66 protein-coding genes, 1 tRNA gene and 1 other RNA gene (1 of these 68 running past the window's edge) are annotated in these 45,537 nt (G+C 64.0%); 10 read left to right on the top strand and 58 right to left on the bottom strand.

Features of this window, described 5'->3' with window-relative positions; genetic code table 11:
* From gpJ to FBT96_RS12300, 51 genes are all read right to left on the bottom strand, one after another.
* Positions 1 to 1,676, bottom strand: a 1,676-nt coding sequence (gene gpJ / locus FBT96_RS12540; RefSeq protein WP_455769543.1) for a TipJ family phage tail tip protein, incomplete at its 3' end; no start/stop codon positions are given.
* Positions 1,673 to 2,113, bottom strand: coding sequence for an NlpC/P60 family protein (locus FBT96_RS12535; RefSeq protein ID WP_136907135.1), 441 nt, complete (start codon positions 2,111 to 2,113; stop codon positions 1,673 to 1,675). The genes FBT96_RS12535 and gpJ, both read right to left, overlap by 4 nt.
* Before the next feature lie 2 nt (positions 2,114 to 2,115).
* Entirely contained in the window at positions 2,116 to 2,643 is a 528-nt protein-coding gene (locus FBT96_RS12530; RefSeq protein ID WP_136907133.1) for a hypothetical protein, read from the bottom strand.
* Positions 2,640 to 3,062: a hypothetical protein gene (locus FBT96_RS12525; RefSeq protein WP_136907131.1), complete on the bottom strand. Its 423-nt coding sequence runs from the start codon at positions 3,060 to 3,062 to the stop codon at positions 2,640 to 2,642. Before FBT96_RS12525 ends, FBT96_RS12530 begins: the two co-directional genes overlap by 4 nt.
* A complete protein-coding gene (locus FBT96_RS12520; protein WP_136907129.1) occupies positions 3,059 to 6,160 on the bottom strand; it encodes a phage tail tip lysozyme in 3,102 nt (1,033 codons plus the stop codon). Before FBT96_RS12520 ends, FBT96_RS12525 begins: the two co-directional genes overlap by 4 nt.
* Before the next feature lies 1 nt (position 6,161).
* Positions 6,162 to 6,449, bottom strand: a complete 288-nt coding sequence (locus FBT96_RS12515; RefSeq protein ID WP_249306471.1) for a DUF1799 domain-containing protein — start codon at positions 6,447 to 6,449, stop codon at positions 6,162 to 6,164.
* Positions 6,450 to 6,511: 62 nt separating this feature from the next.
* Positions 6,512 to 6,889, bottom strand: a complete 378-nt coding sequence (locus FBT96_RS12510; protein ID WP_136907127.1) for a hypothetical protein — start codon at positions 6,887 to 6,889, stop codon at positions 6,512 to 6,514.
* Between the two features lie 10 nt (positions 6,890 to 6,899).
* Complete coding sequence (locus tag FBT96_RS12505; protein WP_136907125.1) at positions 6,900 to 7,826, bottom strand: phage tail tube protein; 927 nt, start codon at positions 7,824 to 7,826, stop codon at positions 6,900 to 6,902.
* Positions 7,827 to 7,828: 2 nt separating this feature from the next.
* Positions 7,829 to 8,029: a hypothetical protein gene (locus FBT96_RS12500; protein ID WP_136907123.1), complete on the bottom strand. Its 201-nt coding sequence runs from the start codon at positions 8,027 to 8,029 to the stop codon at positions 7,829 to 7,831.
* Between the two features lie 2 nt (positions 8,030 to 8,031).
* Positions 8,032 to 8,463: a phage tail terminator protein gene (locus FBT96_RS12495; protein WP_136907121.1), complete on the bottom strand. Its 432-nt coding sequence runs from the start codon at positions 8,461 to 8,463 to the stop codon at positions 8,032 to 8,034.
* Positions 8,463 to 8,888, bottom strand: a complete 426-nt coding sequence (locus FBT96_RS12490) for a gp436 family protein (RefSeq protein ID WP_013066716.1) — start codon at positions 8,886 to 8,888, stop codon at positions 8,463 to 8,465. Before FBT96_RS12490 ends, FBT96_RS12495 begins: the two co-directional genes overlap by 1 nt.
* Positions 8,888 to 9,178, bottom strand: coding sequence for an Acb2/Tad1 domain-containing protein (locus tag FBT96_RS12485; protein ID WP_136907119.1), 291 nt, complete (start codon positions 9,176 to 9,178; stop codon positions 8,888 to 8,890). Before FBT96_RS12485 ends, FBT96_RS12490 begins: the two co-directional genes overlap by 1 nt.
* A gap of 69 nt (positions 9,179 to 9,247) precedes the next feature.
* Positions 9,248 to 9,697: a hypothetical protein gene (locus FBT96_RS12480; RefSeq protein WP_136907117.1), complete on the bottom strand. Its 450-nt coding sequence runs from the start codon at positions 9,695 to 9,697 to the stop codon at positions 9,248 to 9,250.
* Positions 9,698 to 9,761: 64 nt separating this feature from the next.
* On the bottom strand, positions 9,762 to 10,718 hold the full coding sequence (locus FBT96_RS12475; RefSeq protein ID WP_136907115.1) for a major capsid protein: 957 nt from the start codon (positions 10,716 to 10,718) through the stop codon (positions 9,762 to 9,764).
* A gap of 10 nt (positions 10,719 to 10,728) precedes the next feature.
* Entirely contained in the window at positions 10,729 to 11,073 is a 345-nt protein-coding gene (locus FBT96_RS12470) for a DUF2190 family protein (RefSeq protein ID WP_136907114.1), read from the bottom strand.
* A gap of 12 nt (positions 11,074 to 11,085) precedes the next feature.
* The gene (locus tag FBT96_RS12465; RefSeq protein WP_136907112.1) at positions 11,086 to 12,201 is read right to left on the bottom strand and encodes a hypothetical protein; all 1,116 of its coding nucleotides are present in this window, start codon (positions 12,199 to 12,201) and stop codon (positions 11,086 to 11,088) included.
* A 267-nt stretch (positions 12,202 to 12,468) separates the two neighbouring features.
* Positions 12,469 to 13,023, bottom strand: coding sequence for a phage virion morphogenesis protein (locus FBT96_RS12460; protein ID WP_136907110.1), 555 nt, complete (start codon positions 13,021 to 13,023; stop codon positions 12,469 to 12,471).
* 103 nt (positions 13,024 to 13,126) lie between these two features.
* A complete protein-coding gene (locus tag FBT96_RS12455) occupies positions 13,127 to 14,575 on the bottom strand; it encodes a PBECR2 nuclease fold domain-containing protein (protein ID WP_249306470.1) in 1,449 nt (482 codons plus the stop codon).
* A 104-nt stretch (positions 14,576 to 14,679) separates the two neighbouring features.
* Complete coding sequence (locus FBT96_RS12450) at positions 14,680 to 16,056, bottom strand: DUF935 domain-containing protein (protein WP_136907106.1); 1,377 nt, start codon at positions 16,054 to 16,056, stop codon at positions 14,680 to 14,682.
* A complete protein-coding gene (locus tag FBT96_RS12445) occupies positions 16,053 to 16,391 on the bottom strand; it encodes a DUF6527 family protein (protein WP_136907104.1) in 339 nt (112 codons plus the stop codon). Before FBT96_RS12445 ends, FBT96_RS12450 begins: the two co-directional genes overlap by 4 nt.
* Before the next feature lie 241 nt (positions 16,392 to 16,632).
* A complete protein-coding gene (gene terL, locus FBT96_RS12440; RefSeq protein WP_136907102.1) occupies positions 16,633 to 18,291 on the bottom strand; it encodes a phage terminase large subunit in 1,659 nt (552 codons plus the stop codon).
* On the bottom strand, positions 18,288 to 18,791 hold the full coding sequence (locus FBT96_RS12435; protein WP_136907100.1) for a DUF1804 family protein: 504 nt from the start codon (positions 18,789 to 18,791) through the stop codon (positions 18,288 to 18,290). The genes terL and FBT96_RS12435 overlap by 4 nt, the downstream gene beginning before the upstream one ends.
* A complete protein-coding gene (locus FBT96_RS12430; protein WP_136907098.1) occupies positions 18,778 to 19,044 on the bottom strand; it encodes a hemolysin XhlA family protein in 267 nt (88 codons plus the stop codon). The genes FBT96_RS12435 and FBT96_RS12430 overlap by 14 nt, the downstream gene beginning before the upstream one ends.
* A complete protein-coding gene (locus tag FBT96_RS12425) occupies positions 19,041 to 19,553 on the bottom strand; it encodes a 3TM-type holin (RefSeq protein ID WP_136907096.1) in 513 nt (170 codons plus the stop codon). The genes FBT96_RS12430 and FBT96_RS12425 overlap by 4 nt, the downstream gene beginning before the upstream one ends.
* Positions 19,553 to 20,560 (bottom strand): lysozyme, encoded by a 1,008-nt coding sequence (locus FBT96_RS12420; RefSeq protein WP_249306469.1) that lies wholly within the window; start codon positions 20,558 to 20,560, stop codon positions 19,553 to 19,555. Before FBT96_RS12420 ends, FBT96_RS12425 begins: the two co-directional genes overlap by 1 nt.
* Positions 20,557 to 20,925: a helix-turn-helix domain-containing protein gene (locus tag FBT96_RS12415; protein WP_136907093.1), complete on the bottom strand. Its 369-nt coding sequence runs from the start codon at positions 20,923 to 20,925 to the stop codon at positions 20,557 to 20,559. Before FBT96_RS12415 ends, FBT96_RS12420 begins: the two co-directional genes overlap by 4 nt.
* A gap of 118 nt (positions 20,926 to 21,043) precedes the next feature.
* Positions 21,044 to 21,376, bottom strand: coding sequence for a helix-turn-helix domain-containing protein (locus tag FBT96_RS12410; RefSeq protein ID WP_136907091.1), 333 nt, complete (start codon positions 21,374 to 21,376; stop codon positions 21,044 to 21,046).
* Positions 21,373 to 21,858 (bottom strand): HNH endonuclease, encoded by a 486-nt coding sequence (locus FBT96_RS12405; protein WP_136907089.1) that lies wholly within the window; start codon positions 21,856 to 21,858, stop codon positions 21,373 to 21,375. The genes FBT96_RS12410 and FBT96_RS12405 overlap by 4 nt, the downstream gene beginning before the upstream one ends.
* Positions 21,858 to 22,103: a hypothetical protein gene (locus FBT96_RS12400; RefSeq protein ID WP_136907087.1), complete on the bottom strand. Its 246-nt coding sequence runs from the start codon at positions 22,101 to 22,103 to the stop codon at positions 21,858 to 21,860. The genes FBT96_RS12405 and FBT96_RS12400 overlap by 1 nt, the downstream gene beginning before the upstream one ends.
* 94 nt (positions 22,104 to 22,197) lie before the next feature.
* Positions 22,198 to 22,407: a hypothetical protein gene (locus FBT96_RS12395; protein ID WP_136907085.1), complete on the bottom strand. Its 210-nt coding sequence runs from the start codon at positions 22,405 to 22,407 to the stop codon at positions 22,198 to 22,200.
* Positions 22,407 to 22,784 carry an ASCH domain-containing protein gene (locus FBT96_RS12390; RefSeq protein WP_136907083.1) on the bottom strand — a complete coding sequence of 126 codons (378 nt, stop codon included), beginning with the start codon at positions 22,782 to 22,784 and terminating at the stop codon, positions 22,407 to 22,409. The genes FBT96_RS12395 and FBT96_RS12390 overlap by 1 nt, the downstream gene beginning before the upstream one ends.
* A gap of 103 nt (positions 22,785 to 22,887) precedes the next feature.
* Positions 22,888 to 23,334: a regulatory protein GemA gene (locus FBT96_RS12385; protein ID WP_136907081.1), complete on the bottom strand. Its 447-nt coding sequence runs from the start codon at positions 23,332 to 23,334 to the stop codon at positions 22,888 to 22,890.
* Positions 23,331 to 23,546 (bottom strand): hypothetical protein, encoded by a 216-nt coding sequence (locus FBT96_RS12380; RefSeq protein ID WP_136907079.1) that lies wholly within the window; start codon positions 23,544 to 23,546, stop codon positions 23,331 to 23,333. Before FBT96_RS12380 ends, FBT96_RS12385 begins: the two co-directional genes overlap by 4 nt.
* A complete protein-coding gene (locus FBT96_RS12375) occupies positions 23,543 to 24,448 on the bottom strand; it encodes a hypothetical protein (RefSeq protein ID WP_136907077.1) in 906 nt (301 codons plus the stop codon). The genes FBT96_RS12380 and FBT96_RS12375 overlap by 4 nt, the downstream gene beginning before the upstream one ends.
* Before the next feature lie 6 nt (positions 24,449 to 24,454).
* An RNA gene (locus FBT96_RS12370) (hammerhead ribozyme type II) lies at positions 24,455 to 24,525 on the bottom strand.
* Positions 24,525 to 24,806: an HU family DNA-binding protein gene (locus tag FBT96_RS12365; RefSeq protein ID WP_136907075.1), complete on the bottom strand. Its 282-nt coding sequence runs from the start codon at positions 24,804 to 24,806 to the stop codon at positions 24,525 to 24,527. Before FBT96_RS12365 ends, FBT96_RS12370 begins: the two co-directional genes overlap by 1 nt.
* Positions 24,807 to 24,894: 88 nt before the next feature.
* Positions 24,895 to 25,545, bottom strand: coding sequence for a DUF3164 family protein (locus FBT96_RS12360; RefSeq protein ID WP_136907073.1), 651 nt, complete (start codon positions 25,543 to 25,545; stop codon positions 24,895 to 24,897).
* Positions 25,538 to 25,726 carry a hypothetical protein gene (locus tag FBT96_RS12355; RefSeq protein WP_136907071.1) on the bottom strand — a complete coding sequence of 63 codons (189 nt, stop codon included), beginning with the start codon at positions 25,724 to 25,726 and terminating at the stop codon, positions 25,538 to 25,540. The genes FBT96_RS12360 and FBT96_RS12355 overlap by 8 nt, the downstream gene beginning before the upstream one ends.
* On the bottom strand, positions 25,719 to 25,943 hold the full coding sequence (locus tag FBT96_RS12350; RefSeq protein WP_136907069.1) for a hypothetical protein: 225 nt from the start codon (positions 25,941 to 25,943) through the stop codon (positions 25,719 to 25,721). Before FBT96_RS12350 ends, FBT96_RS12355 begins: the two co-directional genes overlap by 8 nt.
* Entirely contained in the window at positions 25,936 to 26,301 is a 366-nt protein-coding gene (locus FBT96_RS12345; RefSeq protein ID WP_136907067.1) for a hypothetical protein, read from the bottom strand. Before FBT96_RS12345 ends, FBT96_RS12350 begins: the two co-directional genes overlap by 8 nt.
* Positions 26,292 to 26,879: a hypothetical protein gene (locus FBT96_RS12340; protein WP_136907065.1), complete on the bottom strand. Its 588-nt coding sequence runs from the start codon at positions 26,877 to 26,879 to the stop codon at positions 26,292 to 26,294. Before FBT96_RS12340 ends, FBT96_RS12345 begins: the two co-directional genes overlap by 10 nt.
* Positions 26,879 to 27,652, bottom strand: a complete 774-nt coding sequence (locus FBT96_RS12335) for an AAA family ATPase (protein ID WP_136907063.1) — start codon at positions 27,650 to 27,652, stop codon at positions 26,879 to 26,881. The genes FBT96_RS12340 and FBT96_RS12335 overlap by 1 nt, the downstream gene beginning before the upstream one ends.
* Positions 27,653 to 27,684: 32 nt before the next feature.
* Entirely contained in the window at positions 27,685 to 29,982 is a 2,298-nt protein-coding gene (locus tag FBT96_RS12330; protein ID WP_136907061.1) for a Mu transposase C-terminal domain-containing protein, read from the bottom strand.
* On the bottom strand, positions 29,979 to 30,422 hold the full coding sequence (locus FBT96_RS12325) for a hypothetical protein (protein WP_249306467.1): 444 nt from the start codon (positions 30,420 to 30,422) through the stop codon (positions 29,979 to 29,981). Before FBT96_RS12325 ends, FBT96_RS12330 begins: the two co-directional genes overlap by 4 nt.
* Before the next feature lie 25 nt (positions 30,423 to 30,447).
* Complete coding sequence (locus FBT96_RS12320) at positions 30,448 to 31,281, bottom strand: ParB/RepB/Spo0J family partition protein (RefSeq protein ID WP_136907057.1); 834 nt, start codon at positions 31,279 to 31,281, stop codon at positions 30,448 to 30,450.
* A 9-nt stretch (positions 31,282 to 31,290) separates the two neighbouring features.
* Positions 31,291 to 31,494, bottom strand: coding sequence for a hypothetical protein (locus FBT96_RS12315; protein ID WP_136907055.1), 204 nt, complete (start codon positions 31,492 to 31,494; stop codon positions 31,291 to 31,293).
* Positions 31,494 to 31,784 carry a hypothetical protein gene (locus FBT96_RS12310; RefSeq protein ID WP_136907053.1) on the bottom strand — a complete coding sequence of 97 codons (291 nt, stop codon included), beginning with the start codon at positions 31,782 to 31,784 and terminating at the stop codon, positions 31,494 to 31,496. Before FBT96_RS12310 ends, FBT96_RS12315 begins: the two co-directional genes overlap by 1 nt.
* Positions 31,781 to 31,906 carry a hypothetical protein gene (locus tag FBT96_RS21465; RefSeq protein WP_283234929.1) on the bottom strand — a complete coding sequence of 42 codons (126 nt, stop codon included), beginning with the start codon at positions 31,904 to 31,906 and terminating at the stop codon, positions 31,781 to 31,783. The genes FBT96_RS12310 and FBT96_RS21465 overlap by 4 nt, the downstream gene beginning before the upstream one ends.
* A complete protein-coding gene (locus FBT96_RS21460) occupies positions 31,906 to 32,040 on the bottom strand; it encodes a hypothetical protein (protein WP_283234928.1) in 135 nt (44 codons plus the stop codon). The genes FBT96_RS21465 and FBT96_RS21460 overlap by 1 nt, the downstream gene beginning before the upstream one ends.
* The gene (locus FBT96_RS12305) at positions 32,030 to 32,347 is read right to left on the bottom strand and encodes a hypothetical protein (RefSeq protein ID WP_136907051.1); all 318 of its coding nucleotides are present in this window, start codon (positions 32,345 to 32,347) and stop codon (positions 32,030 to 32,032) included. The genes FBT96_RS21460 and FBT96_RS12305 overlap by 11 nt, the downstream gene beginning before the upstream one ends.
* Complete coding sequence (locus tag FBT96_RS12300; RefSeq protein WP_136907050.1) at positions 32,344 to 32,637, bottom strand: helix-turn-helix domain-containing protein; 294 nt, start codon at positions 32,635 to 32,637, stop codon at positions 32,344 to 32,346. Before FBT96_RS12300 ends, FBT96_RS12305 begins: the two co-directional genes overlap by 4 nt.
* A gap of 144 nt (positions 32,638 to 32,781) precedes the next feature.
* On the opposite strand from FBT96_RS12300, the gene FBT96_RS12295 reads away from it, so the two are divergent.
* On the top strand, positions 32,782 to 33,498 hold the full coding sequence (locus FBT96_RS12295; RefSeq protein WP_136907048.1) for an XRE family transcriptional regulator: 717 nt from the start codon (positions 32,782 to 32,784) through the stop codon (positions 33,496 to 33,498).
* Positions 33,495 to 34,004, top strand: a complete 510-nt coding sequence (locus tag FBT96_RS12290; RefSeq protein WP_136907045.1) for a hypothetical protein — start codon at positions 33,495 to 33,497, stop codon at positions 34,002 to 34,004. Before FBT96_RS12295 ends, FBT96_RS12290 begins: the two co-directional genes overlap by 4 nt.
* Here the strand turns inward: FBT96_RS12290 and FBT96_RS12285 are convergent.
* Positions 34,001 to 34,303 carry a hypothetical protein gene (locus FBT96_RS12285; protein ID WP_136907043.1) on the bottom strand — a complete coding sequence of 101 codons (303 nt, stop codon included), beginning with the start codon at positions 34,301 to 34,303 and terminating at the stop codon, positions 34,001 to 34,003. The two genes, FBT96_RS12290 and FBT96_RS12285, sit on opposite strands and share 4 nt — an antisense overlap.
* A 937-nt stretch (positions 34,304 to 35,240) precedes the next feature.
* Here FBT96_RS12285 and FBT96_RS12280 point away from each other — a divergent pair.
* The 4 genes from FBT96_RS12280 to FBT96_RS12265 all read left to right on the top strand — a co-directional run bounded on the left by FBT96_RS12280 (position 35,241) and on the right by FBT96_RS12265 (position 37,656).
* Positions 35,241 to 35,498, top strand: coding sequence for a hypothetical protein (locus tag FBT96_RS12280; RefSeq protein WP_136907041.1), 258 nt, complete (start codon positions 35,241 to 35,243; stop codon positions 35,496 to 35,498).
* Complete coding sequence (locus FBT96_RS12275; protein WP_169583415.1) at positions 35,495 to 35,722, top strand: hypothetical protein; 228 nt, start codon at positions 35,495 to 35,497, stop codon at positions 35,720 to 35,722. The genes FBT96_RS12280 and FBT96_RS12275 overlap by 4 nt, the downstream gene beginning before the upstream one ends.
* A gap of 678 nt (positions 35,723 to 36,400) precedes the next feature.
* Positions 36,401 to 37,180, top strand: a complete 780-nt coding sequence (locus tag FBT96_RS12270) for an ATP-grasp domain-containing protein (RefSeq protein ID WP_136907037.1) — start codon at positions 36,401 to 36,403, stop codon at positions 37,178 to 37,180.
* 17 nt (positions 37,181 to 37,197) lie between these two features.
* Positions 37,198 to 37,656 carry a hypothetical protein gene (locus FBT96_RS12265; protein ID WP_136907035.1) on the top strand — a complete coding sequence of 153 codons (459 nt, stop codon included), beginning with the start codon at positions 37,198 to 37,200 and terminating at the stop codon, positions 37,654 to 37,656.
* Positions 37,657 to 37,676: 20 nt separating this feature from the next.
* Here the strand turns inward: FBT96_RS12265 and FBT96_RS20710 are convergent, their stop codons facing one another.
* The 3 genes from FBT96_RS20710 to FBT96_RS20705 form a co-directional block, all read right to left on the bottom strand.
* The gene (locus tag FBT96_RS20710) at positions 37,677 to 37,835 is read right to left on the bottom strand and encodes a hypothetical protein (RefSeq protein ID WP_169583413.1); all 159 of its coding nucleotides are present in this window, start codon (positions 37,833 to 37,835) and stop codon (positions 37,677 to 37,679) included.
* A complete protein-coding gene (locus tag FBT96_RS12260; RefSeq protein WP_136907032.1) occupies positions 37,832 to 38,458 on the bottom strand; it encodes an RNA ligase family protein in 627 nt (208 codons plus the stop codon). Before FBT96_RS12260 ends, FBT96_RS20710 begins: the two co-directional genes overlap by 4 nt.
* 529 nt (positions 38,459 to 38,987) lie before the next feature.
* A complete protein-coding gene (locus FBT96_RS20705; RefSeq protein WP_169583411.1) occupies positions 38,988 to 39,284 on the bottom strand; it encodes a hypothetical protein in 297 nt (98 codons plus the stop codon).
* Between the two features lie 44 nt (positions 39,285 to 39,328).
* On the opposite strand from FBT96_RS20705, the gene FBT96_RS12245 reads away from it, so the two are divergent.
* The 4 genes from FBT96_RS12245 to FBT96_RS12230 are packed head-to-tail and all read left to right on the top strand — an operon-like array spanning position 39,329 to position 43,067.
* On the top strand, positions 39,329 to 40,435 hold the full coding sequence (locus FBT96_RS12245) for a hypothetical protein (protein WP_212635388.1): 1,107 nt from the start codon (positions 39,329 to 39,331) through the stop codon (positions 40,433 to 40,435).
* Positions 40,389 to 41,216, top strand: a complete 828-nt coding sequence (locus FBT96_RS12240) for a phage portal protein family protein (RefSeq protein WP_136907029.1) — start codon at positions 40,389 to 40,391, stop codon at positions 41,214 to 41,216. Before FBT96_RS12245 ends, FBT96_RS12240 begins: the two co-directional genes overlap by 47 nt.
* Positions 41,209 to 42,498, top strand: coding sequence for a phage minor head protein (locus FBT96_RS12235; RefSeq protein ID WP_136907026.1), 1,290 nt, complete (start codon positions 41,209 to 41,211; stop codon positions 42,496 to 42,498). Before FBT96_RS12240 ends, FBT96_RS12235 begins: the two co-directional genes overlap by 8 nt.
* Positions 42,499 to 42,557: 59 nt before the next feature.
* Positions 42,558 to 43,067 carry a phage virion morphogenesis protein gene (locus tag FBT96_RS12230; RefSeq protein WP_136907024.1) on the top strand — a complete coding sequence of 170 codons (510 nt, stop codon included), beginning with the start codon at positions 42,558 to 42,560 and terminating at the stop codon, positions 43,065 to 43,067.
* A gap of 4 nt (positions 43,068 to 43,071) precedes the next feature.
* On the opposite strand, the gene FBT96_RS12225 is transcribed toward FBT96_RS12230, so the two are convergent.
* The 3 genes from FBT96_RS12225 to FBT96_RS12215 form a co-directional block, all read right to left on the bottom strand.
* Entirely contained in the window at positions 43,072 to 44,502 is a 1,431-nt protein-coding gene (locus FBT96_RS12225; RefSeq protein WP_346655941.1) for a site-specific DNA-methyltransferase, read from the bottom strand.
* Positions 44,459 to 45,265 (bottom strand): site-specific integrase, encoded by an 807-nt coding sequence (locus tag FBT96_RS12220; RefSeq protein ID WP_136907020.1) that lies wholly within the window; start codon positions 45,263 to 45,265, stop codon positions 44,459 to 44,461. Before FBT96_RS12220 ends, FBT96_RS12225 begins: the two co-directional genes overlap by 44 nt.
* A 228-nt stretch (positions 45,266 to 45,493) precedes the next feature.
* Positions 45,494 to 45,537, bottom strand: a tRNA-Ser gene (locus FBT96_RS12215); it runs 46 nt beyond the window's last position.

The raw sequence follows: 45,537 nt of genomic DNA, 5'->3' as shown, positions 1-45,537 counted from the left end.
ACCAGCGGTCGATCGATGACGACGCCCCAGCGGATGCCATCGTGGCGCGGGGTCGCCCGGCCCGCCGCCGCGATCTCGGTCAGCACATCGCGCAGCGTCGTGCCCTGATCCTCAAGGATGGCATTATAGGTCAGCCCCTCGGCCGCGCACCATTCGGCCCAGTCGGCGAGCAGGTCGAGATCGAGGCCGGAATCGGACACCGATTTCGGGTTCGACGGGTGGCTCAGCACCTCCAGATAGGCCGAGGCTGGGTTTTCGGAGACGCGACGCACCCAGACCCCGGAGGCGGCATCCCAGTCGCGGCAAATCCGGCTCACCAGGCAGTTGAAATTGTCGATCGAGCCGCTGATCTGATGCGTCGCCTTGATCCGCAGCGCCACCAGCGCCAGCGGCCGCGGATAGGCCAGCGGATATTCGGGCCGGATGGTCTGCAGCGCGGCCCAGGTGGTGCGCTGGCTGATCTTGCTGTCGGTGGCCTCGTCCTGCAGCATCGTCAGCCGGACCTGCCAGCGGCCACGGTTGGGAAAGCTCCAGCTGTGCTGGCGGAAAAACGACTCGGCCTTGGTGGTGACGATGTCGAGCTGCGTCACCAGCTGCCATTCCTCGGCCTCGATCAGCCGCTGTTCGATCCTGATCGAGACCCCGTGCGGTTGCCGCTTGCCGTCGTCGTCGTAGCGAAAAAGGCCGCCGGTCCAGGCCAGGATGATGCTGGCGCCCGCGGCATCCGGGCCGGTGGTGCGCACGACGGGCGTGGGCTCGGTCGGCGCGTTGACCATCCGGGTCGCCGTATAGGTCTCCCAGGTCCAGCCGCCGTCGCCGTCCGAGACCCGCCGCCGGGCCTCATATTCCTCGGGCACCTGCGTGATGGCCCCGGCGTCATCGCGGGGATATGGCCGGGTCAGCTCGACGCCGATCTGCTCCTCGACCACCTGGCGCGGATAGAGGCTGAGCGGCAATTCTCCGGCCACGCCATAGCGGATCTCGGTCTCGACCTCGTCATATTCGGAGAGGGATGTCTCGCCGAGCCGCATGTCGTCGATCGACACTTGCCCCTCGCCCAAGCCGAACACGGCTCGGACAAATTGCTGATCGCCGACGATCTCGGTGTAGGGCGTGGCGGCAAAGGGCGGGGCGTAGCGCATTGTGCCCAGCACCACCGGCACCGCGGCGCCCGGCTCCAACCGATTGCGCCAGCCGGTGATGCTGTAGGTGTCCTTGGCATCGCTGTCAGGCTTGATCGGAGGGATCAACGCATTGATCAGGAGCTGGCCCACAATCGTCAGGCCAGCGGTGATAAACCCCAGCCCGATCTGCGAGGTCACGCCGAGGAACCCGGCAACATAAGGCGCCAGCACCACCGCCGCGACCGAAACGATGATCGACAGGATCGACCTGAGGGCGCCTTTGCCAGGCGTGATCCGGATCACCACTCGAACCCCTTGGCGCGGCCGGGCCAGCGCCCAGAGCTCGCGCGGCACGATCTGCGTGCCCCGCTCGGTCACCAGCGCCACCCGGGCGCGCGCCAGATCGGCCTCGGTGGCCGCAGGCAGCGCCCGGGTGACGATCTCGGTCACGGTCAGGCCATGCGGTACATCCAGCGTGATCCGCCCGCGGCCGGGGTCGAACTGCGGGGCCGCCAGCACATGGATGGCGGGGATGGGGCGCAGATCCGTCATCGCGCGGCCTCCGAAATGATCTGCACGGGCATTTCAACGGCCCTTGAACGGTGCCGCCAATGCCCCGTGAACCGGTGTGCCCAGGGGCCGTGCCGATAGTCCTCCAACACGGCGTGGGTCTGGCCGATGTGGATCATCAGCCCGTGGCGGATCACGATGCCGAGATGGGTTGAAAGCCGCCCGCGCCGGAACACGGCCAGATCGAAGGCGAGCGCCGGGCCGGTCACCGGCACCCAGAGCGGCGAGGTCTTGGCGCCCTCGATCAGCGCGGCAATCTCGCCATGCTCCTCGACCGAGCCATAGCCAAGGTACTCCGGCAGCGTAATCCCCAGCTCCTCGCGGTAGATCACGCAGGCCAGCCCCCAGCAGTCCGCGCCCTCGGCCGAGCGGCCGTGATCGCATTGCGGGATGCCGATATAGCGGTTCGACCAGAACATTCTCACCTCCACAGCCCGGGAAATTTCTGACGGGTCATGCGCCCGGCCGGGAAATGCTCCAGCTCGATCTCGTCGCGCGACAGGCTGAGCGTGATCTCGGCCGAGGTGCCGTCGGCAGTGCTGAGCAGCATCCCGTGCCACTGTGCCTCGATGAGGTTCGGCGTCGCGGCCTCGACCACAGCGACAGCGACGGTCGCCATGTCGGTGTAAGACCGCAGCAGCTCGGTCAGCTGCGCATCGAGATTTTCGAGCACGATCTGCGCCTGCGCCGGGGCATCGTCAGCATCGTCAGGCAGCACGGCCGAGGCGATGATCCAGAGGTAAGGATCGGTGGCGGGGTCAGCCCCGCGCCAGGTGGACCGCGTGCCATAGATCAGCGGCTCGTCCGAGATCCGCTCGGTGTTGTCGGTGCTGAGCCGGATCGGCGCGTCAAGATCTGGGTGGGTGATCTCGATCAGCACCACATCAATCTCGGCCGAGACCGGATCGATCTGCGATTGACGGGCGTTGAGAGAGACACGACGGCTCATGGCATCACCACCACGCTGAATTGTTTGCGAAACTCGATGCCCTGGATCGTCTCGATAGGCGGCGCATCGCCCCAGGCGCAAAGCCACCGCGACGCGAGCAGGATCGGCGTGCCGTCATGGGTCAGCAGCGGCTGCCCGTCATGGGTGAGCAGCGCCCAGCCATCGCGAGTGGCGTCGGGCATCCAGAACAATGACGCGCCCTTGGCGCAGTCATCGCCGAAGAAATTGTCGAACACCGCCCGCTGATTGGCCGTCAGGATCACCGACAGGGTGACCATCTGCGCCACCGCCGAAAACCGGCGCCGATAGCCGGGCGGCCCACTTTCGAACCCGCGCTTGCGCCGCGCGTCCTGCGGCTGCAGCTGATAGCTGGAGCGCTCGGGCCGGGGTAGATCGGAGGGCCAGACGGGATAGCTCATCGCGCGATCCCCGTCGGAGAGACGTTGTAAAACTCGCGCATCGCCCGCCGCCCGCGCCCGCCGGGCGTGGTCAGGCCATCGCCCACGGCGTCGGAGAGGACATACCGCGGCTGGCGCTGGCCGCGGCTGTCGGTCACCTCCTGCACCTCGATATCGACCTGGCGCGAGCTGTTGTTGATGATCTGCGGCCGCACCATGACCACCGGCGCCTGGGCCGAATTGGCCGGAGCCCCGCCACTCAGGATGCGCCGGGTCAGGTCGGCGGGTACGATCGTGCTGGGCCCGGTGTATTCAAGTTCAGCGCCTTCCTCGCCGACGATGCGCAGGCCGCCGCCGTGCCGCCCGCCCCCCGCAAAGCCGGGAATTCCGAGCCCGCTCATGATCCCCGAGAAGAGCGTGCCCCAGAAGCCGCCCCCACCGCCCTGCACGGCACTGCCAAGCGCCTGGCCGAACTTGTCGAAACCGGTGCCCATCGTGCCCAGCTGGCCCGTGGCAAGCGTCGTGGTGGACCCGAACTTCGCCATCGCCTGTTCGGCCGCGCCGAGCCGGTTTGCCCAGCTCTTTTGCATCGCCTCGTCAGACGGCCGCTCGAACTGACGCATCCAGGCGTTGGTCGCGCTCGACACATCCGGCGCGGCCTTGAGCGCGGCCAGCGCGCCGGAATGGGTCGTGTTCAGCTCGCGCCAGGCGTACTCAAGCTGGCCCTGCACATTGCCCAGGTTCTGGCGCCCACCAAGGGAGGCCATCAGACCATCGGCGCGCGGGCCGTGGTGCTGGAACAGCCCGAAGCTTGTCGGCACGCCATTCTTGATGTCGCCGCCTGCAAGCGGGTTGAAGCTGCTTTCGCCGGAGACGTTCCCCATGATCGCGGCCACCTGATGCGGCTTCAGGCCCTTGGAACTGAAGAAGCTCCAGACCTGCTTTTGCACATCGGCCGAGCCCTGCAGCCCGCCCATCCCGCCGCCCGCGCCGATGCCACCGGCAAGACCGCCCACGCCCGCGCCGCCGATGATCACCGTGGCGGCGGTGACGGCCATGCTGGCCACGGTCTGCGCCGCAGCGGTCGCGGCGAGCGATTTCGCATCGAGCGGACCCGCCTTGCCGGTGTACCGGTCCCAAATGCCCTTCAGACCGCCCACATCGCCCATCGTCGCGTAGTCGGTGCCGAAGATCGCATTCTTGAGCGGGTTGGTGATCGCCAGCTCTTCAAACATCGAGCCGAGTTCGGAGGCGAGGTTTTCGAAGGCGCCACCGAGATCACCTTCCTTCAGCGCGTCGAAAATCCCGTCGATCGCGTTTTCGCCAGCCTTCTGCACTGTGTCCCAGGCATCGCTGACGCGATCGAGCTGCGCCTGCAGATCGGCCGACAGTTCTGCTTGCTGCAGGATCTGCCGTGCGCGGTCGCTGTCGCGATCGATGCCAGCGGTCCGGATATCCATCTCGGCCTGATAAATCGCCAGCACCCGGCGCCGCACGGTCTCGCTCTGGCCGACAAGGCTCAGCTCCAGCTGCAGCTGACCCACGGTCTGCGCCTGGGAGCGATAAAGCTCGCGTCCCGCCGCCACGAGGCCGAAGGGATCGGCACTGGACAAGCCCTTGCTCGATTCCCAGAGGTCGCGCAGCTGCTGCTTGTGGGCCTCGGTCAGCTGCGTCATGTCCCGCAGCTTCGCCTCGAAATCCTGACGCTCGGCCTCGATCTGCAGGCGCTTCACTTCGAGGCTGTCCGCGCCATATTGCGCGGTGGCCTCGGCGATCTTCTTCGTCATCTCCAGATCGTCGGCAAGGTCGTAAGGCGCGCGGGTATCCTTCAGCGCCTTCCGAACGTCGGAGAGGATGTCCAGAAGCTCTTTGCCTTTTTCGGCACCGGTCTTGTAGGTGGCCCCGATGTCGTTTCCGGCGATAGACTTCGTCAGGTCATCGATTTGTTCTGTCTGACCCTTGAGGATCTGCGCGAGCAATGCGGTCTTGCCCACCTCTTGCCCGAACTGGATAGCGGCATCAGTTGCCCCTTCAGATCCATATTGCGCCCCTTCCAGCGCCTTTGCGATGGCTTGCGCTGCGGCAAGGCGCTCGTCGTTCGTCTCCGCGAACTGGTACTTCTGGATTGCTGCTCCAACCTCGGCAGCGCTCGCGGCAGTCAGGTTGAACTGCTTTTCAAGCGTGCGGTTGTCGACAACGCCGAAATTGATCCATGACTGCATCCCCGCAAGCGCATCGGAGATCGCCGTGATCGACTTCTTCACGTCCTGGGCAGCCTGCATCTGGGCAAGCCCCAGCAATGCCAGGTTCAGTTCCCGGGCTGCCTTAGCTTCGCTTCCGAAGTCACCACTCAGCTCGGATGTGCCCTTCCGCGCCTCTTTCAGCGCGCGATCGACGGCGGAGGTCGATTTCTCCAGATCGCCGAGCGCCTCATCCAGCGACTTGGCTTTCTCGCCGGAGTCCATGAACCATTGCACGGCGGCCGTGCCGAAGCCGATCACTGCCATGGTGGCGAGCGACATCGGGTTGAGCATCCCCATGAAGGAGGCCCGCAGCGCAGTCCCTACACTCAGGCCGGAGGCGCGCATCTGCCCGAAGACCTGCGTCACCTGGGTGCCTTGCTGCATCATCAGCATCATCGGGTTTTGGCCGGCCATCGCCATCATCGCGATGTCGTTCCACTGGTACATCAGGTTTGCCGAATAAGCTGCAGCGGCCCCTGACCCTGACCCGGCGGCCGGGGAAGCCGGAACCGGGTTCGGGACCGGCGGAACAACCGAAGGCGCAGGCGTAGGTACCGGGGCCGGGGTCGGGGTCGGAACGGGCGTGGGCAAAGGCGCGGTGAAGCTGTCGATCGACGTGGTTGCCTTGCGCAGCGCCTCGCGCGCGCGGGCCTCCGTCTCGGCCGCGGCGGCCGCTTCGCGCGACGCCTGGGCCGCAGCGCGCTTGGCAGTCGCGTTTTGGATGGTGGCGGCCGTGTCCTGACCGGTCGCCGCAGCTGCGCCTTGCGCTTCCGCGGCCAGCGCATCCGTCGCGGCCAGCACTTCCTTGGCGGCCGCCGTCGCGCTTGTCGCGTTGCCGCGAAAGATCAGCTCATAGACGAAAGGCCCGGCCGTCATCTCATCTGCCCCCGAATGCGTCGATCGCAGCCCGCTCCATCAGCTGCAGATCCGCAAAATCCACGTCGTCATACCCGCCACGCCGCAGCGCCACATCGACACCGGCGTAATCGAGGCCCAACCACAGCGCGCCGTGTACCTCGGTCACCCGCCACTGGGTCTGAATGTCAAAAAAGGCCGCGACCGTCCGCGCGTGGCACTGCCAGATCTCGATCACATCCTCGGTGACGGGGGCCTCGATCTCGGCCCCCATCGCAGCGAACTGCGCGACGAGGTCGGGTGTGGTCACGACAGGACGGCTCGGATCAACCCGGCCCAGCCGCGCGCAGATCCAGGCGCGCGCGACGGCCGTCAGTTTCCCCGCTTCGCCTCCTGACCGAAATTGGCCTCGGCAAGCGCAGTCATGATCCCGGCCCGCCCCCAGGGCAGACCGACCAGCCCGTCAAGACGCTCGGCCGAGAACGGCACGTCGGCGCCCCGCTCATCGACGATGCCCCGCCAGGACCGGCAGCACATCCGCATCTGTTCCTTGTCGGCCTCGATGCGATCGCGATCGGTGGCGGCGGCGGCATGCCGTTCCTGGCACGCCAGCAGCACCTCGCGCACCTGCGCCTCGAATTGCATCTCGAAGGTCTGCTCGATGAACGTGCCCGCATTGTCCGGGTCGGGCACGCGCACCGTCACCGGCCACCAGTAAAGATGCTTGTCGGTCATCACGAATTTCGGCATTGCTGGCTCCTCAGCGCACGATGATCTTGAATTCGTCGCGGCCCGCGACCGGGCAGAACCGCAGCGGCAAGCTGTAGTTCGCGACGTTGTCGGTCTGCCCCTGCGCGGGCTTGCCGATCTCGACGGCCGGGGCGGCGACTTCGACGATGTTGCCAGCGGTCTTGCCATGGACGATCGACAGCGCGGCGCGGGTCGAGGCCTTGGCGATGCTGAACCAGTCCTTGGTCGCGATCGACGTCGCCACGACCACGGCCGTCCCCGTCGCCTTGCGATCGGTGATCTTCATTTCCTCTTCGCCGATCAGGAACCGCGGCGTGACCGTGTTGCCCATGTCGATCGACAGGCTTTCGGCGCCGCCGGTGTAGCCGTGCAGCGCAAAGGTGTCGTTGGCCTTGGAAACCGGCACCGGCGTCGTCCAGCCCGTCATGGCAACCGTGGGCAAGGCGACGTCGGTGACTTCGCCCAGCATGCCCAGGAAGCTGAATTTGAACTTCGGGATCTGCTTCGGCACGAAGTTCATCGAGACGTTGGCGCGCCCGCCGACGAAGATGTGCTGCACGCCGTCCGAGTTGAAATAGAACGTCCCGCTCTCCTGGGCGGCTTCAACGATGGTGTACTCGACCTTGGTGGCGGCGGTGATCGTCTCGGCCAGCCCGCAGACCCGCAGGATCGAGCCGTATTTCGGGGCGGTCCCGGCAGCACCCGCACCGGCGATCTCGATCTCGAATTCGAGCTTGCCATACATCGCCGTCAGGATTGCGCCCTGGTTGCCCATGTAGGGCAGCATCAGGTCCCGCGTGACTTCGGTCGCCTCCAGCGGCGTGAAGGTGATGTTCGTCGCGATCAGCGCGTTCGCGGCCGCCGGGGTCGCATCGACGCCCTGGGTCGTTTCGATCTTGTGAAGCATGGCCAGCGTCGGCCAGCGGCGGGATGCCATGATCAGCGTCCTTTCCGGGTCGGGGCCGCGGTGGCGGCGGGGATCGTGTCGGCGACGGTTTCAGTCGAGAGGCCGCCCTGCACCTCTTCCGCCGCCGACGGGGGCGTCGCGTCGGCCACGGGGGCCTCGCTATTCGTGAGGCAGATCAGCGCGCCGGTATCGGGGTCGCGCAGATAGCTGCCGCCTTTGGTGGGCTGCGTCATGCTCATGCTCCTGTCAGGAAACGGGCGGTGGCCCAGGTCTGTGCGTAAATGCTGACGCCCGTGCTGATCGGGCTGGTCTCGCCGCCGACCAGTTCGCAGGGCTCGCGGAAGCCCGGGATCACGACACCGGCCAAAGCGGCCTCGATGTCGGAGCGATAGGCGTCAAAAGCCATCGCTCGCTCGGCACCCATCATCCCGTCGTAAAGGCGAACCACGGTGCCGACGACGAACTGCACATCGACCTTTTGCCGGAAACCGCCCGATATCAGGGTCTGCGGACGCCCGGTCTCGCTCCAGGGCATGATGATCGCAGTGCCGCTTTCGACCTGACCGGCGCGGGCAGAGAGCGCATCGATGTCTTCGGCGACATCGACACCGGCCCAGCGGGGATCGCTGAGATGCACGGTCAGATAGGCCACGATGTCATAGAGCATCAGCGCCACCCTGCCAGGCGGGCGGGCGTGAACACCGGCTCGGGATGCGCCGCCATGACAGTGCCGCCGGAGACCGCGGCCGCCGTCTCGCCCGCTGCGACCGGCAGGGTGATCAGCCCGCGCGAGACATCCTTCAGGGCAAGGATCGCATCCTTGTAATCCTGCCCGACATGATCCGGGGCACCGTTGCGGTGCAGCGTGTAACGGGCGATGCTGACGGCCCAGCCGCGCACGATCGAGGGCACCGAGGGCAGCGGCAGGGCGTATTTCGCACCGACATAGCCGTCGATCGCGGCATCGGCCGTGGCCAGCGCGGACGCGACAACATCGGCGTCGATCACGCCGTCGCGGTCGCGATCGGCGATCTGGCGCAGCTCGGCCTCGCCCGCGCGGTCGATCAGGTCATCGAGCGTGGCGTAGGACATCAGGCCACCTCACCGAAGAGCTTGCCGAGTTCCGTAAATACCGCGGCGGGATCCACCTCGATCTCGGCGCGGCCGGGCTGGAACACGGCCCGGTTCACGGCCATGAAGCCCTGTTCGATCGCGGTGCGGCCGATCTGGAGCCATATCTTGTCGATCGCCGGATCAGCGGCCAGCACATCGAGACGGCGCAGGAGCAGCTCTTCCAGCCACTTGTTGCCGTTCACGACGGCCAGCGCTTCTGCGCTTTGCGGCTTGTAACCGGCGACCGGCAGACCTTCATGCGTGCTCATCTTCGACCTCGTTGCGTTCGAAATGCCGGGGGCGATGTGGTCACCGCCCCCAGCGCGGGCGCGGGCCCCTCAGCCCTTCGCCTTGCCGCGCCCCGCTTTCGCGGGCGTCTGCTCCGCGGCGGGATCTTCTTCGATCAGCGCCCCGTCCTCACCGGCGGGTTGCGCCTCGGCCTGGTCACCCGCCTGGACGGGTTCGAGGCTGTCTTCGGTGCCGCTCAGCGGGGGGGCATCCTGGTCTTCGGCCACCGGCAGCGGCCCGCCCTGCAGCTCGATCACCCGGGCTTCCAGCAGCTTGAGCTGCGCCTCGGCCGAGAGCGCGCGGGCCTGCCAATCGACGACCGCGGCATTCAGATCCGCGTCAGCATTTTCGATCAGCGCGGCCGCATCCTCGGCCAGCACACCCGCGGCGCGCAGTTGCTCGCGCTCGGCATCGGTCACGCGGACCTTGTCACCGGGACGCTTCACCGTATCGCGGATCTTCGCGGGGCCGGTCAGCACCACTTCGATTTCGTCAGTCATCATCGGCTCCTGTCGGTTCGAGCAAGCGGGCGGCGAACCGCCCGCTCCTGAAACCGACCGCCGATCAGGCCGCGGCCGCGCCAGCGTTCTGCAGCAGGAAGCCCCCTTCGGCGCCCACCAGATAGGGACGGCGCTCGACCGTGGTCGGATAAATCCAGCTCTCGCAACTCTCTTCGTAGTAGGGCCGCTTGACCTGCGGGTAGCCCATCAGCTCGTAGGTGTAGCCGTAGGCGGGCACCTGGAAGTTGTCGCCGGTCTCCGGGACATAGGCGAGGATCGCGTCATCGCCCCAGACATCGCTGGCCATCGTGTCGTCGGTCGCATTCTCGGGCAGCCAGACCGCCGCGCCGAGCAGGACGCGCTTCACTTCGAAATAGCTCGCCAGCATGTCGAGGGTGACGCTGTCCTTGGAGGTGTACTTGAACTGTTCCTTGACCTTGGGATGCTTCTTCGCCGCGTTTGCCGCCGTCGGGCCCAGGGTGATCGTGTTCGGATAGCGCCCGATCGAGCGCCGAATCGCTTCCTTCGCGGCATCGATATCCGCTTTCGGGTCCGACAGATCCGACGTCCAGCGCGCGGTGCCGGTCAGCGCCAGCTTGTGGTTCGCGTCATAATTGGCCGCGGTGCGCGCCAGCTGCGCGGCGGCGTATTCGTGACCCAGATCGATGACGTTGAGCACCATGTTGACGGCGCCAGAGCCCAGATCGACGCCCGGGATCGCTTCCGCTTCCTGCTGATGTTCGACCGGCACCACGCCTTCGAGCGCATCCTGGAACAGCGCGACCGGGTCCGAGGCATAGCCGTATTGCACGCGCTTCTTGTCGGCGCCCGGGGCCCGGCGGGTGTTCAGCATCCGGAAGGCTTCCTTGCCGAACTTCAGCACGCGCATGTTGCGGTTGGGAATCGTCACCCGCGGGAAAAGCAGATGCGAGATGAACTCGCCATTGCGATAGCCGCGCGCATAGGTCGAAAGGATCGGATCGACGACGGCGGCGGAGCGGATATTGACGGGCGGGGCCATGGGGATCTCCTCAGCGGATCAGGATTTGGACAAGCTCGCCCGCGGCCGCGGCCGTCAGAGCGGTGGCGAAAATGTTCGCATCGGTGCCGACGACCGCCTTGCGGACACCGCCGCCGGTCGCGGAACAGAGCTGATCGCCCTTCACGATGGTCGCCTTGGCGGTGACGGTTTCGGTGCCCGCCGCCGTCACGGCAATGGGCATGCCCACTTCGGTCGCGGGGTATTGCGCGACGCCCTTGACCGGGGTGTTGGCGACGGTGATCGGCGCATCATCGAAACCGATCAGGTCACCGGCGGAACAGATGGCCGTCACCGAGGCGGTGAGCGTCAGGATGGCGTGGTAGGAGCGGATCACTTTGACCTCCTGTCAGGAAACGGCGGAAACAGCGGCCAGGTATTCCGTGCCGGGGTGGGCGCGCATATAGGCCAGCGCTTTTTCATGGCGGGCGAGCGCTTCGGCATCGACGGCCTTGCCATCGGCCGCGAACTGGACCGGCGTCGCGGTGGCGGGGTCTTTGCCCAGATCGGTCTCGCCGAAGGTCACCACCTTCGGCTGGGCCGAGAGGATGTCGCGCAGCGCCTTGGCCAGATCGACCTTCGCGCCGCCCTCGGCGAAGGCGACGGTCGCGCCCAGCGGCAGCGCATCGAGGACGGCGACGGTCTGATCCTTGACCGCGGGCAAGAGCTTGCCCTCGGTGATCAGCGCCTCGGCAAAGGCGACGTGTTCATCGTGACGGGCGGCGGCTTCGCGGGCGGCAACCGCCGCCTCGCGCGCGGCGATGTCGGCTTCGCGCGCAGCGAAGGCCGGGTCGGGCTGGGTCACAGCGGGCTCCTTCTTGGGGTTGGGTTGATCGCCCGAGAACATCGGTTCGGGCTTGGGGTGGATTTCCATCTCGCTCAGCCATTCGATCCGATAGGCGGGCAGCGCTTTGTCAGCGTCTTCGAGACCGAACTTCTCGATCAGGAAGTCGCGAACGGTGCGCAGGATCGAGGCGGTTTCTTCGAAGCCCCGCTCGCCGAAGGCCGCAGTGAAGACCGTATCGGCGGCACCGGCAAAGCTCGCAGGGCGCAGCCCGGGAACCGCCGGGGCCGCGGCGCCGAGAAAACCGACATGCTTGGGGTACCAGGTGCCGGGCACCGGGTTGTGCGGCTGACCGGGCGAAAAGAACGCCATCGAAACTTTGCGGAACCGCCCGCCCTTCACCAGATCGGCAAACTGCGGCTCGATCTGGTCCAGATCCGCCATCAGGCGCTCGGTCTCGGCGTCGTAATGGAACGCCTTGATCCAGCCATAGGCCGGGGCGTCGGTGTCCGGATGCCCGACGACAATCGGCGCGGGGGCGGTTTCGGGGTCATAGGCGTCGGCAATCGCCCGCAGGTCACCCGCGGAATAGGTGATCGGCTCGCCCTGCATCGGCGTGAAGGTGCCGGGGCGAAAAACCTCGATGCGCGCGGTGAGGGGGGCGGTGCTGGTCTCGGTCATGGGTCCGTCCTTGGTGACGGACAACCCTTCGCACAGGCCCAAATGCAAAACCCCCGGACACAAGTCCGGGGGTGGCGCGTGGTGGCCTCTTGGTCAGATCATAGGCGCGGCGGTGCAGCTCACGCAATGGCCTTCGCCCGGGTCGCTTCGGATTGGCGCGCAGAGCAATCCTAACGGGGGGCTAACGGGGTGGGATGGCTTCTGACGGGCATCCGGCGCCGCACAACGACTTGCCCTATCAGAGGCGCAATCAGCGACGCGGCCACCTCAGCCCTCCAGCCAGTCCTGCGCCTGCTCCAGGATCCCCTCCTGGTCCGCCGCCGAGATCCCGATATAGGGCCGGGCAGGAATGGTGATCGTGTGCGCCTTGATCTCCACATCCTTGCCGCCCTCCTTGTCGCGCTTGGCAAAGCGCCGCCCGACCATGTAGCGGCTGCCCGCCTGCTTCTCGATCGTGCCGCCTAGCTGGTGGATTGCGGCGTATGCCACCGGCGATCCGATGCGCAGCTCGTCATCGGAGGCGATGTAATTGACCGATCCGGCCAGAGACGAGCCAGACTTGCCTTTCGTATTTGACCGCAGAATGGTCAGCGGCAGCTGTCCGGCCTTCGTCCGCGCCCGGATCGTCGCCGGTTTCAAGGGCGTCCACGGCTTGCCGTCTGGACCGGTTTCGGTCTCGAACCGCGTGCTGGTCGAAGCCAGCAGCAGCTCGCCGACCCCCTTGTAGAACCCGCGGGGATTTTCCATCCGCGCCAGCAGATCCCGCAGCGCCTGGCGCGCGGTGGCCTCCTGCAGCTCAACCGAGATGCTGATGCCCGTCATCGTTGAAATCTCCCTTGGTTTTGGCTATATTGGGGATGCTGGAAGCGAAGACTGGTGATGGGTCCTGTAAGCTGAAAGCGCGGCGGTCGTATCACCACGGCCGCTATTTTCTTTTCCAGAGCAGCTTGCCGCCACGTCGAATGTCGAGCAGCCGGAAATCCGGAGCGGTCTTGTTCTTTTTCGTCGTGTTGTAGGCCGATGTTTCCTGCCACCACAGCCGCCCCATTTCGAAGACGATGATGATGCTCGCATCCGGATCGACCCGGATGTAGCGACGATCGACAACGATCTCGCCGCCCTTCTCCACCAGGCCGAGCCAGATCTCGTCCGGATCGATCAGGGCTTCGGCCATGAACGGGGTTAGCACGCCACGACTGCGCTTGTCGATCTTCCAGCTCCCATCCGGCGCCTGGAACAAGGCCTTCGAAATTGGCATCCGTGCCCCGGTTTTGTCGGTGAACAGCGTGGCGCGATCCATGGTCGCACCGAACGGCGACAAGAACGGCCGCAGGAAATCTTCTGGCTCGGGGGCCTCTTTAGCCTGCAGCGCCTCTGATGCGTCGTGGGCAGCTTTCGAGAATGGCACGGCTTTGGCGAGCAGGTCATCGATCGGCTCCGGGATATCGACATCGACGAGCTGGCGACCGGCAACACGCGGCCCAACCGCCTCTTCAAGCAACCGTGACGGCACCAGACCACGCTCCCAGAGATCTCCAGGCATGTAATCCCAACCGTAGCCGATCCCTTCGGGCAGATCGACGACGGTGCCCGTCGCCTTATCGATGTGCTTCACCATCGTGGTCGTTGGCGCCTTGTCCGGCCCGTCCTTGCCCATGCGCCGCAAATCGCCGCGCGAGAGCGTCCGCACCCCGCAGCTGCAGACCCAATCGTTGGGCGGGAAATGCGTATCCCACCACGGATCGTTCCAGAACAGCACCAGGTTGTGCCAGGAGGTGTGCTCCGGCCGCGGGTTCAGCGGCACCCGGGTTTCGCCGTGGCGGTATTGCCAATAGGGCCGCGCCTTGACCACATCCGGATCGCGCATCTGCCGCAACCGCCCGGCCATGTAGCTCGTGCGGATGTTCGTCTCGAAAATGGTGCGGATGCGCCATTCGCGCCCGCCGTTGTAGGACCAGCCGTATTTCTCGACAAGACGGTCGAACTCGGCCGCGAAGGCCTTGATGTCGTAAGTGCGCGCGCCCTCGATGATCGCCTGCTGGAACTCTTCCAGCATCGCCATGTCGGTGACCCCGGCCACGACAAAGGCGCGGTCGTGATCGCCGTGCATCGCATCCGTCCAGGCGGCGGTCGGCTTGCCCCGCTTTTGCGTCAGGAAATCGATCTGTTCGCGGAACTCCTGACGGGTCAGAGTCTCGGCAAAGCTGACGTCCTCCCAGTCCGCGAATGCCGCCTCGCGCCCCTCCAGCGCCGCCAGCTGCATCGCCTGGGAAAAGAGCGCGGCCAGCGCATCGGGCGTCCAGGTGGCGCCGATCTCCAGCACCGCCCGGGCAGCGGCGTCGAAATCCTCGGCCGTCTCGATCGCTTTGCGCACGGCGGCCACGCGCCTGGTGAAATGGCGCTCGGCCGCAGCGATGGCCTGATCGGTGATCCGCTCGACCGGCCCGCCCGGCTCAGCGAAGCAGACGTGCCGGTGGCTCAGGCTTTTTTTTTGAGCCAGGCGGCGGAGAAGTTCGGATCGGCGACGACGAACGGATCGGGCGCGGCGGGCGCGGTGCCAAAGGCGTGACGGGCCTCGACCAGCGCATCGATCGTCTTGTCGCTCAGGCCTTGGGTGACGTCGAACGACAGGATGTATTCCCGGGCCACCTCGTCATCTTCGAACCGCGCAGCTTCGGAAACGACGGTGCGGATCGCCTTCGCGGAAGCTTCGCTCGCCTCTGCCTGGCGCTTCTTGGTCGCAGCTTCGGCTTGGGCGTTCTTCGGCCGTTCGCGCCAGATCTTCGGCACGGCCGCCCCGGGCAGGTTGTAATCGACGATCCACTGCAGGAGCTGCTCGGTCAGCGTGCCCGAAAGCAGATCGCCGTCACCGTCGGCCAGCATATCCAGCATTTCCATATGCACTTCGCCAAGCGCGCGGTTGCCGCCGGACTCGCCTACCTGCGTCGTCAGCGTCTCGCCGGTGGTGGCGATCGAGATCTGCCGGTCCCAGTAGTTCAGGAACTGCTCATAGGTGACGCTGCCCGACCGGCTCGCCTCCAGGAACTCGGCGTCCGTGCCCATCGGCACAACAATCGCCGAAGAGGTGACGGCGCCCTGCAGCGTGGTCAGCAGCTTGCGCTGCTCCTCGGGCAGCGATCCGATCGGGCTCTTGCCCACGATCGTCGGCCCGGCGAACTTCTCCAGGAAGTGCAGCCAGAAGGTGATGCCCTCGCGCTTGAACAGCACCGGCCAGAACAGTCGGCTGCCCAGCCCCAACCCATAGGGGTTTTCGCCCTTCACGCCGACCCGGTGCACGATGAACTTGCGCTCGGGCAGTTCGATCCCTTCCGACATCGCCGTCCAGGTCAGCAGCCGCGGCCGCCATTCGGTGTCGAAGACAAAGCGGCGCTGGTCGATCGACTTGATCTTCACCGGCTTGATCCGGGCGCCGTCGCGGCCCCAGACCACTTCGCTCACCGCATAGCCCTTCAGGGTTGCGTCGAGCAGGCCCTTGCAGACCTGGTCAAATGGCAGCGCCCCGATCATTTCGCGGACCAGCTCGGCCGCGGCCTTGTCGATCGGGCGGTCGCCCCCGGCCTCGACTTTCCACTCGCGCGAGATCAGCGCCCCCTTGCGCTTTTCGAGCATGGCCCCGGCATGGGTGTCGCGCTCGATCTCGTCATAGATCTTCAGCCCCTTGCCGCCGCCCTGTTGGATTAGCGTGTCGTCGGAGTTTCGCAGCACCTCGCTGAAGAACGGGATGGTGATGTCGTTCCTGGCATTGGCGATCAGCGCCGTCGCCGCGGCGGGCAGGTTCTTGCGGGGCTGCTCGGCGAAAGCGGCCGGGCGGGTCTTGCGGTGACGGCGGCTCATGGGTCTTCCTTCCAGTCAGGCAGATCAACCGTTTGACCGGCAAGTGCATGGGTGCAGTCGGCGAGAAACTGGATGCGACCGTCGGTGACAAAGGAGTGGCAGACGCGTTTGATGTCCTTCGATGTGTCGTAAAATTCCTCCGGCACATCGCTCGGCTCAGTCCACGTCACGAGGATCGATGGCGTAAACGTCGGAGCGTCGCCCGAGTAGTTCCAGCCCCAGCGCGGACCGGGACCATATCCGACCCAGACCGCATGAGGATCGCCGCAGCCCGGGCAGCGGAACATGAGCCCGCCTCCTTCAAGCGTCCTCAGCTTCGAACCAAGTGCGCCCATCACCCTCTCCGTTTCCAGAGGCTATCGAGCTCTGCAGGGATGCTCGCAAGGCGCTTGCACCGTGACCACAGACGGTCGATTGCGGCCTGAGGCTTGTCTTTGGCGCTCGCCCTTTGGATCGCACGTCGCGTTTCCAATGGGATGCGATGCCAGTGGCGCCCACAAATCCACTCGCCTTGGTCTGAGCGGCGGCAGGATCGCGAGCATCCCTCGATGCAACATTCGACAAAGTGATTTCCCATCACCCTCTCCTCAACCGATAGCCGCCCAGCATCCCGCTGCTCGCGCACGCGCCAGACGTCAGCATTTCGCCGCCGCCACCGCCACGCCCGGCGAAGTGCAGCGTGTTCTGCCAAAGCATGTCGAGCGCGTCGGGCCCGTCGTCGTGATCGCCGTTCGGCCATTGCTGCAGCTGGTCGATCAGCGTGCGATGCGCCGTGCTGAACCGGATCAGGCCCGCGGCCACCGGCGGCTGCAGGCGCTCGATGCGCAGATCCTTGTCGGCCGAGGGCGTGATCGGCACGGCCGAGATGCCGACACCTTCCCGGGCGGCCCGCGTCATCAGCTCGGTGCGCAGGAACTCTTGGAACTGGACGGCCTCGACGAACCACAACAGCGCGCGATATTGGCGCTGCAAGGCGATGGTGTCGGCGATGATCAGATCGGGCAGCCGTTTGCGGATCGAGGCCTCGACCACGTCGAGCTTCCCGGCCAGCCGGTCGAAGCCGCCGATCAGAATTGCTGACGGGTCGCGGCCCTTGCCAGCCTTGCCAAGGCTGGGGTCGAGCGACCCGAAGAAGATCCATTCCCGCAGAGGCTGGACCCAATAGGTCAGATCGCCGAACGGGTTGCCCTCGCTGATCGGCTTGTTCTGATATTCGGTCTGGAAAGCGGCTTTATCGGCCGCGCGCTCCAGCATCAGGAACAGCAGCGACTGCACCGATGGCCAGTTGACCACCGCGCCCTGATCCATATCGGCCTTGCGCGCCTCGTAGAACGCCTTGGCCGCGTCCTCGCCGTCGTTGTGATAGACCTCTTCGAACTGGTCCCACAAGTCCATCCGGTCGGGGAATTTCACCACCGCCTGGAACTCGGTCACGCGCCAGCCGGGCGCCTTCGCGGCGCGCACGATCACGGCGTCGAAGTGAAGCACCGTACCGACCCAGATCACATCTATGCTGCCATCGGGCGGGCCGACCTTCAGCGCGGCGCGATAGATCCAGTTCCATAGTTTTTTGCGCTGCTCCGGGTTGAGCACCTGTTCATCGTTTTCGATGTCGTCGAGGAAGAGCAAATCGGGCCGATAGGGTCCATGACGACGGCCGCGGATCTTCTTCGCGGCGCCAAGGCCTTCGACGCAGATATTGTTGCGCGTGACGATCTTGCCCTCACGCCATACACGACCTTTGCCGAAAACCTCCGGAAAGTCATTTTGAAGCCGAGGATTGTTCTCAAGCTCGGCCTTGATCGCTTCGATCAAGAGCGCGGCTTGATCATAGACGTCGCAGACCTCGATGATGTAGCGCTTGAGCCCGAGCATGATGCAATAAAGCGCAAAGCCGAGCGACAGGTGCGTTGATTTCGAGGCCCCGCGGGGCGCGACGAAGAGATCCCGCGCCCCCCCTCCAGAAGCGAGGATCTCCGGCACCCGGGCGAAGATATGCTGGTGGAACAGGCTGTGTTCGCCGCGGACGTAGTGCGGCAGATAGGTTTCCATGAAGAACTGAAAGCCGTCCGCCTCGGCAACCCGACTCAGACGCTCTTTCTTGGCGGCCGGATCGGGCGCGAAGGCCGCCACGTTCAGCTCGATATGGCGGGCAAATTCGCGCGCCATTTCCGCGATCATCTCGCGGAAGTCCTTCGTGCTGACAGCGGCCTTCAGCTTCGGCCGCTTGGTCATGACGTATAGATCTCGGCCAGCCGCTCGCTGAAGGGCTCGATGATCTCAAGGATAGCGGCCGAGTGCTGCGGGAAGTTCTCGCGCACGAAATCCAGCATCTCGCGCATGACATGCTGCGCCACGCCCAGCTCCGAGATCTTCGGCGCAAACTTCTTGGCGCTGGCGGCCATCTTCGTCATCGCGTCCGAAAGCGAGACGAGCATTGCGACCTTTTCCTTGGTCGAGTGCTCGCCGGACTTGATCTCTTCCAGGATCTCCTGCGCCTGCATCATGAAGTCTTCGACCACGGTCGAAACCACGGCCTCGACGCCTTCGCCGGCGATCACATGGGCGGTGCGGGCCTTCTCCCAGTCGTCGCCCTGTTCTTTGGCGGCCTTTTTCCAGCGCCCGACGGTCGCTTCCGAAATGCCATAGGCGGCGGCGATGGTGGCGGCGGTGAAGCGCCGAAAGACATAGTCGGAACGGGCCTTGCGGCGCACATCCTCGTTATTGCGCGCCATTGAGGCCCCCGGAGATGATGAACGTGATGACGGCGGCGGCGATGCCACCGAGGACGAGGCGGGTCAGCCAGGTGATCCCGGAGCGGATCGAATCGAGCGCGTCCGTGGTGCCCTTGCGCCATTCGGCCATGGTCGCCCCGTCGATCTCGATCTTGCGGATCCGCTCTTCATGGCCATCGATGCGCTTGTGGGCGCGCTCGATCGACTCGGCCACATGGGGCGGCACGGCGGGATGGCTGGGCAGCGCGGTCATTTCTGCGCCCCCGCCCATTTCGCGACCATGTCCTTGGCCGTGTGCCCGCCCATGTAGAGACCCATGTAGATCCCCGAGAGCGTCAGCAGCTGGTCAACGGGCATCTGCGGCATGGCCGTGCCGAAGGCGGCGTTGACGACATGCAGCACGATCACCGACCAAAGCCAGAGCGCGGCCAGCAGATACATGCCCGCAGGGCGCCAGGCGCGCATCCAGAGAGGTTCCGAGGCCTCGGCCGCCAGCTGCGCGCGCTGCAGCTCCAGCCCCGAGGCATAAAGCGCAATCAGCTCCGGGCTGCGCTCTTCGACGGTGCGCAGGGCCTGCGTGACGGCCGCGGGCTGATCCTCGGCCGCCTGGTCAAGCTGATCGACCGGCACACCGACCTGATCGGCGATCGCGCCGAGGATTTCACCGGCGAGCTGGCCCGCGCCGTCGCCGAATTTACGGGCGACGATCTTCTCGACGACTTTCAGACCGGCCGATCCGGCCAGGGCAACAAGGGCGGACATCAGATGCTCCTCAGGGCAGCGGCCAGGCGCGGCGCGCGGCCTTGGATTTTCGCGGCGATCACGTCGCGGTATTGCCAGGCGAGCCACAGACCCCAGAGGCCGATCACCGCGGCCGCAGCACCGATCGCCCAGGGCTGGGAGGCGATCCAGTCGGTGATGTCCGACATGCCGGTCGGGGCCGCAGACGTGACGGCGGATGCGGTGACACCGCCGGAAAACAGCCCAACCGACTTGGCCTTCTCGGTGGCATCGAGGCGCCGCTGCAGGGTCGAAAGCGTGGCCCGGCCGATCTTGCCGTCAGCGGTCAAGCCGTGATCGACCTGGAAGCGGCGGATCTCGGCCGCGGGGATGGCCGCGGAATCGAGGCCGACCGGATAGCCGAGCTTTTTGAAGGCCGTCATCGCCGCGATCTTCTCGGCGAAATCCAGCTGCAGCACCCAGCGCGCGACACTGACCGAGGGCCGCGAGGGCTCGCCCAGCACCGGGTACATGCCCTCGAACAGGATGCGCAATTCGCGCTCGCGCCGCGCAACAAGGCCCGGCAAGACCTTGCCGCCGCCCCCGTTCCACAGCCGGAATTTTATGGAAATCGCGGCAGCACCTGCCTTGCGGGCCCAGAGCGGCACCCACGAGGCCTTGTTGATCGCGCCGGTGTTCCAGTCGAAGAGCACGCCAGCGTCGAATTCGTGCTGCCGGGCACCGGTCATCACCAGGGCGACACGGGGCTCATACTTCGCGGCCAGCGCTTTTTTCGTGAGATCGCGCGATTGCTGCGCGGTGATCACCATGCCAGCTTTCGGAATGACGACGCCCGAAGCTGCGGTCAGGCCCATGCCGATGGTCCATTTCCCCGCGGGACACCGATAGGCCCGCAGGACGTTGCCTTCTTCGAGCTCAAGCGTCTCGATGCCTTTTTCGCTGGTTTTCATGGGGGCCCTCGCGCGTTTTCCCAGCCTTGCCACGCGCGCGAAAGCAAAACCCCCGGACACAGGTCCGGGGGCGGTCAATCGTCAGGGAAAAGGGGCAGCTGATCGGGTGGCCTGTTCGCCAGCCGCCTGACATGGCGCTGCGAGATGCCCAGCGTGGCGGCGATCTCGCGCCGCCCGCGCCCGGTGTCGGCCAACCGCTGCACATCCAGACGGCGCAGGCGGCTGCGGCCATGGGGCACATAAAGCCGTTGCCCGGACAGGAAATGGCAGAGCTTCGCCGCGGCATCCTCGCCCAGGACCTTCACCAGCTCGGCCGAGGGCTTGCGGCGCGGAAACTCGACTTCCTGCCCCCCGAAATGTTGCATGAGACTGAGGGCAACGCCAAGCCCAAAGGTTTCGGCGACATCGACAAGCGACTCGGGCACGTCAGGGGCGATGGTCATGGCAATCTCCGGGGCGCATGAGGGGAAAGCGTCAGGGGTAGGACTATTTTAGTCCGGTTCCCTGACAGAGAGTGAGAGGCAATTTCTTACCCCGGAAAAATGGATAGACCGCCTTTGATCACTCGATATCACCGATGGCCAGCAACAAGGCCATCGCGCCAGCCACAGCGGCGGCTCCCCCCGGGAGAGGGTCTTCGCCGCTGTCAGCCTGAAGATTGTTCATGGCTCTTTTGTCCATCAGGTCTGGTTCAATCTGCGAGGACGCATGATCAGCTGCGTTCTCTACGCGCCGATACAGATCTGCCAACATCCCCCAGACGCCGTCTGGCGGCGGGTTGCGGCCTGATGACCATGATTTCACCGTGTCGATGCGCACACCCAAGTAATCTGCGGCTTCTTGCTGTGAGAGGCCACAAATAGCGATGGCGGCTGCGAATGTGGTGCGCATCATCCATCATCCCTTTTGGTAATCATCCTGGCGAACGCCCTGGCGGCCGCCAGACCGACCACAACAATGATATTTTCGCTGCGCTCCATCTGCTCTGCTGTGCGGTCTGTATGAAACCTTTTTACCTCGATATGGACATTTTCGATCGGCAGAAAGAAGTCCAGCCTTTTAGCGCGCGGATCGGTGTCTCCGACCCATTCTATTCCTGCGCGATCAAGTGCTTCGGCGATTGTCCGCTCGACTGGATCTGTCATGGCCGGTTTTATGGCTGGACGCGCATGATCGAAAAACGCTTCATTTCGCAGCTGCGCGCGAAACTCTTCGTCCGTCATGGTTCCTTTCGCAGCATTGCACTCGGCGCAACTCTCGCCTCGGTTTTCAGGATCACATCTGCTTCCGCCGCGAGCCATAGGCACGAGATGCTCGACAGTCCGTGGGTTTGCGGCCGAGAAATCTCGACCGCAATAGGTGCAAGACCCGGACATCAGTCCTCGATCTCTTCGACGCAGAAGTCGTCCTCGGCGCGGAAGCAGATCGTGGCGGGAACACCGTCTTTCTGGTGCAGGCTGCGGATCTCGTAAAGCGCGCCATCGACGCCTCCGACCTCACCAAAATCGACATTGTTGAAATTGTCGGCATAACGCACCGGATCGAGGCCGGGCTTCAGGTTTTCCGCGCAGAAGCCGATCAGCGCGGCACGGGCTTTGTCGGAAAGAGCAGTACGGATCATCATAGCAAGGTCTTTCTACCTATCGCGGTTGGCTGTTCCATCCGCTTCATAGGATGAATATACACCACTCGTGTATCACGTCAATATAAGCTTACTATCCTTTCGGTGCCGGTTTGGGCGCTTTCTTGCTGCGCGCCGCTTGCTCTTTCTGAACTTCGTCGAGGCTCCGAAGCGCCCATCCGGCGGTGGAAAGATCGATCGCTTCGATAGTGATGACGATTGTTGTCTTCGACCCGACAGACTTGCTTTCGAAGCGCACGAGCTTCGTGTCGTTGTCAGATCCGGAAAGCATGAACACGCCCATCACTGACCATCCCAGCTGATGAGCGTTCCCCGGAACCTTTGCATCAAACCATGGCTCATGACCCAGAATCCGGCCATATCAAAGGCAGCCTCGAATCCATCCGCCACGGCGAAAGCGTCAACATCGGCGACCTCTGACCCATCGACTTCGATCGAAACGATTTTTCCTTCGGTATCGAACTCGATGCAGATCGGATCCGCGCCGATGCAACGCACATCCGGCACGATTTTCTTGCAATGCACCGTGCGCATCCCCGTGAAGAGCTGGAGCAACTCCCCAGGGCGGGCATGGCGCTTGCGCTGACTGCGGATCGTTTGGCGCTTCGAGCCATCGATGATCTTCGGAGCGAACCGCTTCTGAAAGGAATAGGCGACCATCAACGCAGCCCCCAGAACACAACGGCGGTGACCACGATCATCGCGCCAGGGGCGGCGACGGTCAGCCAGTAATGATCGCGCAGATAGTCGAGCACGAAGGTCATCATTTCCGATCTCCCTCTCTGGGCAATTCGGTGGGAATGTTGTGGCGTTTGCACCAGGCCTGCAGGGCCTCGATCACGGCGCTGATCTGCTTGGCGTCGGTCATGCGGTCGATGTCGATCGGCACCGCGCCCCAGGCGGCGCCGTAGCGCGACCTGATGAAGGCGTTCAGCCCCTTCGCGCCCGCCACATTGGCAACGCCTGCTTTGTGCAGCTTGCCCCACAGGACATGGCAGTACCGGACATCGCGACGGGCGGCGGGGGCGCGCTTGCCGCCGGTCTTCTGGAAGCCCATGCGCTTCATCTCGTCAAGAACGGCGGCTTTCTGACGGTCTGTCATCAGCTTCAGCGAAGCCTGACCAGTCACGCGCTCCAGCATGGCGCGGTAATCGTCTTCGGCCATGCCGATCTGGCCCTTGGCGATGTTGATCACGGTGTTCAGGTTCATTTCAGCCCCGCATGCGCTTTGAGGATCGCGACCTCGATGTCATCGGCCCCGAAATTCGTCGGAGCCGCCTCGATGTGAAACACGGCGCCCGTGCACATCGTCACCCGCAGCGCCCGAAAGCCGCTGAGCTTGGGAGTGGGCCCACAGACCAACTCCATCGCCGCGACGAACTGCGGGTTGATATGCACCCCGAAGTCGGTCGAGATCATCATTTCAGGACACCGGCCCGGGCGCGCAGCACCTGCAGCAGCCGCGTCTGCCGCTCGATCGTCACGCCGTTCGGCGTCAGCGCGATGAAGCGCGCCTTGGCCTCGCCGACCTCCTTGCCGATCTCATCGGCAACCACCTCCAGCTGCCTGCCGTTGGCCAAACCTTCGACCAGCGCCAGATCGAGGCTCGCCGACCAGCCGCCGCGATAACCGATCTGGCCCAGGAACTCGGTCAGCTCGCGCCACCAGAGCGGCTTGGGCTCGTCTTTCTGCGCGGACACGGAGGGCAGCGGGGCGATGGGGGCTTTGAACGCGGCAACGGGCGCCGCCGCGGCCTTCTTCTTCGCCCCCTTCCAGGCCACATAGCGGCCGCGCAGTTTGGGCATGGTCACACCCAGGGTCGCCGCAACCTCGGCCATATCCGACCCGTCTTCGACGGCGAGGAAAGCATCGGCCCAATCCGCATCGCTCGGCTCACCACGCGGCGCGGCCACCTCGTCGACGGCGGCTTCGACGGTGGGCGCGACCTCTCTGACGGCGACGTCAGCGGCGGCGTCATCCGCGACGTCAGCGGTCTTCGAGGCGATGATGGCTTCGAGCAGCTTGTCGGCGTAGGCCGGGGTCAGCGGCTCAAGTTCCGTGTCGAAAACGTCCGCAGTGGCCGGGAGCTCCTCGACCTGGACGGGAACGCCGTGAAAATCCGGGGCCGACGCATAGTCGTCATCGCTGTCGTCTTCCAGAAGCTCCTCCGGCGGGTCGGGTTCACCGTCGCGCAGGCTCTCAAGGTCGTTCAGGCCATCGGCCACCGTCTCGGCCAAGGCGGGATCGTAAAAGACCGCAACGGTGACCGGCTTCAACTCGCAAAGCTCGACGCGACCGTCCGCAAGATAGTTCAGGTGATACATTTCGTCCTCCGGCTGCTCATCAGGCCCCGGCCACCACGCCGGAACGACGCCCCCGGTTGCCCGGGGGAGTTTCGCGTCAGGATTTCTTCGGTTTCGCGGGCTTGAAGGCGAGATGCGCGCTGGCCGGGATCTCGACCGTCTCGCCGGTGGCCGGATTGCGGCCCATGCGCGCCTTTTTCTGACGCTGCTCGAAGGAGCCGAAGCCCATCAGGGTCACCTTCGACCCGGCTTCGGTCTGGCCAGTGATCTCGCCCAGCGTAGCATCGATGATCTCCTTGACGTTGACCTGGGCGAAGCCGGTCTTGGCGGCGATCGCGGTGATCAGGTCGGATTTCGAGAAAGTCGGTGTCTTGCCCATGGGGGCCTCCTGTTCGTTTCGGTTGGTCTTCTGGGTGGGTCCGCGAGTGGCGGGGTAGGCCCGGCCGGGTGGGCGGCCGGTAAAGGCGTCAGGCCTTGGCGAGGTCAATCGTGATCGTCGTCCAGCGCGCATCGACCGAGGCGCGTTTCTTGATGCGGTAGTAGGTTTTCGAGCCCACGATCCGGATCGCGTCACGGATCGCATCCATGGCCCGGTTCCAGCGCTCGTCCTTGCTCTCAAGGCTCAGCAGCGTGAAGACCCCAGACCGGCTCACCTGACCTTCTTTGTCGGTGTTGAAGGTCTTGGTGATCAGCGCGCGGATCTCGGCGCGGCTATCTGCGGCCCATTCGTTCAGGCATTCATCCAGCAGCGCCTTGCCGATCTGCAACTCGGGCCCAAAATCGAGAAGATCGCTGACGCGGACCTCAATCTCCATAAGACCATCATAGGTTTGGTAGTGGCGATTGCCTTTCGGACCGCCCTTGGTCAGTCCATATTCTTGCAGAAGGATGGCATCAAAAGCGCCCAAATCTTCGTAAGTGTGTTCCTTGAACCGGGTCACCTGCGCCGAGAGCGCCAGCGCGAAACCCATGATCTTGCGCACGGTCTCGTCCTCAAGGACATGCTGCGCCTTGATCAGTTCGACCGGCATGAGCGCGCCTTTCGCGTCGGTCATGTACGCTTTGCCGTTGACGTCGATGATGCCCGTGGGCACCGCGGCGGGGGTGAAGTCAGACATTCTGGGGTTCCTCGTTGGTGGTGGTTTCGCGGTTACGTTTCGTGAGGCGTTGAGCGGCTTTCGTGATCGCAGCCGCTGCATCTTCGAGATCGATGTCGTCGATGCCGCGCTCATCTTTCAGGATCTGAGCAGCGAGGATGAGGGTTCCTTCGTCGATCGAGATGGTGAGTTCCTTAGCCATGATCCGGCTCCTGAATGTTGCAGGTGGTGAAGGTGAATTTCGGGACCGGAGCCCCCGGATAGACCGGAGGAAGACCACTATCGGCGAGCAGGCAGGCCATGGCTTCGATCTCTTCGAAGCTGACCATCGTGATGCCGCGCGCGCCGTAGAGGTCGATCTTTCCCAGGGCGGTCGCTGCCCGGGTGACCATCTCCTCCGGGGTCAGACGGTCAGGCATCTGCGCCTCCCTTGGTCGGATTGAGGGAGCACGCCCGGCATGCGCCCCAGTGCTTCAGCTTTTCCGGGTTCGAGGTGGACATCGGCGCGGATGCAAAGGCCCGGCAGTCCTCGGCCGAGATGCCGCAGCGCAGGTGCGGGCACATCATCTGGTCGCGGTAGAGCTGCATCACGGCCGCGCCATGCTTGCGCGTCACCAGATCAAGGCTCTTGGCCGGATAGGTGCCGCGGATCAGCATCGAGACGGACGGCCGCGCCATGCCCACTTCGCGGGCGATCTGCGCGATCGGCTTGCCCTTGGCAGCTTCCGCCTTCAGCAGCTCAATCCATTCCGGGTTCGGCAGGTCGATCAGCGACACGGGAAATCCTCCCCGGTGTTGAAATCGTGCACGATCCCGAGTTTCGAACGATGCAGCGGCGCCCGCGGGCCGGTGTTGCGATGCAGGCGAAACCGCTTCAGGCCATTCGACCCCGGCCGTGTGCCCTTCCGACGATCGAGCATCTCAAGGACATAACCGGCGGATTTCAGGATGCGGATATAGCGCCCGGCATCGTTGATCGCGTCTTTCTCGCCATCGACGGCATCGCAGACCACGTCGCTGATCGTGAAGGTCCCACGCAGCCGCATCGAGCGCCAGAGCCGATCCCGAAACCCGTTCGTTTCGGGGCGCGCCAGAACATTGAGGGAGGCATCGACCGGGCCGCTGGTGATGATCTTGCCATCGGCAATGGCCTGCAACCCGCGGAACGTGATCTTGTAGATCCCGGGTCGCACGCGGGAAATGTAGCCGCGATCAAGAAGCGCAGACGCCGCTTTCGACACCCGCTTCGGGGACACGTCAAGCGCAAGGGCGATCTGGATCGTCGGAGCAATCAGCGGAAGCGCGATGTGCTGCAGCACGGCCATCTGCAGCTCTCCGGGGCCGAAACTTGCCATCACGCCGCCACCGTGATGAAGATCTCTTTGCCGGTTACGCGGTCGGTCATGATCGGCTGACCGGCCATGTCGGAAAGCGTCACGCCGCTCTGATCGATGTTCGAGCGCAGGCCAAACCGTTCGATATGCGCAATCGCATCGAGGATTTCGCGGTTGAAGCCCTTGGAGGCTCTCCAGACATACTGGATCATCTCATCGGCCACCGGAACCTCGCAGCGCTCCACGATAAGAGCGCGCGCATCGTCAATCGTGGCGGGCGTGAAGGCGACCTTGTTCGGCGCCCGGCTCTCGATCTGGGGAAAGCGGCGCAGGTTGTCGCGCAAGGTGCCCATGCCCACAAGGATCGTCGGCAGGAACTTCAGATCGGAAATCCCGCGGATCGCCTCCATGATCTCGCCGCGCGATGACACCAGATCGCATTCATCGATCACTATGCCGAAGGTCTTGTCGCGCAGCGCCGCCCGATCTGCCCTCTCCTGCAGCTCGCAAAGGACCCGTGCGAACCGTTCGCGCTTGCCGCGGACACTTTTCGGATCGACCGACAGTTCCGCCAGCAAATCCTGCACGAACCAGCCGTAATCCCAGCCTTTCTGCGCCCGCAGATAGACGCTGCCCGTCTGGGTGACCCAGCGATTGAGCGTTGTGGTCTTGCCCAGGCCCGGCTTGCCATCGACAACGACCATGCAGGCTTCTTCGGCACCGCGTTCGTTGAGCTTCTTCAGCGAGGCGTAGAATTCGCGGACGTTGCTCGTCTCGACAAAAACGTTTCTCATGTTATGCTCCCTCATCTTCCCAGTGAAGTTCGTCAGGCAACGGCGCGGAGGAGGTTTCGCAGCGCCTCCAAGTCGATGCCTGACATTCGAAACAGCTCCCGCGCGGTCGAGCTGTTAAGGCAGCCCCGCAAAACGGCGATCTGGTTAGGTTTCAGTTCTTCCGGATGCTCCAGCGCCCAGGCGGCGAGCGCCTCGTCAGAGGCGAAGGTCAGACGCTTCGCAGCCGGTGCAGATGCCGCTTCGGCGGGCGCAATGCTGACGGTGCTCGGCGCGGCGATCGTCACCATCTCGGCCGCCGGTGCATCGAACATTCCTGCAGGGATGTTCTGAGCCCGCAGATCGACCAGCTGCTGCCCCGCGCGCTCGGCTTCAACGGCCGCGACCTTGCGTTCCAGCCGCTTCAGCTGACCCTTGGCGCGGTTTTCGATGGCCTGCTGCTCATAGCTGACCGGGAAATAGCGCTCGGCATTCGCCATGAACCGGGCGACGCAGATCAGCTTTCCGGGCTGCCCGGTTTCCTTGTCGAACTCGCGCACCCAGACCCGATCCGCTTGATGATAGTCGTAACCGACCATCACTTTCGTCTCGTGATAGGGGGCAAGCGCATGGTCGAAATAGTTGTTTTTGTTCCAGAGCACCTCGCCGCGCCGGGTGGTGCGGATCTCGTAGGGACGGAACAGATCGTCAGCCTCGGCCGGATCGACCGTCACCGGCTCGAAGCCGCGCACCACATGGGCCTCCCAGCACTCGTCGGGCGACATGTGGCGCATCTTGCCCGTCTCCGGGTCGCGGATCTGCGGCAGGCTGGTATGCTCTTTGGCGTTGTATTCGGCGACCATGTCTTCGCACAGCTTCACGAATTCCGCCCAGGTGGGCAGATTGCGCGACCGGCCGTATTCGCGGATCTCGCGACGGGTCAGCTTGTGGATCTTGTCGCCCGCCTCCTTGTCCATGTCGGTGCCGATGTAGGTCGGCAGGCGCTTCGCAAGCCGGTCCCAGATCGTGTGCTGAATGCGCTCGATGCGACCCTTGGCCTGTGACCCATAGGGCGCGGCATGGGCCTTGGTGATGCCAAGCCGCCCCATCAGGCCTGACACATCGGCATCCATCGCCTCGTTGCGATAGCCGGGGCCGCGGTCCACGTAGAAGATCGCGCAGATCCCGTGCGAGACGCAGGACCGCCGCAGCGCCTCGGCCACGGACTTCTGGTTTTCCGACCGGCCAAGCGAGATGCCGACAACCTTGCGCGTCACGAGATCCATGACGGTGGTGATTTCCGGTCGGATCGCGTTATGGCTGACCGGGTCTTCGATCTCGGCGTCGAAAGTCTTGCCGTCGGCGGTGTAAACGGTTGTCGGCCACATGTCGTCGGTGGTCCGCGTGACATAGGGCAGGCGCGAGCGCAGCGTCAGCATGCCTTCGCGTCCGACGTGCTTCTCGATGTTGTTCATCCGCACCCTCAGGATGTATTCCACCTGCGACTGCGTCAGCGTCATCAGCTGCACACCGTCCTTCGCCGCGGCTTCCTTGAGATATTCGCCATAAGCATCGGCGATCGAGGGCTTGGTCGGCTTCGCATAATGCCGCAGGAAGTCGGCGAAGGCGGGCGGGATCGGCATTTCCTCTTTCGTCGCCGCGGGGGCCAACGCCACGACGCCCTTTTCGTCGCGGGTCTTGAACCAGTCATAGATCGCGCTGCGCCCGACCGAAGGCTTGCCGCGGCGGTCATTCGCCACCACGATCCGCTCCGGGTCGATCATGAACCCGGTCTTCAGCAGCAGCGGACGCGCCAGGCTGGCGATCTCGCGATCTGTCAGGATTTCCCCGCAATCCCGCCGCGCCTCGATTTCCTGACGCGCAACCATCGCGGCCTGCGCATCCAGAAACTGCGCCACGCCCCAGGCGCGGCTCATCCCCTGCGAAATCGCATAGCCCTCGATCGCTTTCAGGATCTCGGCACGGGCTTCCATCACCTTACGGGCGCGGGCGGGCAGCGTGCTGACCTTCAGGGCTGCGATACGACGATCATCCGCCGAGTGCTCGGCTTCCAGACGGGCTTTGAGGCCAGCAGTGATCAGACTGCCCTCATAGGCCAGCCGCAGCGGCTCCGGCATCAGGCTGATGTGATATTCCATCCCGCCGCCCACCTTGCCGATGCGCTTCCGGGCAAGCTTTGAACCAAGGGCATCCCAGCCGACGCGCGAAACATAGTCGCAAACGCCACGCTTCGTTTGCGGGAAGCACGTCAGCCCCCTATTTTTGGCGATCTCCGCCAGCTCGCGCGCGGTGAAGAAGGTCTGAGGTGCGGAAGTCGTCACAAGGTCTTTCATCTCCGGACCTTCCACTTCGCCATGATGGCCTGCTCCTGCGCATCCAGCTCCTGCCGCTTCTCGCGGATCAGGTGCAGCTTGATCATCTCGGCGTATTCCGACTCGATCACCGTCAGCCCGAACTCTCCTGGCGCGAAGCCAAGCAGCGCCTTGGCCCCGGTCGCTTCGACCAGCGCGATAAATGCATCCATCGGAATGCGGTGGTCCTCGGACCCCTCCGAGGTCCATTTGTTCAGTATCGACTCGGATACCGGGCGGTGCAGATACTCGCTCATCCGCGCCGCCACCTTCGCGCGGGTCAGCCCATCGTCCCGCGCATCCCGCAGCGCCTGCCCGATCAGCCGGGAAATCCGGCTGTCGAGCGGCCCGCGCCCCGTGACCTCGGCGCTGTAGCCAACCGATATTTGCGGCGGCTCCCAGGCGAACAGGTCTTTTGTCAAAGGATCACGGTGACGGGGGGGCATGTCAGATCTTCCCCTGACGCCGCAGCGAGGCGATCATGCGCTCCTCATGGGCCAGAACCACCCGATCAAGCGTGTGATCATCCAGCGCCTCAATCGCGCGATGCACCGCCTGATAGCGCTTCTCGACCTCACTCGGCCGCACCCCGGCCTCGATCAGCATCAGCGCATCGGCCACGCTCGCCGCAATCGGCGGATCGCTCAGCAGCATGTCCATGATCCGCTCCTGCCGGACCGGGCTTTGCTCGGACAGCGCCTTGATTTCCGACTGGTTCGAGGCGGCCTTGGTGCCCACCAGACGGCGGCGGCTGTCCGGCGTCAGCCCGGTCCAGATCTTGACGGCGATGTTGATCGAGCGCTTCGACATGCCGATTTTTTCGGCCACTTCCGTCGCAAATCCGAAGATTTGTGCCTTCTCATCACCGGTGGGAAAAGTTTTCCCACCGCCATTTGCGAAGTCAGGGTGCATCCGGTCCCAGACCACCTTCAGCTCGTAAAGGTGCTGCGCGCGATCCAGCGCCGTCAGCTCGTTGCGGCCGAGGTTCTCCATAACCTCCTCGAGCCGCGCCTCTTCATCAGTGCGCGCGTTCGAGATGGTGCCCGGGATCTCAGCCATACCGTTGATCTCGAAGGCACGCAGCCTGTGCAACCCGGCGACGAGGCGGAACCGATCACCATCCGCTCGAACCCGGATCGGGTGCATGATCCCTTGAACTTTGAGGATGGCCGCCAGAGCACTTGCAGCCATTGGGTCAAAGTTGCGCGCCCGATCTTCGGGAACATCAATGCGATCCAGCGGGATCTCGAAGTAATTTCCGGTCGTCATGCCTGTATCCATCTGAGTTTCTCAGCACACGGCGGCTGCGCGCCGCTTCGTGCGTGCCATGCCTGCAGCCAGCTGCAGCTGCAGGCCGATGTCTTTGGTTTCCGGCTTGGCCGCCGCCTCGGCGGCGATCGCATCGACGGCGCTGATGAGCCGAAGATGCATCGCCACCAGATCGGCGACATCATGGGCATTCATCGCCACGGGGGCAGCCACGATCCCCACCATCACCGCCCCCGGCCTTTCGGCAGCTGCGGGCGCACCTCGTCGCTCAGCGCGCCGCCAGCCCCGCGGCACCGGTCGCACAGCCGATTGTGGAACCCCAGCGACAGGAATTCCTTGCCGCAACACATGCAGGCACGGCTTTGCGGCCGTTTCTTTTCGGGGATGGTCTCGAAGTGACCCTCAAGCCAAGCCTCGGCCTCCTTCCGGCTGTCAAACTTCGGGGCCTTGCCTCCGACACCGGCGACAGAAAACCCAGCCGAGGTGGTCACGATATGCGGGCGATGCTGGGTCATTGCTGCACCACCACCGCATAGATGCCCAACCCCCACAGCGCCGTTCCGATCGGCAGGGCCACGATGACGATCAGCACCGTCAGCAGCTGCAGGATGTCATCCAGACGCTTGCGGCGCGACATCACGGCGCCACCCCGGCGATGCCGCCGAGCCCCCCGGCCAGAAAGCACCCGGCCCAGATCATCAGAAGGATCGAGGCCGCGCCGATCACATCCTCGATCATCTCGACAAGCCCGAAGCGATCCTCACCGCCCATGACCGGCCTCCGTCACCAGCGCCACCGGCATCGCCACGCTCACCGGATGCGTCATCATCGACGCCACCGCCGCCCGCAGCAGCACATCTTCACTGATCGCCGCGCGGCCATCCTGCGCATGCGCTTCCGCCACCAGGAACGACTGGATCTCGCGCAGCGCCTGGGCAAGGCGCGACCGCGTCCACTGATCGGGCGGCAAACCGCCAGACAGAACGGCGATCGCCTCGCCAAGATCACCGGCCGCACGCCGAAAACCGGCCGCGGACCCGTCAAGAACGGGCATGAGTTTGGACGAAGTCGGGCTCATGCTGCGACTCCCTTGTCAGGATCGAGACCCGCTTTTTTCCTTGCGATCAGGGCTTCATTCTCGGCAGAAAGAAGCGAGGATTTCCGCATGGGATAACGAGTCGGGAAAAGCTCCGCGGGCGCCACGCCAAGAAATTCGGCGAGGACCTTCTCGGCGGGGCGGACGGGGCGGCTCCAAACGGACCGCATCTGGCTCGGGTTCATGTCGTTGAGGATGGCAAGGCCCGTCAGGGTCATGCCTTTCTCCTCAAGGGCGCACTTGATCTGGGCTTTCGTCCAGATTTTGCTCATCTGGGACCTCCTGGGGAAAGTCGATGTTGGCGCATCGGCTTTTTTCGGTTTCGTTCGTTGCAATCGTCTGCGGCCCACGCCGCCGACACAGGTAAGGGATAACAGCGCTTCTCTGTTTAGTAAACAGAGAAAGTGAACTTATAGATGGGTAGAAAACCAGTATCAAAAACAGAGTTTTCCCAGAGGCTTACGGCGGTCCGTGAGGCGTTAGGGCACGAAAGCAGGAAAGCTTTCGCAGGTGTTCTTGGGATGAACCCGGAGACATTGGGGGGCTACGAGAGGGGAGACTCCTCCCCTGACATGCAGTTCCTTGCTCGCTATAAACAGGATTTCGCTGTTAACTTGGATTGGCTCATCACCGGTGATGGAGACATGTTTCAGTCTTCAGCCGGGAGCGCCCAAGGGCTCCCGGCGCCGATCATGGACTTCAACCAACCGGATTTCGTCAGATTGCCCGTTTACAACGATGTGCATGCCTCGGCCGGGCCGGGCATGGTGCCCGCCTCAGAACAGGCCGACGGCGTCGTGGCATTTACCCGCCGCTTCCTTGCAAACCAGGGCGCAAGGCCGGATCACTGCTCGGTCATCTGGGCGCGCGGAACCTCGATGAAGCCGACGATCCCGGACGGCGCGCTCCTCGTCGTCGATCACAGCCAGCGCGAGGTCGAACACGGCTGCATCTACGTCTTCAACGTCTCAGACCGGCTCCTGGTCAAACGCGCCCGCTGGCGCCTCGACGGGCGCCTCGAACTCGTCTCGGACAATGCCGACGAGGGCTATCCGGTCGAGACCTTCGGCGCCGAATCCGTCGATCAACTGCGCGTCGTCGGCCGGGTTGTGTACTTTGGGAGGACACCGTGAGCGAGCAGAGCAGCTACTTTGCCGACATCATTGGCTTCGGCGAAAGCGTCGATATCATGCCCTTGGTCCGAGAGGCTTTGGCTAAGTGCGAGTTAAGGCACGATTTTTCGGCGCAGGAAGTCGCTGAACTTGTCGAGGTGGCAGCACGTGGAAAACGCATCCCTGCAGCAACGCTGGATCGCATCGAGGGGCAGATGCTTTGGGTGCTGACGCGCTATGTGATCTTTCGGGTGCAGTCCGAGTATCGCATCGCGCAGATTCGCGAGGTAATGTCGGATGGCATTCGCACGCATGTCACGCTCCAGAGCTTGGGGCCAGATCCGCTTTGCGATGGCGCCCTGAAGCTGTTCGGGCGATGGTTGGGCGCCGACGAGTTACTGCCATTCCCTTTGGATGGCTGCAAGTGCGATAGGTGCGGGTGCTACTATCGCACCTTTTCGCGACGTGAGGCCTTGCGCGAGCACCCAGATTGGCCGAATGCCCGTTCTTTATTGCAATCGTTCTAACGTTGCTCGCAGATCGACAAAATCGATTTTGCGTCATCAATCGTCTGGACAATTTCAGTGTTTTGGTAGGCGGTCAACTTGTCGACAAATCCCAGCAGCTCGTCTCTTCGCGACTGCGGAACGTCAAACCACAAGCTTACCGCAATCCTCAGATTGTTGACCTGAAGCGCCTGCTCTACCGTTGCGTCTACAGAGCTCTTCGCCATTTTTCCGGCAGTAGTGCAGAGCGCCCTGCCGTCCTGTCCATGCACCAGCGTCGGCGCCAACGCCAGGAGTGCCGCACCCGCTAAGTATCTCATGATCGCACCATTGATTGGACATATGCCAGACGACGGTAACCTTCAGGCATAACTATCGCAATCGGCATGAACGATCGTCAGGATCTGCCGCGGAAGCCCTCATCCTGACGGCTTTCAGAGCAAAACACGGTTCCCACTTGCCACCGGTTCCTCAAATGCATCTTCAGAAGTCTTTTATTATTATAAACCAACGCCTTGCGTTCCGCTTTCAGCGTTTTTTTGGAAGTGGGAACCGATTTCCCACTTCGTCTCATTGCTGCGACTGTCCGATCATGCATCTTGGCGCTGCCACGTCAGCTTTCACCTTCCGAACGTCTTTATTTGTCAAAGTGATAGCTGTTGCTCGCTGGTGATGCCTTCGCGTCCGACATTCGACAGGATTTGCTGGTCTAATGTCGATTTTTCCCGCCACTTTCGACACCAACTTGCAATCGTCTGCACCGCCTCGGTGCACCCTGAAACGCGATATGCATCAACGTTTTCAGTGTGTTCCCTGTCACGCCGCGGGGTCCTCGCTCCTGTCCGGAAGGTAGTCCCCCCCTACACGTCTGCGGCTTTGCCTCGCATGCCCATATGAGCGCGCAGTTTCGTTCCAGACTGGGTTTCGCGCCAAGCGATCTGCGATGAGCGCGGGATTGCCCCCCCGCAGACTCTGCCCTCACCCCCCGTTTCTGCAGCCTCGGTCACCAGCGGTGCCCGGGTGGCGATGGCGCGTTTGCGGCGGCGACGCCGACGCACCGAAAGCGTCGTCAGGAAAACAGTCCCCCGGACTGTTTTCCGGTTCTCCTCCATCCTCCGATACCCGAACCTTCGACCGATCTGCCCCGATCACGGAACACGCCCGCCGCGCGCTCATCGTAAGCGGTGCATATACCCCATGTTCCAATGAATAAGGGGTTTGCGATGACCTCCCTCTCTCTGGTCGAAAGAGGTCGAGATGTTGGACGAGGGTGAGGGCGGCGATGGGGCGGTCTGGGGTTGCCCGGTGATCACCGCCGCCAACGGGCGTCGGATCTGGCCCGATGCGCTCAAGGCGATGGCGGTGAAGAAGATCGAGGCCGGCAGCAAGATCGTTACCGTGGCGAAGGACACCGGCGCCAATGAGTCGCTGGTCGCAAAAGGAGCGCACGCCAAGCTGCCCGAGCTGCCGCCCCGGGGCGGCCGCAGGGCAACGCTCCGCAGTTCGTCGAGGTGAGGACGCCCTCGGAACCGGTGCGCCCGACGCGACCGAAAGGCGCCGCTGACGCGGCAGCCTGTCAGATCAGGATCGGCGACGCCGAGATATCGCTGCGCGGTGATTTTCCGACCGAGCAGCTGGCCGAGATCCTGCGTCGGGTCGAGGGCCTCGCAATGAGCTACCACACCCCGAGCGACCGCATCCACCTCGCCACCGGGCCGATCGCGCGCCATCGGGCTTGAATCCATGGCGCCCAAGGCGCGCTCCGCAAGGGCATGGACGGGCTGGTGGCGCCTGTCGCGAGCCAGGTCCAGCTTGACCCGTTCGAGGGCGCGATCCCTCGCCATGGGTCTTGAACCCGTGGCGAACCATGGCTCGATGTTCCGCTCGCGGCGCGGCCCGCAAGCTGAAGATGATCGTCTGGGATGATCGATCACGATCCCCATCTATTCCCGGATGGCCCCCGGGGCCGGAAACGACTGAGGGGCTGACCAACTCCGTCGGACTTGCTCACCGTGCCCCCGCATGACCGGTTCGTGCCAAAGCGCCCGGGCTGGGCCGCGCCCCCGCTGCAGCGGCATTGGTGCGCTCCCAGCCCGTTGCGAAGGCGCCAGGATGGGCGCCGCGCCATGCCTGAACGGGTGCTTCGAACAAAGGCACGTCGAGGCGCGGCCGATGCGGTCGGCGCCCAGCGGCCTGTCACGGGCGCCGAACTCGGGCGGTGCAGCAGCGCCAGACCGAACAGTCGCGAGACTTCTTGCGGCAAGGGCGGTTCAGCCGTCTGCGGGCGCCCGAACGGGTTTGTGCCATGCCGCCGGAGACCGGTTGCGGTCCTGGACGAAGGGATCGTGACGCTGCGGGCTGCGGATGCTACGGAAGGGCCTTGCGCGTTGCCTTTGTGGGGCGGAGGCCCGAACCCGATGCAGTGGATCCTGCAGCCCTTCGAAGACATGGAGAAACTGGCCCACGCGCTTGACCGGTTGGGGATCGCCTATTCCTGGCACAAGGTCGTCCCTTTCGTCGGCGATCTGATCCCCGAACCCGAGGTGCGCGACCCGAAGGCGGTGGTGCTGTTCGGCGCCTATACGCTCTGGCGGTATGCCCGGGCCAAGGGGCTCTCTCCGGGCGTCTTCACGATCCGCCCCTTCGTCGAAGAAGCCCCTTGGGGCGCGTATCTGCTCAATGGGCCGGGCGCCAAATTCTGCACCTTGCGCGAGATCGCGGAAGGTTTGGCAGACGACGGGCGGCTCTGGTTCCTCCGCCCTGTCGCGGATGGCAAGGAACAGGCGGGCAAGGTCCGCCCCGCGTCCGAGATCCTCGAGATTGCCCGCAAAGTGATGACGCTCGACCCCGAGGAGATCCCGCAGGGGTCGCTGCGCCCTGAAACGCGGATGATGCTGACGCAACCGGCGCGCATCCTGAAAGAATGGCGGATCTGGATCGTGCGGGATGAGGTCGTCACCGCCTCGCTTTACAAGGAAGGCGCGCGGGTGACCTATCGGCCCGAAATCGACGCGGATGCCCTTGCCTTTGCGCAGGATCTTGCCCGTCTCAATCCCGGCTACGCGCCCGCCTATGTGATGGATATCTGCCGCACCGAAAGCGGCTTGAAACTGCTGGAGACCAATTGCATCAATGCGGCCGGGTTCTATGCCGCCGATCTGATGAAGCTGGCGGCGGCGATCGACGCGCTTGGCTGAGCCGCCCGGGGGGCAAGATGGGCTTTGTCTTTCGACATCTGCTGATGTTCTTCCTGCCGATCACGCTTGCGATTGGCCTCGACCTTGCCACCGCCCCGCTGCGGAGAGAGCTCTATCGGCAATCGGGCGTGTTTCTGCACGACCTGTTTTCCAACGACCCGGACCTTGTTCGGACCACGCTGGAGAACGTGGGCCAGGGCGGCATCAGCCTGTCGGAGGGGCTCGACTGGGGCTTGCGCGCGGCTGTGGTGATCGGGTTCACGGGATTTTCGCTGCTGATCCCGAAATCGGCCTCGCAACAGAGCGCCGTCAATTTTCTGACCACGCTCTGCGTCGGGTTCGGCTTTGCGAAACTCAATGGCGGTTTTGCCGCGTTGGACTGGGGTGAATTGGGTCTTTGCCTGATCACCGGGCTGGGTCTTGCGATCGTGGGTCTGAGCCGACGGCTGACATCGCTGGCCAGACCCGTCAGCTGAGCGCAAGCGGGAAGCGGGCCTCACAGCTGGATATGGATGTGATCGTCATGCCGGGCGGCGGCGCAGCCCTGAAAGCGGATCTTGGACGTGCCCGCGCCGAACTTCGCCGCCAGATGCGGTGCAAGGAAAATCTTGCCGATCCGCGGATCGTGCGACAAAAGCCCGAGCGCAAGGCTCATGCGCCCTTCAGCCCGTTCGGCACAAGGGCCGCGTGCATCCAGTGCGTCTCGCTTTGCACATGGCCCGCGCGGACATATTTGCCCATCCGGCGCGGCATCTCGGCCTCCGGGAAGGCCGCGGCCACGCGCGCGACGAAGCCCTCCTGCCGGTCGGGGTCAAGCCCCGCCGCGATGGTTTCAAAGAGCCCAGGGCGCCAAGGCCCGCGCCAGAGCACCGGCACCGGCGTGATGCCCAGTTCCTCGAACCGCAAGAGCGTCAGATCCCAGGGCTGCACCTCGTCGCCCAATATCCAGGCAAAGCCCAAAAACCACGCGGGCAGCGCGTCGTAGCCCACCGAATGGCGCGCATAGAGGTTCTCGCCGACGATCCGCTCGCCCCCGGCCAGCTGCGGCGTGATACCCGCGGCAAAGGCCTTGAGCCAATCGCGCGAGGGGTGGTTGCGGCTGTCGGGGCTGCGCGCGTGGCAGCCGCCGCGGTGCAGCGTCGTGTTCTCGCCGTCCATCTTTTCGGTGATCACCAGATCGTCGCAGATCAACCCCTCTAGCGAGGTCATGATCTTGTCGTCGCTGCTGGCACCGGGCGAGATCGGCAAATGAAAGGTGCGGGGATATTTCTTGGTCATGCGGCCAGACTACCCGGATGCGGCAAGGGCGGAAAGAGGCGTCAGACCGGCGCGAGTGTGGAAAGGAAGCCGGGTTCCGGCGTGCAAAGCCACAGGCGGCGCAGGGGCGGCGGATGCGGCCGCCGCACCAGAGCCCGACCGCCGCGGGCAGGATGAGAAGCACCAAGCGGTGGAACACCACGAAGGCCGCCATCGCCGGGAAGATCAGGAAGAGATGCGGGATCAGGCGGCGCAGCTCCGCGTCGGACAGTTTGCCGAAGGGCCGGTAAAGGCGCGGAAATCCGCCCAAGAGCTGGAGGGACAGGATCAGGACCATCATCCCGAACATCAGGGCCGTGAGGAACATTGTGCAACGTCCTACCGGCTGTGGTCCTTGTTCCCTTTCATGCCCCGCGCCAAGGTGCAATGCGGCCGATGCGATCGCGGATGGGCTTGCGCCCGACCCTGCGCAGGGTCGAACCGCCGGGACGTTTCACAGGCCAATTTGCGGCGGAACCCTGCGATGACACCTTACGCCGCATGCCTGCTGTCAACGCTTTTCGACCCCTGCGGCGGGGGGTCTTTCCTGATCGGCTTGGCCCTGGGTGTCGGATTGGCAAGACGCGGCAGATGGACCCTTGCGCTTGTCGCGGTTCTTTCCGGGGCCGTCATCGGGGCGGTGTTTGCGGCGTTTCATCACAATCTCAACTGCGTGGAACTGCATCCCGGTTAGGGGCAAGCCCGGCTTCGGTCGCTTTGCACGCAGGTCCGTTCGTGCAGCCAACGGCAGCGCGCGGTTTGGAAACTGCTTGTCGCGCAGGCAAGATCGGGTGATCCTCGTGTCCATCAGAACGCCCTGTGCGGCACGTGATTTCAAAAGGTCTTTTTACGATGTCCCCCGCGCCCCTGTTCTGGATCGCCGTCCTCGGCCTGCTGTCGGGCCTGCTCGGCCTCTCTGTGTCGGGTTGGCGCCATGCAAAGCCGGTGCAACAGATCGTGCTTGGCAGCACAGGCCTTCTGGGCGTGTTGCTGACCCTGACGTTCTTCCTTGCACCGCTTGGCCTGCCGATGGCAGCCTGTGCGCCGGTCACCTATGTCGCCTGTCGTCTCGTCGCGGGGCTGGCCTCGCTTCCCACGCGGCTTGTGGCGGCACTGGTTGCCTTTGGCCTGATCACCGCCCCCTTCGCCGACCGGATCGGCTTCGAGATCCGCAGCGCAAGCGCGCGCGTGGCCCATGCGCGGGGCTGGGCGGAGCTTGCGCGCGCGCCGCTCGCGGCGCAGATCGGCACGCTTCGGCTGCAACTGCCCTTTACCCCCCAGATCCGCGTGAAGACATCTTGCCCGCGCGGCGCCGCTGCCGCGCCCGGGGTCTGCGTGATCACCGCGCTCGACGCCCGGCCGCAGGCCCATGATCTGCTGCAGGGCGGTCCGCCCCCGGCCGCGCCGGGACAACCGGCGATGCTTGAGTGGATCACACTCGAGGCCACGGACCCGGCGGGACGATTCGGGGTTGTCCCGGTTTCGTCGCTTGAGACAGCTCCGCCTGAAAGCAGGGCGCACTGGTGCGCGCGCCTCCCCGAGGCCGCCGCAAGCCCATGGTGCGCCGCGCCGCTTTCGCGCAGCGTGACCCTGCGCCCGGTGCCCCATGAACCAGACATCGAAGAGATCCTGCTGCGCGACCATCTCCCCCTCGAGGGGATCACCCTGCCGCCCGATGCCACCGGCACCCCGGCGCGGTTCACCTGTTCCGCCACGCGCGACGCGGCACGGCGCAACGACCCGGAGCGGATCCGTTTCCGCCTGTGCCGGCTGAGCTACCACCCCCTCGCGGGGCTTGAGGCCGTCGCGGAATTCGACGGGATCGCCGATGCAGACCTGGCAACGGCAGCGCAGAGGCTGATCGTGGAGTTGCAGCCTTTTATCGCCGCGATGAAGGCTCATCCCCGACACGATGTCGATCGACTTCGTCGAAACGAAATCCGTCGGCGCTTCAATTAACCTTTACGAAAAGTGCATCGCCCACCTCGATCAGCAGATCTCGAAGGCGGTACTGGGCCAGACCGCGACCACCGACGCCATTGCGGGCGGGCATGCGGTCGGCCAGGAACACCGGCTTGTCCAGGAGGACATCGAGACCGCCGACGCGATGGCTCTGGCGGCGATCCTCAACCGCGACCTTATCCGACCGTGGATCCAGCTCGAATATGGGCCGCAGAAACGCTACCCTCGCCTGAAGATCGCCCGCCCGAAGGCCGAGGATCTGAAGCTGATCGCCGACTCGCTCGATGTGCTCGTGCGCAACGGCGTCGAGATCGAGGAGGCCGAGGCCCGGGCGCGGTTCGGATGGGCGCAGCCGAAACCCGGCGCGCGCATCCTGCGGCCGGTTTCCGGCGGCAACCAGCCGTCAACCACCGACCCGACCGACCCCACGGGGCGCAAAGGGGTCATTGAAGCGATCTCCGGGAAAATTAAAGGGGGTGCGGGGCGGTCTGGGGGTGACGTGGCCCTGCAGCAAGAAGGGGCCTCCACGGGCGAAATTTCGGGGGGTGACCAGATCGGTGCCTTGGCCGAGCGTCTGGGGGTCGAAGCGCAGCCGGTCGTCGTGGCGATGATCGAGCGGATCGAGGCCATGCTGACCGCCGCCAGCACGATCGAGGAATTCCGGGCGATGCTCGAAGAAGGCTTCGGCCAGGCCGAAACGCAGCGCCTGGCAAACCGTCTCGCGGCCGCGATGCTTGCGGCCGAATTCGCCGGGCGCGAGGACGCGCTCGATGGCTGACGATCCGCTCGCGCTCCTGTTGCGCCGCCCCTTCGACGAACAGGTGGCGGCGTTCAGGCTGCGCCTGCGCAACCTTGTGGGTACCACGCGATGGGACGATATCTCGGGTCCGGCGCATGATCGAGCGGGCATGGTGGCGGGCGCGATCAAGCAGGATCTGATTGCCGACATCCTGGGCGCCGTCGATCGCTCGCTGACCGAGGGCACCGGGCTGGAGGTGTTCCGGCGCGATTTCCGAGCGATCGTCGAAAAGCACGGCTGGCACGGCTGGACCGGCGAAGGCACTGCCAAGGGCGAGGCCTGGCGCACCAAGGTGATCTGGAAGACGAACATCTCGACCTCCTACGCCGCGGGCCGCTGGGCCCAGCTGAAGGCTAAGGGCTTCAGTTTCCTCGTCTATCGGCACAGCAATGCCGAGCATCCGCGCCTGCAGCACTTGGCGTGGGATGGCCTGATCTTGCCGATCGACCACCCGTTCTGGCAAAGCCACTTCCCGCCCAACGGCTGGGGCTGCGGCTGTTCTGTGCGCGGCGCAATGTCCATCGCGATGGCGATCCGTCTCGGTGGCGATCCGGCGAAGAAGCTGCCGACGGACTGGGCGATGCCGGATCCGCGCACCGGCGCCCCGAAGGGCATCGACCGCGGCTGGGATCACGCGCCTGGCGCCACCATTGCCAACACCATCACGGCGCTGGCCGAAAAAGCCGGGAAATGGCCGACCAGCCTGGCGACGAACTTCATGCACGAGGTTCCGGCCGCGACCCGAGATGCCATCGCCACCGGCTATCGCGATGCGCCGTCGACAGCCGACACCATCCGACGCTGGGTCGAGCGTGTTCAGGGCGAGCGCGGCGGGGCGCCGATCTCGCCCGATGTCCTGGTCGAGCCGCAGCGCACGCTCGGGCTGGTTACGACCCACGATGCCACGCGCATCGAGGGGGCTCTGGGGCAACTGCTCAAGCCTGCTCTCTATGACTATCTAGTAGAGGAGAGCGCCGTTCGGCATGCGATCGCCGAGCACGGCACCCCCGAGCTGGAGCGGACCCGGGGGCAGCGCGCCGTGACGGCCTATGATTTCGGCCGCCTCGGCGCTCTCTTGAACGCGCCCGACAGCCTTGAACCGGCCGACCAGAAACCCGGGCGCGGGCCTCGGATCCTTCTGACGAAACGCTTCGGCGAAGAAACCCTCGTCGCGGTCTTCGAGCTGCTGGCCGGACGCCGCAGGCTTTCTCTCGTCACGATGTGGGTGAAGACTGGCGCGTCCCCGACCTTTACGCCCTGAGCGCACCCACGGCCAATCCGCAGCGGTCGATGTCCCGCGCCAGCCAAAGAAGTATAGCAGTGATTTCCGTTGAAGTGAACGACAAGCAGATCACCGCCACGCTGGCCGGGATCGAGGGCAAGCTTGCCAACCAGGGCGATCTCATGGCGCAGATCGCCGAGCTGCTGCTCGACAGTACCGTCGAACGGTTTCAGACGGGCACAGCGCCCGACGGCACGCCCTGGGCGCCAAAGAGCTCGACCACAATCGCCGCCTACGAGGCGCGCAAGGAGCCGGTGTCCCTCAAACCGCTGATCGGGCCGACGAAGAGCCTGAGCTCGATCACCAACTTCGCCACCGCCTCGGGCGATGACTGGGCCCGGATCAGCTCGCGCGCCATCCAGTCGGCCGTGATGCAATTCGGCGCCGAGCAAGGCGCATTCGGGGCCTTCATGGGCATCGACAAGCGCGGGCGGCGCCATTTCCATTCGATCCCCTGGGGAGACATCCCGGCCCGGCCGTTCCTCGGCATCTCCGCCGATGACGAGGAGGCCGTGATCGCGGCGATCAAGGATTGGGTGGCGCTTTGACTCGTCAACCAGCTTTTGAAATTGGTTCAGGCATGATCCTCGTTTCCGAAAACAGCGGCAATTGCTTTGCGCTGGTCGCTTGACTGGTGATCGAGAATAGGAATTGCCGCTGTCGCGCCAACTCTCGCGGGTCGAGGTAAAGCGATTTCTGTCCAAGCTTCTTACGCCCCGCCGCCGCCGCGCTGACGACGTCATATAGGAACGGAACTCGGATACCATTTCCGGAAAAAATGTCCTCCACCGAGAGGATTTGCAAGGCGGGGTAGTCACCGAAGTCCATGGTAATGACACCAGCCGAACGCGCCTCATCAAGCATTCCCTTTGTAGGACGCTCCGCACAGATGAACACGGCAATAGCATTGGGGCCATCAGTAAACTTTCGCTCTCGATGAAGCGTTCCAGCCAAGTCCCGGATCATCCCTGGGTTCAAGTGCTTGCCAGCCTTCACGGAGATGATTCCGCGGCTGTTGGTGTCGTTTTTCCCTGTCAGGAAATAGAAGGAGCCGTCGACGCCGCCGTCCGAACGATACTTCCCGGAATGCATACCGCCAATTATGTTTACTGCCCACTCCTCGAACTTGAATGGGTCGTTCTCCGCCAACCAACGTGCACCGCTCTCACTCGTCGGGATACCGAAGACATCATAGCTGATCCCGGGGAAGGAGTTCTTGAGGCGGTCTTCAACCACGCGCATCGCTTGAAACGCCACATCAATGCCGATCCAGTGGCGTCCCATCGCTTCCGCAGCATGGATCGAAGTTCCGCAACCGCAAAAAGGATCGAGGATGACATCTCCTTCCGAAGACGCGCACGCCAGAATTCTTTGCAGCAAAGATATGGGTTTTTGAGTTGGGTATCCAAGAGATTCGCGTGCACTACCTTGAAGTGGTCGAATATCTGTCCACACGTCACCCAGCATCGGACCAGGCGCATCTGAGAGGTAGAGTTTACGCCTGATCCGCTGATCATGGCGTTCGGGAAACATCAATAGTCCGTCCGCGTCAAGCCGTTGCATTTCTTCGAACCAGACACGCCAGCCTTTTGCTGGGGGCTCGTAGTTCTTGTACTTGTAGATCAGGTTGGGCCTGAGGCTTGGACTATCTAGGGGAGCGGAGTGGTAAGCGCCCCGGCCATCGCCATCATCCTTGTTGAAGCGCGAAGCATATTCCTCGTCCGTTTCCATGAAGACCGGATGGAAATCATATCCATCTCCATTGCCATACATCAATATGACGTCATGGTTGCGACCGAACCTTCGCCTACTGTCGCCCTTCGCCTGAGACCTCTGCCAGATGATCTCATTCACAAAGCACTGTGGGCAGAAGATAATGTCGAGAACCATTTTTAGGTAATGGGACGCAGTTGGATCGCAGTGCAAAAATATGCAGCCATCACGCTTGAGAACCCGTTTCATTTCCGCGAGCCGAGCGGTCATCATCGTTAGATACGCAAGCTTGTCGTTCTCGCCGAGAACTTTTCGAAGTGCCTGCATGTTTCCTGAAGGTTTTTCGACGTGGACCGCGGCGCTGCGGTGGCCGCCGGATGGTGGCGGTCCACGTCGAAAAACCTTCAGGAAAGCGGAACTTTCCTTCGGTCGTCATGGCGCGCAGGGCAGCCCAGAGAGCGGCACCGACCAAGGGAACCGATCTCGCAGAGAGTCCCGTCTTCAGGCCGCGAACCTCGGTCACGCGAAGCCTGACATGGGGGACCGGATCGTTCAGCCGAACGTCCTCTTTCATGATCTGCTGCAATTCGGCCAAGCGGGTCATCGTGTCCGAGAGCATCGCAATCAGCCACCGCCGTTCGTCGTCCTTTTCGCGGCAAGCAGCCTGAATCGCCATCAACTCTTCGATTGTGAAGGTGTCTCGGGGCTTGCGTGGCCCCTCGTCACGGTTGGGAATCGTCAGCTTTTCGAAGGGATTGACCTTGCTCATCTCGAACTCAAGCAGACCTGTTTGGATCACGGGGCGCACCTGAGCCAAGTAGCGCTTCCCCGTTTCAGCACTGAGCCCCCTTTTGATCAGCCTCTGCACGAATTCGTTGGCATGGTCGCGGCTGAGATGGTCGAGGGGAATGTCCCCGGTGATCTCAAGAAGATGGCCCCAAGCCCGCTCGAACTGGGCCACGGCCACCTTGCCCTTTGGCCCCTTGCCAAGATCGAAATGCTTCGCCCTGGCATCGCTCAGCAGCTTCGGCACAGATGGGCTGTTTCACGTAAACGCGTCTGCTGCAAATTCGGGTGTCACGCACTGCAAAAATTCGTGGCGCGCTACAAACCAGTACGCCAGCGCCGATTCGACGTTCAAACCAAGTCGCATCTGCAGATCGCCTGTGTGGAAAACATGTGTGGAAAACATGTGTGGGAACGCCAAGGCGGATCGGCCTATGCCTTTGATTCTTAATGATTATATTGAAACACTAGGAATTGGCGGAAGCGGTGGGATTCGAACCCACGGAGGGGTCTCCCCCT

Source organism: Rhodobacter capsulatus, from assembly GCF_005144475.1.
Taxonomy (GTDB): Bacteria; Pseudomonadota; Alphaproteobacteria; order Rhodobacterales; family Rhodobacteraceae; genus Rhodobacter; species Rhodobacter capsulatus_C.
Note: the sequence above shows the minus strand (reverse complement) of the source record. Positions and strands in the feature narration are given on the sequence as shown.

What these genes read in the sequence shown, in the direction of transcription:
- FBT96_RS12535 (WP_136907135.1), bottom strand. Translation starts at nt 2,113, where the DNA reads ATGTTCTGGTCGAACCGCTATATCGGCATCCCGCAATGCGATCACGGC.
- FBT96_RS12530 (WP_136907133.1), bottom strand. Translation starts at nt 2,643, where the DNA reads ATGAGCCGTCGTGTCTCTCTCAACGCCCGTCAATCGCAGATCGATCCG.
- FBT96_RS12525 (WP_136907131.1), bottom strand. Translation starts at nt 3,062, where the DNA reads ATGAGCTATCCCGTCTGGCCCTCCGATCTACCCCGGCCCGAGCGCTCC.
- FBT96_RS12520 (WP_136907129.1), bottom strand. Translation starts at nt 6,160, where the DNA reads ATGACGGCCGGGCCTTTCGTCTATGAGCTGATCTTTCGCGGCAACGCG.
- FBT96_RS12510 (WP_136907127.1), bottom strand. Translation starts at nt 6,889, where the DNA reads ATGCCGAAATTCGTGATGACCGACAAGCATCTTTACTGGTGGCCGGTG.
- FBT96_RS12505 (WP_136907125.1), bottom strand. Translation starts at nt 7,826, where the DNA reads ATGGCATCCCGCCGCTGGCCGACGCTGGCCATGCTTCACAAGATCGAA.
- FBT96_RS12500 (WP_136907123.1), bottom strand. Translation starts at nt 8,029, where the DNA reads ATGACGCAGCCCACCAAAGGCGGCAGCTATCTGCGCGACCCCGATACC.
- FBT96_RS12495 (WP_136907121.1), bottom strand. Translation starts at nt 8,463, where the DNA reads ATGCTCTATGACATCGTGGCCTATCTGACCGTGCATCTCAGCGATCCC.
- FBT96_RS12490 (WP_013066716.1), bottom strand. Translation starts at nt 8,888, where the DNA reads ATGTCCTACGCCACGCTCGATGACCTGATCGACCGCGCGGGCGAGGCC.
- FBT96_RS12485 (WP_136907119.1), bottom strand. Translation starts at nt 9,178, where the DNA reads ATGAGCACGCATGAAGGTCTGCCGGTCGCCGGTTACAAGCCGCAAAGC.
- FBT96_RS12480 (WP_136907117.1), bottom strand. Translation starts at nt 9,697, where the DNA reads ATGACTGACGAAATCGAAGTGGTGCTGACCGGCCCCGCGAAGATCCGC.
- FBT96_RS12475 (WP_136907115.1), bottom strand. Translation starts at nt 10,718, where the DNA reads ATGGCCCCGCCCGTCAATATCCGCTCCGCCGCCGTCGTCGATCCGATC.
- FBT96_RS12465 (WP_136907112.1), bottom strand. Translation starts at nt 12,201, where the DNA reads ATGACCGAGACCAGCACCGCCCCCCTCACCGCGCGCATCGAGGTTTTT.
- FBT96_RS12460 (WP_136907110.1), bottom strand. Translation starts at nt 13,023, where the DNA reads ATGACGGGCATCAGCATCTCGGTTGAGCTGCAGGAGGCCACCGCGCGC.
- FBT96_RS12450 (WP_136907106.1), bottom strand. Translation starts at nt 16,056, where the DNA reads ATGAGCCGCCGTCACCGCAAGACCCGCCCGGCCGCTTTCGCCGAGCAG.
- FBT96_RS12445 (WP_136907104.1), bottom strand. Translation starts at nt 16,391, where the DNA reads ATGGGCGCACTTGGTTCGAAGCTGAGGACGCTTGAAGGAGGCGGGCTC.
- terL (WP_136907102.1), bottom strand. Translation starts at nt 18,291, where the DNA reads ATGACCAAGCGGCCGAAGCTGAAGGCCGCTGTCAGCACGAAGGACTTC.
- FBT96_RS12435 (WP_136907100.1), bottom strand. Translation starts at nt 18,791, where the DNA reads ATGGCGCGCAATAACGAGGATGTGCGCCGCAAGGCCCGTTCCGACTAT.
- FBT96_RS12430 (WP_136907098.1), bottom strand. Translation starts at nt 19,044, where the DNA reads ATGACCGCGCTGCCCAGCCATCCCGCCGTGCCGCCCCATGTGGCCGAG.
- FBT96_RS12425 (WP_136907096.1), bottom strand. Translation starts at nt 19,553, where the DNA reads ATGTCCGCCCTTGTTGCCCTGGCCGGATCGGCCGGTCTGAAAGTCGTC.
- FBT96_RS12415 (WP_136907093.1), bottom strand. Translation starts at nt 20,925, where the DNA reads ATGACCATCGCCCCTGACGTGCCCGAGTCGCTTGTCGATGTCGCCGAA.
- FBT96_RS12410 (WP_136907091.1), bottom strand. Translation starts at nt 21,376, where the DNA reads ATGATGCGCACCACATTCGCAGCCGCCATCGCTATTTGTGGCCTCTCA.
- FBT96_RS12405 (WP_136907089.1), bottom strand. Translation starts at nt 21,858, where the DNA reads ATGTCCGGGTCTTGCACCTATTGCGGTCGAGATTTCTCGGCCGCAAAC.
- FBT96_RS12400 (WP_136907087.1), bottom strand. Translation starts at nt 22,103, where the DNA reads ATGATCCGTACTGCTCTTTCCGACAAAGCCCGTGCCGCGCTGATCGGC.
- FBT96_RS12395 (WP_136907085.1), bottom strand. Translation starts at nt 22,407, where the DNA reads ATGGGCGTGTTCATGCTTTCCGGATCTGACAACGACACGAAGCTCGTG.
- FBT96_RS12390 (WP_136907083.1), bottom strand. Translation starts at nt 22,784, where the DNA reads ATGGTCGCCTATTCCTTTCAGAAGCGGTTCGCTCCGAAGATCATCGAT.
- FBT96_RS12385 (WP_136907081.1), bottom strand. Translation starts at nt 23,334, where the DNA reads ATGAACCTGAACACCGTGATCAACATCGCCAAGGGCCAGATCGGCATG.
- FBT96_RS12380 (WP_136907079.1), bottom strand. Translation starts at nt 23,546, where the DNA reads ATGATGATCTCGACCGACTTCGGGGTGCATATCAACCCGCAGTTCGTC.
- FBT96_RS12375 (WP_136907077.1), bottom strand. Translation starts at nt 24,448, where the DNA reads ATGTATCACCTGAACTATCTTGCGGACGGTCGCGTCGAGCTTTGCGAG.
- FBT96_RS12365 (WP_136907075.1), bottom strand. Translation starts at nt 24,806, where the DNA reads ATGGGCAAGACACCGACTTTCTCGAAATCCGACCTGATCACCGCGATC.
- FBT96_RS12360 (WP_136907073.1), bottom strand. Translation starts at nt 25,545, where the DNA reads ATGTCTGACTTCACCCCCGCCGCGGTGCCCACGGGCATCATCGACGTC.
- FBT96_RS12355 (WP_136907071.1), bottom strand. Translation starts at nt 25,726, where the DNA reads ATGGCTAAGGAACTCACCATCTCGATCGACGAAGGAACCCTCATCCTC.
- FBT96_RS12350 (WP_136907069.1), bottom strand. Translation starts at nt 25,943, where the DNA reads ATGCCTGACCGTCTGACCCCGGAGGAGATGGTCACCCGGGCAGCGACC.
- FBT96_RS12340 (WP_136907065.1), bottom strand. Translation starts at nt 26,879, where the DNA reads ATGGCAAGTTTCGGCCCCGGAGAGCTGCAGATGGCCGTGCTGCAGCAC.
- FBT96_RS12335 (WP_136907063.1), bottom strand. Translation starts at nt 27,652, where the DNA reads ATGAGAAACGTTTTTGTCGAGACGAGCAACGTCCGCGAATTCTACGCC.
- FBT96_RS12330 (WP_136907061.1), bottom strand. Translation starts at nt 29,982, where the DNA reads ATGAAAGACCTTGTGACGACTTCCGCACCTCAGACCTTCTTCACCGCG.
- FBT96_RS12320 (WP_136907057.1), bottom strand. Translation starts at nt 31,281, where the DNA reads ATGGATACAGGCATGACGACCGGAAATTACTTCGAGATCCCGCTGGAT.
- FBT96_RS12315 (WP_136907055.1), bottom strand. Translation starts at nt 31,494, where the DNA reads ATGGTGGGGATCGTGGCTGCCCCCGTGGCGATGAATGCCCATGATGTC.
- FBT96_RS12310 (WP_136907053.1), bottom strand. Translation starts at nt 31,784, where the DNA reads ATGACCCAGCATCGCCCGCATATCGTGACCACCTCGGCTGGGTTTTCT.
- FBT96_RS21465 (WP_283234929.1), bottom strand. Translation starts at nt 31,906, where the DNA reads ATGTCGCGCCGCAAGCGTCTGGATGACATCCTGCAGCTGCTGACGGTG.
- FBT96_RS21460 (WP_283234928.1), bottom strand. Translation starts at nt 32,040, where the DNA reads ATGGGCGGTGAGGATCGCTTCGGGCTTGTCGAGATGATCGAGGATGTG.
- FBT96_RS12305 (WP_136907051.1), bottom strand. Translation starts at nt 32,347, where the DNA reads ATGAGCCCGACTTCGTCCAAACTCATGCCCGTTCTTGACGGGTCCGCG.
- FBT96_RS12300 (WP_136907050.1), bottom strand. Translation starts at nt 32,637, where the DNA reads ATGAGCAAAATCTGGACGAAAGCCCAGATCAAGTGCGCCCTTGAGGAG.
- FBT96_RS12295 (WP_136907048.1), top strand. Translation starts at nt 32,782, where the DNA reads ATGGGTAGAAAACCAGTATCAAAAACAGAGTTTTCCCAGAGGCTTACG.
- FBT96_RS12285 (WP_136907043.1), bottom strand. Translation starts at nt 34,303, where the DNA reads ATGAGATACTTAGCGGGTGCGGCACTCCTGGCGTTGGCGCCGACGCTG.
- FBT96_RS12280 (WP_136907041.1), top strand. Translation starts at nt 35,241, where the DNA reads ATGTTGGACGAGGGTGAGGGCGGCGATGGGGCGGTCTGGGGTTGCCCG.
- FBT96_RS12270 (WP_136907037.1), top strand. Translation starts at nt 36,401, where the DNA reads ATGCAGTGGATCCTGCAGCCCTTCGAAGACATGGAGAAACTGGCCCAC.
- FBT96_RS12265 (WP_136907035.1), top strand. Translation starts at nt 37,198, where the DNA reads ATGGGCTTTGTCTTTCGACATCTGCTGATGTTCTTCCTGCCGATCACG.
- FBT96_RS20710 (WP_169583413.1), bottom strand. Translation starts at nt 37,835, where the DNA reads ATGAGCCTTGCGCTCGGGCTTTTGTCGCACGATCCGCGGATCGGCAAG.
- FBT96_RS12260 (WP_136907032.1), bottom strand. Translation starts at nt 38,458, where the DNA reads ATGACCAAGAAATATCCCCGCACCTTTCATTTGCCGATCTCGCCCGGT.
- FBT96_RS20705 (WP_169583411.1), bottom strand. Translation starts at nt 39,284, where the DNA reads ATGGACACGAGGATCACCCGATCTTGCCTGCGCGACAAGCAGTTTCCA.
- FBT96_RS12245 (WP_212635388.1), top strand. Translation starts at nt 39,329, where the DNA reads ATGTCCCCCGCGCCCCTGTTCTGGATCGCCGTCCTCGGCCTGCTGTCG.
- FBT96_RS12240 (WP_136907029.1), top strand. Translation starts at nt 40,389, where the DNA reads ATGTCGATCGACTTCGTCGAAACGAAATCCGTCGGCGCTTCAATTAAC.
- FBT96_RS12235 (WP_136907026.1), top strand. Translation starts at nt 41,209, where the DNA reads ATGGCTGACGATCCGCTCGCGCTCCTGTTGCGCCGCCCCTTCGACGAA.
- FBT96_RS12225 (WP_346655941.1), bottom strand. Translation starts at nt 44,502, where the DNA reads ATGACCGCTCGGCTCGCGGAAATGAAACGGGTTCTCAAGCGTGATGGC.